Raw genomic sequence first — 57,671 nt, 5'->3', positions numbered from 1 at the left:
CGCGATCCGTCGCCCTGGTCGGACGATCGATCCCACACATCTCCGATGAGTCAGGAGAACGCGCTGTTCGACGCCTCTCCCTTCGCCCGCGAAGGGAGGAGGAGAATGCGACGTGACGGCTCTCGGAGGTCCCAGCGATGAACGAAGTCGCCCGTCCCGGCGAGAGCGAGGTCGTGCCGGCGCCGATGCCCGGCGCACAGCCGATCGTCCTGCGTCCGGATGAGGGCGCGCCGCCGCCACCTGCTCCGGTGGGACGCCGTGGCCTGTCGCCGCTTAACCGGCGCCGGCTCGACAATTTCCGCCGCAACCGACTCGGCTACGGGTCGTTCCTGATCTTCGCCGGGCTGTTCATCCTCAGCCTGTTCGCCGAATTCATCGCCAACGACCGGCCGATCCTGCTGTCCTACAAGGGCGAGTGGCTGGTCCCGGTGCTGGTCGACTATCCGGAGGAGAAATTCGGCGGCTTCCTCGCGCAGACCGATTACCGCTCCCCCGAGATCCGCAAGGAGATCGCCGAGAACGGCTGGGCGCTGTGGCCGCCGATCCGGTTCTCGTACGACACGATCAACGAGGACCTGCCGACGCCCTCGCCGTCGCCGCCGACCTGGATGCTCTCGGACGCGCAGTGCCGGCCCGTGGCCGAGAAGCTCGGCGGCACGAGCTGCGCGGACATCCCCTGGCACTGGCTCGGCACCGACAACACCACCCGGGACGTGCTGGCGCGGGTGATCTACGGGTTCCGCATCTCGGTACTGTTCGGCCTGATCCTGGCGGCGATCTCCTCGGCGATCGGCGTGGTGGCCGGCGCCGTCCAGGGCTATTTCGGCGGCTGGGTCGATCTCGCCTTCCAGCGCTTCATCGAGGTCTGGGGCGGCATCCCCACGCTCTACCTGATCATCATCATCTCGGCCTTCATCGCCCCGGGCTTCTTCGTGCTGCTCGGGATCATGCTGCTGTTCTCCTGGGTGTCCTTGGTGAGCGTCGTGCGCGCCGAGTTCCTGCGCGCCCGGAACTTCGAATACGTCCGGGCCGCCCGGGCGCTGGGCCTGTCGAATATTCGGATCATGGCCGTCCACCTGCTGCCGAACGCCATGGTGGCGACCCTGACCTTCCTGCCGTTCATCCTGAACGGCTCGATCACCACGCTGACCTCCCTGGACTTCCTCGGCTTCGGCCTGCCGCCGGGCTCGCCCTCGCTCGGCGAACTCCTCGCGCAAGGCAAGGACAACCTGACGGCTCCGTGGCTCGGGCTGACGGGATTTCTGGTCATCGCCGTGATGCTGAGCCTGCTCGTCTTCGCCGGCGAGGCGGTGCGCGACGCGTTCGACCCGCGCAAGACCTTCGTCTGACGGACATCTGAGGTTTTCCGGGCGGCGCCTGCCGCCCGGGACCGGACGAAACGACGCGGGGTCCGGTGCTCCTCGCGAAATCTTACGCGACGACTGCGCAGATCCTTCGCGAGACCGTTGAGCGATGATGCAGGACCCGCGAAAACACCCGCTGTTCTCGGGTGTAAAGGTCTCTCCCGTCAACGAAAACCCGCTTGCCGAACCGGCGCAGCATTCGCGCTTTTGGACGCGGTAATGCGATCCGGAAGAGCGCTCCAAGTGCCGCGAATGCAACCTTACCCTGTATACATGGTGGGTCGATGCATCCTTAGACTTTTGGTTGGTCACAGAGAATGAAAGCGATCAGCTTGCTTTTTCGCGCCCGTGTCTTAACTCGCGAAAAGAGGGGATCTCATCAGGCTTTGAAGCCAAGGAAAGAGAGAATGTCTGAAGCTGCGCCGACATACCAACTGGATTTCATCGAACGGACCGTGGACGTCGTCGCGGCCTACGTCTCCAACAACTCGCTTCCCTCGGCCGAATTGCCGGCGCTGATCGCCAGCATCCATGACGCGCTGAATTCGATCGGCTCGGGTCCGTCGGCTCCGGCTGCCGAGACTATCGAGCGGCCGACACCGGCCCAGATCCGCAAGTCGATCCGCCCCGACGGCCTGATCAGCTTCATCGACGGCAAGTCGTACAAGACGCTGAAGCGCCACCTGACCAAGCATGGTCTGGATCCGCAGGGGTACCGCGAGCGCTACGGCCTGCCGTCCGACTACCCGACCACCTCGGCGAATTACTCGGCGCAGCGCTCGGCGCTGGCCAAGAGCCTGGGCCTCGGCCAGCCCGGCCGCGCGCAGACGATCGAAGACGAACCCGCGCCCGCGGAGGAGCCGGCCGCTTCCGGCCGCGCGCAGAGCCGTCGCAAGGGCACGGCCGCCGCGGGCAAGGACACGGCCGCAGCGGGCAAGAGCCGCGGCGCCGGCCGCAAGGTCGAGGCTGCCTGACCGGATCGGGTCGGACCGCCGGGAAACGGGCTCTCGACCGGAGAAGGTCGGGAGCCTGCCCGATTGAGGAACGCGGCCGCGGTCAGGCCGCGAGCCGCCCGTCCAGCGGGAACACCTTGGCGGGGTTCAGCATCCAGTCCGGATCGAACACCGCCTTGACCCGCATCTGCTGCTCCAGATCGACCTGATCGTACTGGAAGCGCATCAGCTCGCGCTTCTCGATGCCGACACCGTGCTCGCCGGTCAGGCAACCGCCGACCTCGACGCAGAGCTTCAGGATCTCGTCGCCCGCCGCCTCGGCCTTCTGCAACTCGCCGGGCCGGTTGATGTCGAACAGGATCAGCGGGTGCAGGTTGCCGTCGCCGGCGTGGAACACGTTGGCGACCCGCAGGCCCTTCTCGGCGCAGATCGCCCCGATCCGCTCCAGCACCGGCCCGAGCTGGCCGGTGGGGATCGTGCCGTCCATGCAGATGTAGTCGGAGATCCGGCCGGTGGCCCCGAAGGCCGACTTGCGGCCCTTCCAGATCGCGGCCGATTCCGCCTCCGAGCGCGAGACGCGCACGCTGGTCGGGCGGAAGTCCTTGGCGATCGTCTCGATCCGCGCCAGCATCGCGTCGCACTCGGTGTCCGAGCCCTCGACCTCGATGATCAGCATCGCCTCGGCGTCGCGGGGATAGCCGGCCTGGGCGAAATCCTCGGTGATCAGGATCGCCTCGCGGTCCATGTACTCGATCGCCACCGGGATGATGCCGGCCGCGATGATCGCCGCGACGCAATCGCCCGCATCCTCGACCCTCGAGAAGCCGACCAGCACCGGCCGCGCCCCTTCCGCCGCGCGCAGGATCCGCACGGTCGCCTCGGTGACGATGCCGAGCTGCCCCTCCGAGCCGCAGACGAGGCCGAGCAGGTCGTAGCCGCCGCTGTCGAGGTGCTGGCCGCCGATCTCCACCACGGTGCCGTCGTTGAGCACGAGGGTGACGCCGAGCAGGTTGTTGGTGGTCACGCCGTATTTGAGGCAGTGCGCGCCGCCGGAATTCATCGCGATGTTGCCGGCGATCGTGCAGGCGAGCTGGCTCGACGGGTCTGGAGCGTAGAAGAAGCCCTCGTGACTGACCGCCCCGGAGATCGCCAGGTTGGTGATGCCGCTCTGCACCCGGGCGGTGCGGTTGGCGAAGTCAATGTCGAGGACCCTGGTCATCTTGCCGACGCCGAGGATGATCGCGTCGGCCTGCGCGATGGCGCCGCCCGCCAAGGATGTCCCGGCGCCGCGCGGCACGACCCGCACGCCGTTCGCGTGGCAATAGGCCATCACGGCGGCGACCTCCGCGGTGGTCGAGGGCAGGACCACGGCGAGCGGCATCTGCCGGTACGCGGTCAGCCCGTCGGTCTCGAAGGCCCGGCGCTCGTCCTCGCTGACCACCAGCGCCTCGGGCGCGACCAGGGGCGCGAGCCCGGCCAGGATCGCCTCGCGGCGGGCGAGGATCGCGGGATCGGGATCGGGGAAGCGGATGGTCATGGGGCTTGTGCCCTCCTGGGGCCCGCGGCGCGGGATGGCGTACGGGCAGCATGGACCTCGGTGGGCGGCCCTTCAACCGGTGTGCGGCGCTGCGTCGTCCCCGCGTCACATTTCAACCACGACGGCTGCCTAGCGTCGCCGCATACGCTTCGCATCGCCGGCCGCCTTGGGCCCGGGGACCCGGCCGGACGGGCCGAGAACGGACACGATGAACGCTCCCGCCTCCAGCGCCCTGCGCGACGACCGCTACGACGCCCCGTCCGCGCATCTCGCCACCACCCGCGACCTCGGGATCCGCAGCCTCCAGCTCGGCATCGCGGCCCTGCAGGAGGCGAGCGCGGCCTTCCAGGGCCGGCTCGGCGCGGCCTTCGAGGAGGCGGTCCAGACGATTCTGCAGAGCAAGGGCCGCGTCATCGTCAGCGGCATCGGCAAGAGCGGCCATGTCGGCCGCAAGATCGCCGCGACGCTGGCCTCTACCGGCACCCACGCCTTCTTCGTCCATCCGACCGAGGCAAGCCACGGCGATCTCGGGATGATCGCCCGGGACGACGTGATCATCGCGCTGTCGTGGTCGGGCGAGACCGCGGAACTGTCCGACCTCGTCGGCTTCAGCCGCCGGTTCTCGATCCCGCTGGTCGCCATCACCCGCAACGGCGAGAGCACCCTGGGCAAGGCCGCCGACGTGCTGCTGGAGCTGCCCCGCGTGCGGGAATCCTGCCCGCACGACCTCGCGCCGACCTCCTCCAGCCTGATCCAGCTGGCGCTGGGCGACGCCCTGGCGGTGGCGCTCCTGGAGCGGCGCGGCTTCACCTCGGCGCGCTTCCACACCCTGCATCCCGGCGGGACGCTGGCGGCCCGCCTCAGGACCGTGCAGCAGGTGATGCACGGCCCCCAGGACATGCCGCTGGTCCACGAGACCGCGCTGATGTCCGAGGTGCTGATCGAGATCGCGGCGCGGCGCTACGGCTGCGTCGGCGTCACCGACGGGGCCGGGCGCCTCGTCGGCATCGTGACGGACGGCGACCTGCGCCGCCACATGGGCCCGGCGATCCTCGACACGCCGGTCTCGGCGGTCATGACCCGCGATCCGATTACCGTCGAGCCGCACAAGCTCGCCCAGGCGGCCCTGGAATTGATGAACCGCCGGCTGATCACGGCGGTGTTCGCGGTCACCGACGGGCGGCCGGTCGGCATCGTCCACGTCCACGACCTGCTGCGCGACGGCATCGCCTGAGGCGGCTCGCGACCGGCAGGTCCGCCGAGCCGGCGCCGCTCACAGCCGCGCCAGCAGCTCTGCCTTCTTGGTCGAGAATTCCTGATCGGTGAGCACGCCGCGCGCGTGCAGCTCCGCCAACCGGTCGATGGTCGTGAGCACGTCGTCCGGCGGCGAGGCAGCCGGCGCGCCGGCTGCCTGGATCCCGGACGGCTCCGCCGGGTGCCGGTCCGCTTGGCGAGCCCCTTTTGGCCCGGATCCCCCTGGCGCGGGGCGGCGACCGCCGCCTCGATCCGGCGGAGGCGATCGAGCGCGACGGCGCCGGCCGGCCCGGTGAACCCGAGGCTGCCATTCGCCTGCGAGACGCCCGTGATGCGGTGCTCGCCGGTATCGTAGAGGGCGACGCCCGAGCCCGATTCGACCGCGAGCCGCCGGTGCTCCGGGAAATAGGCGTAGCGCATCCCATTCTGCGAGCCGGTGCTCGCCGGAGCGCCGAGGCCCGCCGGCCACCATTCGCCGCCGCCGCGCCGCGCCGTGGGTCCCGCCTCCGAGAAGCCGCCCGCCGGCAGCGCGCCGGCCAGCTCGGTGCAGAGCGCCCCGACCCGCGCCTTCAGGGCGTCGTCGAACATCCGGCCGACCATGACCATGCCGCCGGCGAACCACTGGCCCATCCCACCGAGATCGGGATGGTCGAACTGCGCCATCGTGCCGTGGCCGCGCTCCAGCGCCCGCACCAGATGGCGCACGGCATCGAGGCTGACGCCGTGGCGCTCGGCCACGCTGCGCAGCCCCGACGCGTGGTCGGGCTGCCCGTCACCGGAGAAATCGTCGGGTGAGGCGCTGTCGGACGGATCCATGAGCCAGCTCCCGATGCGTCGCAGGGCGGACAGGATCGGTACGGGACCGGCGATCCGCTGCCCCGCCGCCGCAGTCTGCGGCGGTGGCGGCCAAGCCCGTGACGGGCTTGCGATGCGGGCACAATCCCTGGTCTCGGCCACCGGTTCCAGCCCGCCTCAGCCCGCTTGCTGCGGGAACGGGCCCGCGAGGGTGAAGTCGGTGATCGGCCGACGGCCGTTCGGCGTCTCGCGGGGCCGCTGCTCCTCGGTGAGCTCCGCCTCGGGCGTCTTGCGGCCGACCGCGAAGGCGGCCTCGATCCGGTGGTTCTCGGGCAGGCGCAGCACCTCGGGGGCGCGGACATGGTCGAAGCCGACCATGCCGTGGGCGTGCCAGCCCTGGTGGATCGCCTGGAGCTGGAAGGCCAGCGAGGCGGTGCCGGCGTCGAAGGAATGGCTGTAGGACGGCTTCAGCTCGTCGCCGACCTTCATGAGCCCGTTCGAGACCAGGAACAGGATCGCGCCGGTGCCCGAGACCCATTTCTGATTGCCCGGCACCAGCAGGCCCAGGAACGTCTCCCAATGGGCATCGTCCCGGAGCGCGTAGAGGAAGCGCCAGGGCTGCGAGTTGTAGGCGGAGGGCGACCAGCGCGCCGCCTCGATCATCCGCATCAGCTCGGATTCGGGCACGGCCTCGCCCGTGAAGGCGCGGGGCGAGTGCCGCTTCACGAAGACCGGATCGATGTCGTGGTCGGCGCGGCGGGGCGGGGGCAGGCTCAAGGGATTCGTCTCCGGAGGCGCGCGTGCGGCCAAGCTTGCCTGAAACGCCCGGCCGAAGGCAAATCCGGATCGCCGCGCCTGCCGGCGGAGGCCGCGAACGGCCTCCGCCCGGAGCGCTTCGACCCGCCGCCGTCTTTGCGAGCGGAGCGAAGCAATCCAGGCGGCGCCACGATCGTGATGGCGCGTTGCCCTGGGTCACGTCGCTGCGCGTGATGACGATGCGGGCAAGCCTCACCGCATGACTGCGGCGGATCCGGCGAAGCTTCCCGGTCACGCCACGCTGCGCTCGATCTCCTCCTCGTCGCAGATCACGCCGGCATTGCCCTCGAACTCCGCCGCGAGGTCCACGGGGGCGTGGGTCGGGGCCGCGTTCACCCGGTCGCGGGCGAAGGTCGCCAGGAACAGGCGCATGACGTGGCGCACGCCCGCGTCGTTGATGGTGCGCTGGTCCTCGTTGTAGTAGCGCCCGGCATTCACGTTGCTCGTGACGATGTCGTAGGCGGGGAAGTAGACCGCCCGCGGGTCGCCGCGGCCAACCACCTCGCCGGCCGCCACCCGCAGCACCGACTTGGAGTAGCTGTTCGACTCCATCACGTGCCGGTCCATGTAGGTGGCGATCATCGGCACCGGCGAGACCGTGAAGATCACCCGCGCCTTCGGGTTCACGCTCCAGAGCCGGTCGAGGAAGCCGTTGAGGTCGCCGAGCACCTCGCCCGCGCCCGCGTTGACGCACTCGTAGAGCTCAGGGTCGAAGGTGCCGCCGGCAACGCCCGGGGCGAGCGGCAGCGCCGCGCCGTCGGCCCGCCAGCGCCAGCCTTCCGTGAGGCCGAGCGTCAGCACGAACACGTCGAGCGTCTCGAACAGGCGGCGCACCTCGGCGAGATGCGCGTCGCGCGCCGCGACCACCTCGGCCTCGCTCGCAAAACCCGCCGGCTCGACCGTGGGGCGGAACGGGTCGACGTAGCGGCCGTCGTCGCGCAGCCACGCCTTCAGCTCCGGCTCGAACGTCCCGTAGGCCCGGTCGAACAGCTGCACGAACTGGCGCGTGTAGTAGAGATTGCCGTAGCGTGCCGAGAACGTGCCGAACTGGCGGGCATTGGCCTCCTCGGCGCTCATGCCGGGGGGCGGCGGCTCGGTCAGGTAGTAGTTGAAGCCGGCGCCGCGCACCGCCTCGGCCACCCGCTGCGCGAAGCAGGAGCCGCCGGTGGCGACCTTGTCGGTCGGCCCGATCACGAAGGTGTCCTTCGGGTGCGGATTGACCGCGAAGGGCGGCACGTTGGTGACGACCTTGCGCCAGAATCGCTCGGCCGGTAGACCCGTATACGGATTCAACGCCATCTTCGAACCCTCTTCTTCACGACGGCGACCGCCCTCGGGGGCGATGACCCGTCCGCTGACACCGGCACGCGACGTGGCCCTGAACGACCTGCCCCGGCGCGCCCGCAGCGCGTTCACCCTCTCGGCGCCCAGCTGGGCGCCTACCCGTTGGGCCCCCACCTGGGCGACACCATGGCGGAACCGCGCCCGCGCCGCCACCGGGCGTGACGGGCCGAGCATCGCGGTGCTGGGCAATTGCCAGGCCCGGGGCGTCGCGCAGGCGATGCGCCTGCTCGCGCCGAGGAGCCCGGTGCGCTATCTGCCCATGGGCTCGCTCAAGCGCGACCACGGTCATGTCGACGGCCTGATCCGGACGCTCCGCGCCCACGACCACGTCTTCGCGCAGAGTTTCCCGGCCGGGCTGATCCCGGGCGGCGATGCCGCCACCGTGCGGGCGGCCGACCCGCGGCTCAAGCTGTTCCCGGCGATCGTGTTCTCGGCCTTCCATCCCGACATGGTCTATGTCGGCCAGGCGTCGAACCTCGCCGCGCTGAAGCTGACCCCGTCGCCCACGGGGCAGTACCACTCGGCGATCGCGCTCACTGCCTACCGGCTCGGCCTCGACCCGAAGCGCACCGCATCCCTGTTCCGCGAGGACGTGTTCGCCCGCCTGGGCTATCTCGACCACTGGGATCCGGCGGTGCGCGAGCTCGTCGGGTCGGCGGCGGCCCTCGGCTTCGGCCTGGAGCGCGAGGTGACCCGCTGGGCGCGCCGCGGCGCCTTCATGCACCTGATGAACCACCCGAAGGCCCATGTGATCGGCGACATCGCCCGGCGCCTGCTGCAGGAGAACGGGCTCACGCCCGAGCCGGTGGAGATCGAGGATTACCTTGGCGACGAGCTGGTCGAGGATGTGATCTGGCCGATCTATCCGCCGGTGGCCGAGCATTTCGGGCTGACGGGCTCGTACCTGTTCAAGACCAAGGCGCGCGGCGACGACTTCCCGACGCTCTACGACCTGCCGGGCTTCATCGCGGCGAGCTTCGCCATCTACGACGCGACGCCGCCGGGCGACCTCGCCTGCCCGCGGGTGGAGGCGTGGCTGTCCGCGCCGGACATCGTGGCGCTGTTCCGGGCCGGCTGAGGCTGCCCCCGGGAGCCCAGGCGTCCAGCCGGCCGACTCGTCTTTGCGAGCGGAGCGAAGCAATCCACGGTCGCGCCGCCCTCAGTCGCTTCGCTGCGCGCGATGACGGTCCGGCTCGGATGGGTCTGTGACTCAGCCCGCCGCGCAGAGCGGCGCGTCATGCGCCGTCCCGCCGAGGCCGTCGACCATCATCCGGACCAGCCGGTTGACCTCCTGGACCTGGAACGGCTTGCGCAGGAACAGGCTGCCGGGCACGCCGCTGCGGCGGTTCGCGTCGGTGGAGGTGTAGACCACCGGCCGGTCGGGATGGATCGACCGGAAGGCGTGGGCCACGCTCCAGCCGTCGATCAGCCCCGGCAGATGGATGTCGGTGAACAGCCAGTCGATCTCGCCGCCGCGGGCGCGCAGCAGCGTCAGCGCGGCCTCGCCGGTCGAGGCCTCGATCACCCGGATCCCGTGCGTCTCACACAGGCTCGCGACGATCTCGAGGAGCAGGTAGCTGTCCTCGACGATGAGGACGCACTGGGCGGGACGCATGGCGGATGTCCGGTGTTCGGCCGCTCCATTCAAGAATGGATAGGGTTGAGGATCCCTTAAATGCCGGCCGCAACGGTTACCGTGTCGGCCTGGGCCACGCCCGGTCGCGCTGCCGTCGGGCGCGGCGCTCGGGCTTCGTTCCCACGCACGGTCCTGTTGCAGCGCCGCAACCGGTCCGTCCGAAATGGCCTGTCCGGCCTCGATGCCCCGCCGCCGCCGCATTCCGGGTGCGACAGCGCACGACGTCGAGCGCGCCCACGGCGCCAACCCGTCCCGAGGCCGCTCGTCGGAACCGTCGCTTAACCATCCGCGCCTACCAACGGTACCCAGGACTACGCGGACCCGCCTCGAAGACCCGCAGCCGGCCTTCGGCACCGCTCGAGGAGCTTTTTCAGATCATGACGCAGCGTTTTCGTGCCGCCGCCCTCGGCCTCGCCCTCGTCGCCGGCCTCGGCCTCGGCGCCTGCAGCAACGACAAGGATCTCGCCGACGCCTCCGCCTTCGGGGCCGGCGCCGCGACCCCGGGCAGCGCGCAGGACTTCGTCGTCAATATCGGCGACCGGGTGTTCTTCGAATCGGATTCCACCGATCTGACGCCGACCGCGACCGCCACCCTCGACAAGCAGGCCGCGTGGCTGCAGCGCTACCCGCGCTACACCTTCATCATCGAGGGCCACGCCGACGAGCGCGGCACCCGCGAGTACAACTTCTCCCTGGGCGCCCGCCGGGCCCAGGCGGTGAATGACTACCTCGCCACCCGCGGCATTGCGGGCAACCGCATGCGGACGGTGTCGTACGGCAAGGAGCGGCCGGTGGCGGTCTGCAACGACATCTCGTGCTGGTCGCAGAACCGCCGCGCGGTGATCGTGCTGGACCGCGGCGCCGCGTAACGGAGGGCGTAACGGCCTCCTCTGTGTGAAGCGTCGCGAGTCGCGGCGCGCCCTCCGCGACCGCATCTGCACAGCGCGGGTGACGATGCGGCATCAGGATGATGCGCGGGGCCCCTCTCCCGAGCGGTACAGGGGTCCGTCGCAGTCTTCGGGGGAGGGCGGGTACGCAGCGAACCGGGACTGCGCGTCCCGCCGGATGACCCAAAAGGTTGAACGCGCCGCAGTTTTGCCGCGGTGCGGCGCATCTGATAGGGCCTCGCGCCGCCACCGGATCGCAGCCGCATCATGCCCGCCCGCCTTCGCACCCGCCTCGCGCTCTCCACGATCCTGGGAGCCCTGCTCCTCGGTCATCCGGCCGCCGCACAGGACGCCTCCGAGCTGGTGGTGCGCCTCGGACGGATCGAGAACCAGTCCCGGCTCATGGCCGGGCAGATCGAGACCCTCCAGTACGAGAACCGCCAGCTCAAGGAGCAGCTGCGCAAGTTCCAGGAGGACGTCGAGTTCCGCCTGAACGAGGGCAAGGGCGGCAAGCCCTCCGCGGCTCCGGCGCCGGCGGGGGCCGTCAACGGTGGCAATCCGGGCGCCGGCCGCCCCGGCAAGCGCGGCGACGCCTTCGACCCGTCCCAATCCCCCGGTGCCCCGGGCACCCCGATGCAGCTCGGCAGCACGCAGCCCTCCGCGCCGCTGCCGCCCCGGGACACCGTCGAGACCGCGCCCCGGCCGCAGCGCCTGCCGCAAGGGGCGATCAACGGTGAGGACGAGGACGCGGACGCCGCGGCGCCCGGCTACGACGAGCCGGTGGACCTGCGCCCGCCGGCCCGGACGGGGGCGATCCCGGCGCGGCCCTCCGAGAGCGTGGCCGCTACCCAGACCGGCGATCCGGCCTCGGATTACGACGCCGCCGTGGAGCTGTACCGCGCCAAGCAGTACGAGCAGGCCGAGATGGGCCTGCGCCAGTTCATCCAGTCGCATCCGCGCGACAACCGCGTCGCCGGTGCCACCTACTGGCTGGGCGAGAGCTACCTGGCCCGCGGCCGCAATCGCGAGGCGGCCGAGCAGTTCCTGAAGGTCTCGACCGACTACGCCCGCTCGTCCCAGGCGCCCGACGCCATGCTGAAGCTCGGCGTCACGCTCAACGCCCTCGGGGCCCGCGAGCAGGCCTGCGCGACCCTGGCCGAGCTGGACCGGAAATTCCCGAATGCCGGCAACGGCGTCCGTCAGGGCGTCGCGCGCGAGCAGAAGCGCGCCCGCTGCGGCGCTTGAGCGGGCCGGGCGATCCGGTCCTCGACGCCCTGAGCCCCTGGCTCGGCCGTTCCACCCGCGACCGGCCGGGCGTTCTCCTCGCCGTCTCGGGCGGCCCCGATTCGACCGCCCTGATGCACGCCGCCGCGATCCTGGGGCGCGCGACCGGCGCATCCGTCCAGGTCGCCACCGTGGACCACGGCCTGCGGGCGGGCTCCGACGCCGAGGCCCACGCTGTCGGCCAGGCCGCCCGGTCCCTCGGCCTAGTTCACGCGATCCTGCCCTGGTCGGGCCCGAAGCCCGGCACCGGCCTGCAGGACGCGGCCCGCAACGCCCGCTACGCCCTGCTCGCCGCCCAGGCCGAGGCGATCGGCGCCGGCCTCGTCCTCACCGCGCACACCCAGGATGACCAAGCCGAGACGGTGCTGATGCGGCTCGCCGCCGGCAGCGGCCTCGCGGGGCTCGCCGGCATGCGCGCCGAACGGGCGCTCGCCCCCGGCCTGAGGCTCGGCCGTCCCTTCCTGCACCTGTCGAAATCCGCCCTGGTGGCGTGGTGCAGGCCCGCGGCATCCCGTATCTGCGCGACCCCGCCAACGTGAATCCGCGCTTCGCCCGGGCCCGCCTGCGCGCGGCCGGCCGGTCCTGGAGCGCGAGGGCCTGACCCCGGCGCGTCTCGCCCGCCTGGCCGCGCGCGCCGCCCGCGACGAGGCCGCGCTCCGCAGCGCGGCGGCGCGGGCCCTCGACACCGCGCTTCTGCCCGGCGCGGCGACGGGCGCGGTCCTGTGCCTCGATGGTGCCGCCCTGGCGGCGCTGCCCGACGCCGTGGCTCTGCGCTGCCTCGATCTCGCCCTGAGCCGGGCCGGCGGAGCGCCGCGCCGGCTCGAACGCCTCGAGGCGCTGGTCCTCGAATCGCTGCTGCCGGCCCTGCGTCGCGGCGCACCGATCCGGCGCACCCTGGCGGGGCTCCTGGTCGCCGCGGAGGCCGACGGCACCGTGCGCTTCGCCCCCGCGCCGCCGCGCCGCCGCAGGGCCGCGGATGCTGCCCTCGCCGCAGGGGCCCCCGAATTACTTGGCAACGGAGACACCCCCGCCTACATTGGCGAAGTGTGCACGGATGGACCGGAACAGCCGCGTGGCGGATCCGTCCTGGGGGTCGCACACGCCAAGGATTGATCGATGAACCCGAATTTTCGCAACTTTGCCTTATGGGTCGTCATCTTTCTGCTGGTGCTGGCCCTGGTCACCCTGTTCCAGAATCCGGGGCACCGGGGCGGCGGCAGCGAGATCGCCTACAGCCAGCTCCTGAACGACGCCGATGCCGGCAAGATCCAGTCGGTGGTGATCTCCGGGCAAGACGTGTCCGGCACCTATGTCGGTGGCGGCAACTTCACGAGCTACGCGCCCAACGACCCGAGCCTGGTCTCCAAGCTCCAGGGCAAGGGCGTGCAGATCACCGCCCGTCCGCCGTCGGACAACACCCCCTGGTTCATCCAGCTGCTCGTGAGCTGGCTGCCGATCCTTGTCTTCATCGGCGCCTGGATCTTCCTCTCGCGCCAGATGCAGTCGGGCGCCGGCCGCGCCATGGGCTTTGGCAAGTCGAAGGCGAAGCTCCTGAACGAGGCCCACGGCCGCGTGTCGTTCGATGACGTCGCAGGCGTCGAGGAGGCGAAGGAGGATCTCCAGGAGATCGTCGAGTTCCTCCGCGACCCGCAGAAGTTCCAGCGGCTCGGCGGCCGGATCCCGCGCGGCGTGCTGCTCGTCGGCCCGCCCGGCACCGGTAAGACCCTGATCGCCCGGGCGGTCGCCGGTGAGGCCAACGTGCCGTTCTTCACCATCTCGGGCTCCGACTTCGTCGAGATGTTCGTGGGCGTCGGCGCCAGCCGCGTGCGCGACATGTTCGAGCAGGCCAAGAAGAACGCGCCCTGCATCATCTTCATCGACGAGATCGACGCGGTCGGCCGTCACCGCGGCGCCGGCCTCGGCGGCGGCAACGACGAGCGCGAGCAGACCCTCAACCAGCTCCTCGTGGAGATGGACGGGTTCGAGGCCAACGAGGGCGTGATCATCATCGCGGCGACCAACCGCCCCGACGTGCTCGACCCGGCGCTGCTGCGTCCCGGCCGCTTCGACCGCCAGATCATGGTGCCGAACCCGGACGTCACCGGCCGCGAGCGCATCCTGCGGGTCCATGTCCGCAAGGTGCCGCTGGCCCCCGACGTCGACCTCAAGACCATCGCGCGCGGCACCCCGGGCTTCTCGGGCGCCGACCTGATGAACTTGGTCAACGAGTCCGCGCTGCTCGCCGCCCGTCGCGGCAAGCGCATCGTCACGATGCACGAGTTCGAGGATGCCAAGGACAAGGTCATGATGGGCGCCGAGCGGCGCACCCTGGTCATGACCGAGGATGAGAAGCGGCTCACCGCCTATCACGAGGGCGGCCACGCCATCGTGGCGCTGAACGTCCCGGCCACCGACCCGGTGCACAAGGCGACGATCATCCCTCGCGGCCGGGCGCTCGGCATGGTCATGCAGCTGCCCGAGCGCGACAAGCTCTCCATGAGCTTCGAGCAGATGACCTCGCGGCTGGCGATCATGATGGGCGGCCGCATCGCCGAGGAGATGACCTTCGGGCGCGAGAAGGTGACCTCGGGCGCGCAGTCGGACATCGAGCAGGCGACGCGGCTGGCCAAGATGATGGTGACCCGCTGGGGCTTCAGCCCCGAGCTCGGCACCGTCGCGTACGGCGACAACAACGACGAGGTCTTTCTCGGCATGTCGATGGGCCGGCAGCAATCGGTCTCCGAATCGACCGCCCAGAAGATCGACGCCGAGGTCCGCCGCCTCGTGGAGACCGGCCTCGAGGAGGCGCGCCGCATCCTGGCCGAGCACAAGGATGACCTGGAGGCCCTGGCGCAGGGGCTCCTCGAATACGAGACCCTCTCGGGCGAGGAGATCCGCAACCTGCTTAAGGGCCAGCCCCCGATCCGCGACGGCGGCGACGTGCCGCCGACCCCGGCCCGGGGCTCCTCGGTTCCCTCGGCGGGCCGCGGCCGGCCGAAGGAGAGCGACGGCGGCCTGGAGCCGCAGCCGCAGGCCTGAGGTCTCGGGACAGACGATCGGAAGGGCGCCGCGAGGCGCCCTTTTTCGTGGGCGGCAGCCCGTCATCGCTTCGCTCCGCGCAAAGACGCCGGTTGGCCGACGCACGCGTGACAATCCAGACCGCGCGTTTGCAGGCCGCACCCGCCGGCCGCGCCAAAGCCTCGGTTCGGAACTACCGACCGACAGAACGATCCTGAAGGCCCATTCGCCCATGCCGGTCTCGACCTATCTCGTCGTCGCCCTCGGCGCCGGCGTCGCCGGCTTCGTGCAGGGCCTGTCGGGTTTCGCCTTCGGGCTGGTGGCGCTGTCCTTCTGGGCCTGGGTGATCGACCCGAAGCTCGCCGCCGTGCTGGCCGTCTCCGGCGGCTTGACCGGGCAGGTGGTGGCCGCCGTCACGGTCCGGCGCGGGCTCGATCTCGGCCGCATCGCACCGTTCGTGCTCGGCGGCCTCGCCGGGATTCCGCTGGGGGTCCTCCTGCTGCCCCGCCTCGACGCGGACTGGTTCAAGGCGCTGCTGGGCCTCCTGCTGATGGTCTGGTGCCCGCTGATGCTGCTCGCCCGCGACCTGCCGCGGATCACGGTTGGCGGGCGGATCGCCGATGCCGCGGTCGGCCTCGCCGGCGGCATGATGGGTGGCCTGGGCGGCTTCACGGGCGTTCTCCCGACCCTGTGGTGCACCCTGCGCCGCTACGAGCGCGACGTGCAGCGCACGATCATCCAGAACTTCAATCTCGCGATGCTGACCGTGACGATGATCTCCTACCTCGCCACCGGTCTGGTCACCCGGCCGATGCTGCCCATGTTGGCCGTGGTGCTGCCCACCATGCTGGTGCCCACGCTGCTCGGCACCCGGGCCTATGTCGGCATCAGCGAATCCGGGTTCCGCAAGCTGGTCCTGACGCTCCTGACCGGCTCGGGCGTCATCCTCGTCGCCGCGTCATGGCCGAAGATCCTGTAGCCCGACGCCAGGCCCCGCCGTATTTCGACCGCCTTTGTCGCGGAGCAACCGATTCACCACGGCACGGCGTCCGCCCCCGGACGCGGCCGCGATCTGCTAAGTCTGGTCCGGCCTTCGTCCGGGCCCCGGAGACGTCATGGTGCGCAAGTATTTCGGAACCGACGGCATCCGGGGCCGGGCCAACGGCGTGATCACGCCGGAACTCGCCCTCAAGGTGGGGCAGGCCGCCGGTCTCGTGTTCCAGCGCGGCGACCATCGCCACCGGGTGGTGATCGGCAAGGACACCCGCCTCTCCGGCTACATGATCGAGACCGCGCTCGTGGCGGGCTTCACCTCGGTGGGCATGGACGTCCTGCTCCTGGGGCCCGTGCCGACGCCCGCCGTGGCGATGCTGACCCGCTCCATGCGGGCCGATCTCGGCGTGATGATCTCGGCCTCGCACAACCCGTTCGAGGACAACGGCATCAAGCTGTTCGGACCCGACGGCTTCAAGCTCAACGACACGATCGAGCACGAGATCGAGGAGTTGATCGACGCCGACATGCACAAGCGCCTGTCCGGCTCCAACGACCTCGGCCGGGCCAAGCGCATCGAGAGCGTGCATGCCCGCTATATCGAGTTCGCCAAGCGGACCCTGCCGCGGCAGGTGACCCTGGACGGCCTGCGGGTCGTGGTCGATTGCGCCAACGGCGCCGCCTACCGGGTCGCCCCCGAGACCCTGTGGGAGCTCGGCGCCGAGGTCATCGCGATCGGCACCGAGCCGGACGGGTTCAACATCAATCGCGATGTCGGCTCGACCGCGCCGGCGGCGCTCGCCGAGAAGGTGCGCGAGCGCCGGGCCGATATCGGCATCGCGCTGGACGGCGATGCCGACCGGGTGCTGATCGTCGACGAGAAGGGTCAGGTGGTCGACGGCGACCAGCTCATGGCGGTCGTGGCCCGCTCCTGGAAGGAGGACGAGCGCCTCACCCAGCCGGGCGTGGTCGCGACGATCATGTCGAATCTCGGCCTGGAGCGCTATCTCGGCGGCCTCGGGCTGACGCTGGCCCGCACCGCGGTCGGCGACCGCTACGTCCTCGAGCACATGCGCCAGCACGGCTACAATCTCGGCGGCGAGCAGTCCGGCCACATCATCATGTCGGACTACACGACCACCGGCGACGGCCTGGTGGCGGCGCTCCAGCTCCTCAGCGTGGTGCAGCGGCAGAACCGGCCGGTGAGCGAGGTCTGCCACTGCTTCGACCCGCTGCCGCAGATCCTCAAGAACGTCCGCTACAAGACCGGCGAGCCCCTCCGGCAGGACAGCGTGGTCAGCGCCATCGAGCACGCCCGCGAGCGGCTCGGCAATGCCGGCCGCCTGGTGATCCGCCCCTCCGGCACCGAGCCGGTGATCCGCGTGATGGCCGAGGGCGACGATCGCGGCCTCGTCAACGCGGTGGTCGACGAGGTGGTCGACGCCGTGTCCCGGGCCGCGGCCTGACCGGTCAGGCGCGGTCGTAGGCGGCGCGCAGCTCCGCCGGTGCGGTCATCCGCCATGCCGCCAGCAGGGCTGCCCGCAGGGTCTCCTCCGCGCAGCCGTCGAGATCGAGATTGGTCCAGCCGCGGCGCCCCCAGGCGCCGTCGAGGGGCGTGAACAGGTCCGGCTCGGCCGCGCACAGCGCCGCCTGATCCGCGGGCGACAGCCGCAGCACCAGCCGCGCCTCCTCGAGCCACAGGGTCGCCAGCACCCGGCCGCCGACGCGGAAATCCGGGTTGCCGCTGTGGGCGCCCGCCACCGTCTCCGGCAGCATCAGCGCCAGGATGCGCACCTCCTCGGGGAGCACCGGCGCCTCAACCCGACGCACGGGGCAGGTCGGCTGGTGGCCGGTCGGCCGTCGGTCGCCTCCCAACCGGGACAGAGTCGGTCGCGTCGCTCATGCCTGCTTCCCCCGGCAGTTGTTGGACGCGTCCGTGGCGACGCAGGGCCACGGAGACAAGTAAAATCCGAGCAACAGAGATCCTGACCGGCCGACAGGAATGCGCAAGCCTAACATTTAACGTTAAGTCAGATTTAAGACGTTGCTTTCATCCTTCACCACGTACCCCCGAGACCGCACGCGGAGCGTCCGGCTCACGTGCCCAGTGAAGGAATTCCTATGGCCCGCTCCAAGCTGAACGCTTTGGTGCGTAGCCTGACGCTCGTGGCGAGCGTCGGCGCGCCCTGCCTCGCCGCCGCCGCGGATCTGCTGCCCCCGCCCCCGCCGCCTCCGCCGCCCCCCCGATCGAGGTCGGCGGCGGCTGGTACCTGCGCGGCGACGTCGGCGCGAGCATCTACACCCGTCCGAAGTACAGCGAGGCCTACGACTACACCGGCTACGCCGAGTCCAACCGGTCCTTCGGCAACGAGATCGGCAGCGGCGGTTTCGCGGGGGTCGGCGTCGGCTACCAGTTCACCCCGTTCTTCCGCGGCGACATCACCGGCGAGTACCGCTACGCCACCGGCCTGCGCGGCAGCGAGTACTACCGCGGCCCGGACTACGATGACGGTCTCGGCTCCTACGGTGTCAACAAGTCGAGCGGCCACTTCGACTCCGCCGTCGTGCTCGCCAACGCGTATTTCGATCTCGGCACGTGGTACGGCATCACGCCGTTCATCGGCGGCGGCGTCGGCTACGCCTTCAACCACATCTCGTCCTACTCGACCAACCAGCAGTTCACGAGCCCGACCTACGGATACGATTACGGCAACCCGGTCTACGGCTGCGATTGCGGCGCACCCTCCTACAATTACAAGCCGGTCTACGACTCGAACGGCAACCCGGTCTACAACACCAACAGCGGCACCAAGTTCTACAAGGACAAGTCGAGCGGCAGCTTCGCCTGGGCGCTCCACGCCGGTCTCGCCTACAACGTGACCGACGCGTTCAAGGTCGAGCTGGCCTACCGCTACCTGAACCTCGGCAAGGCCGAGACCGGCGCCGGATACGTGCCGTGCTGCACCGGCAGCCTGCAGGCGATCAAGGTGAAGGACATCGAGGCGCACGACGTGAAGATCGGCCTGCGCTACTACCTCGGCGGCGTCGTCGCGGCCCCGCTGCCGCCGCTGATGCCGGAGCCGATCCCCGGCCCGCTGGTGCGCAAGTACTGATCGCGCACCGAACCCGAACCCCATCGTGAGACTGACGACGGCGCGGAGATCCTCCGCGCCGTTTCGCGTTGTGCGCCGCGTCCGCCGGGCAGTCCGGCCCGTCGCGGCTGTCAGGTTTGCCGCGTCACGCACCAAGACCAGGAACTCCGGATCGAGACTGAGAGAATGTAAGTTAGCAACGGACAATTAAGGTTACTCATCTACCACTCAGTCGAGGCTCGATCCGCCGTCCGTCTCTTTCCGTCCCAGGACGATCCCGATGCGTACCGTCACCTTTCCGCTGCTGGCGGTTCTCGGTCTCTGCGGCGTGACCACCGCCCGAGCCGCCGATCTGGATTACGATTACCTGCGCGGTGCCGAGTACGACCCGGTCGCGGCGCCGATTCCGGTGATCGACTGGAGCGGCTTCTATGTCGGCGGCCACGGCGGCTTCACCTCGACCAGCCTGGGCTTCGGAAACACCGCCCAGCCCATCGTCGCCAACGATCTGCGCCAGACCGCGGTCGAGAGTCAGTTCCGTGTCTCCACCCTGCTGTCGCCGAACGCCAGCCAGCGGGTGAACGGAACCAGCTTCGGCGCGCTGGCCGGCTACAACATGCAGTTCGACGAGATCGTCCTCGGGATCGAGGCCGACTACACGCATTTCGGCTCGGGCGGAGCGGTCCGCGACAGCATCGGCCGGCAGATGGTGACCAGCGACGGCTTCGTGAACTACGTCTACCTCGCGAGCAACTCCAGCACCAAGCTTGACGATTACGCCACGCTGCGCGCCCGGGCGGGATATGCGTTCGGCAACTTCCTACCCTTCGTGACGGGCGGGTTTGCGATCGGCTCGGCGCAGATCACCGACCGCGTGTCCGTGCAGGTGGCCGGCTACGACCAGACGACCTACAAGGCGAACCAGGCGATCGCGGACGGTTCTAAGCCGGCCTATGTCGGACGTTACGGCTACAGCGCGTTCGACGCGAACAACCCGGAAGTCGGGCTCCTCGCTCCGGATGTGTTCAACCGTACCAAGACGAAGATCGTCGGGGGTTTCTCGGCCGGCACCGGTATCGAGTACGCCATTACGCCCAACATTTTGCTGCGCGCCGAGTATCAGTACGTGATCTTCAATGCCTTCGACGGGCACAAGGTCAACCTGAACACCGTTCGTGGCGGCGCGGCGGTCAAGTTCTGATGCCGAGCTTCGGCGGGAGCCTGCCCATGCCAATCCCACGCGCCGCCTGCATCGCCGCCCTGTTGCTCGTCGCCAGCCCGCTCCTCGAGCCCGCCGGCGCGGCGGATTGGCCTCGAGACCGGCACGGGCCCCGCCCGATCCGCGACCGCAGCACGGTCCGGGCCGTTCCCCCGGTCCCGCCGCCCGTGCTGGTGCGGGGCTACCTGCCGCGCAACCACAACATCCCGATGTACAACGAGCCGCCCCGGCGCGAGCCGGTTTGGTAAAGTCGACCTGGTGATCGCCGCGGCGGCTCCGCCTCAGCTCTCCAGCTCGCTGTCCCAGTACAGGTAGTCGAGCCAGGTGTGGTGATACTGGCGGTGGTCGAACTCAGGCTGCCGGTGGTGCAGCTCGTAGCGCGTCGGCCGCCGCGGCTCGGTCATCAGCGGCATGTCGGCCTCGTCCGGCGTGCGGTTCGCCTTGCGCAGGTTGCAGGGCGAGCAGGCCGCCACGACGTTCTCCCAGCTCGACAGGCCGCCTCGGGAGCGCGGCACCACGTGGTCGAAGGTCAGGCCGCCCGAGGGCAGCCGCAGGCCGCAATACTGGCAGCTGAATCCGTCCCGCAGGTAGATGTTGTAGCGGGTGAAGGCCGGGCTGCGGGCGAGCGCCACGTAGTTCTTCAGGGCCACCACGCTCGGGACCCGCAGCGACCGCGAAGGCGAGCGCGCCTCCACGTCGTAGCTCGCCACCAATGTGACGCGGTCGAGGAACAGGGCCGTGAAGGCGTCCTTCCACGACCAGAGGGAGAGCGGATTATACGAGAGCGGCCGATAATCCGCGTTCAGGACGAGGGTTTGGAGATCCATCATCGGCGCGACTCTTCGGACTATCTCTGACGCGGATAACGCGCGGGACCGCGCCGCCGCCTCACCGGCCCACCCGAACCGGCCCAGGGCCGATGCAGGACGGGCCGGCGCGCGACGCGTCGGCTTGGCGGGAGAGGCGGAGGGAGCAACAGGGCTGCGGGCCGGCGCGCAGGGGCGCCGGTCGAGGCGGTCACATCCGGAACGCGGCCGGGCCGGGCCGGCGCTGTCACCGGCCGTGCCCTTTCGCGTAATGACGAAAAGGCCCTGTCCATCAGGTGTTCATCTAATCCCAGCGTGACACCCTTGTGAAGCTTTTCCGGGCGGGCCCAGGGACGCACCCACAGGACGCACCCGCGGCCAGGCCGGCGGCGGCCGAATCCGGCCCGGGCTGTGCAGGAGCACGGTTTCGCCCTATTGCTCGCCCAGAGCGCCCGGCCGTCAGGAGGCCCGCCCGGTCCCCTATCGCCGCTGATTCGCCGATGCCGGACCCGCCCGCGCGTCCGGCGCACCCGACGAGAGGTTGCCCATGCACCGTACGCCAGCGCGTACCCGGACGCCGCGGGGCGGCGCACGCCCCTCCCTCACGCTCGCCCTTCTCGCCGCTCTGGTGCTCGGGATTCCTGCTGGCGCAGCGCGGCCCGCCCTCGCGCAGGCGGCCGCGCCGGCCCCGGCGGAGACCAAGCCCGCCGCGGGCACTCCGACGCCCGGCAAGGCGCCCGACGCGAAGCCGGAAGCCAAGCCCGAAACCAAGACCCCGGCCGCCGCGCCCGCGGGCGCGGCCCGCACGCGCAGGCCGAGCTGCCCGAGCAGTTCAAGGCGGTCCGGGCCAAGATCGACGCCGCCAAGGCCGAGCTCGATGCCCGCGAGAAGCAGCTGGGGCATACCGACCTGACGGTGGCCGACCTCACCGCCATCCGCGACAGCGCCGCCACGGTGACCGACGAGATCCGCACCCTGGTCACCCGCCTCGACGCGCCGCTGGAGGCCGCCCGCGAGCGGCTGGCCCAGCTCGGACCGAAGCCGAAAGACACCCAGGAGAGCGCCGACGTCGCCGAGCAGCGCGTCGAGCGCGAGGCCGCAGTCACGCGCATCGACGAGACCCAGCGGCTGGCCCGCTCCCTGGTGGTTCAGGGCGACCAGATCGTCGACCGGGTCTCGAACCGCCGCCGCGAATCCTTCACCCGCGACCTGTTCCAGCGCTCCCAGCCGCTGGTCGGCCCCGGGCTCTGGACCAAGGTGATGGGCGACGTGCCCCGGGACACGCGCGCCCTGCAGAGCGCCGTGTCGGATATCGGGCTGCTGTTCTCCCGCAACGGCAGCCTCGCCAACCTGCTGTTCCTGGGGCTCGCCTTCGGGATCTCGGTGGCTTTGTATTTCGGCCGGCGCAACATCGCCCCCAAGGGCGCCCGTCGGGACGCCGGCAAGGCCGATCCGTCGCGCCGTGCCGTGATGCTCGCCGCCTGGCGGGTGATCCTGCTCGGCACCGTGCCGGCCGTGGCCGGGTCCTACGCGGTCTACTACGCCCTCGATTCCACCAACCTGCTGCCGTCGCGGCTCCTGCCGGTCGCCGCCGCCATCCTCGGCGGGCTGGCCTTCATCGCCTTCGTGGAGGCCCTGTGCGACGGGCTGCTCAGCCCCGAGAAGCCGGCTTGGCGGCCCGCTCCGGTGAGCGACGCGGCGGCCACCCGCCTGACCCGGCTCGCGGTCGGCATCGCCACGGTGATCACCGTGGTGAAGTCCGTCGAGGCGCTGAATTCCGGGATCTCGGCGGCCCTGCCGATCTCCATCGCCACGCGCGGCCTCGGGGCGGTCGCCACCGCGCTGATCCTGGCGGTCGGCCTCCACCGCTTCGCCGATACCGAGCAGGAGGAGGAGGCCTGCTTCGGTCCCTACGTGCCGACCAAGACCACCACGGGCATCGGCGGGCCGGCGCGGCTCCTGGGCTGGGCCGCGGTGGCGCTGATCGGGCTCGGCGCGCTGGTCGGCTACGTCGCCTTCGCGGCCTTCCTGATCGACCAGCTGATCTGGGACGCGGCCGTCCTCGTGCTGCTCTACCTGCTGGTCCAGAGCGTCGACATCTTCGTCGGCCGCGCGCTCAGCGACGAGACGCGGCTCGCCACCACGCTCCAGGCCAATACCGGCCTGCGCAAGCGCTCGCTCAACCAGATCTCGGTCCTGGCGACCGGGGCCGCCCGGCTCGTCCTGTTCCTGGCGGCCGCGGTCCTGGTTCTGGCACCCTGGGGTCTCGACTCCACCGACATCCTCTCGTCGGTCCGGCAGGCCTTCTTCGGCTTCAAGGTCGGGGACGTCACGATCTCGCTGTCGAGCATTGCGCTGGGGATCGGCATCCTGGTGGTCGGCGTGTTCATCACCCGCGGCGTGCAGCGCTGGCTGGAGAACACCTACCTGCCGGCCACCGACCTCGACGCGGGCCTGCGCAACTCGATCACCACGGTGGCGGGCTATTGCGGCTTCCTGATCGCGCTGGCGCTCGCCTTCTCGTATCTCGGCCTGAGCCTGGAGAAGCTCACCATCGTGGCCGGCGCCCTGTCGGTGGGTATCGGTTTCGGCCTCCAGTCGATCGTCAACAACTTCGTCTCCGGCCTGCTGCTCCTGTGGGAGCGCCCGATCCGGGTCGGCGACCAGGTGGTGATCGGCGATTCCGAGGGCATCGTGAAGCGGATCTCGGTCCGCTCCACCGAGATCCAGACCTTCGACCGCTCGGCCGTGATCGTGCCGAACTCGAACCTGATCTCCGGGGTGGTCAAGAACCGGGTGCGTGGCGACCGGACCGGGCGTGTCAGCATCACGGTCAGCGTCCTGCGCAACCAGGATCCGGTGCGCGCCGCCGAGATGATCACCGCCTGCGCGCAGGCGCATTCCGATATCCTGAAGGAGCCTCCGCCCCGGGTGGTGTTCAAGAAGATCGGTGACCCGTTCCTGGAATTCGAGCTGCTCGTGTGGATCGTGGACGTCAGCCTCGGCCAGAAGGTGGTGACCGACCTGAACTTCTCGGTGTTCGCGACCCTGTCGGGGGCGGGCTTCATCCCGCCGCTCCCGGCTCCAGCATCGTCACCGTGCAGGGCCTCGACACGATGCAGAGCGCCATGGGCGAGATCGCCAGCCGTTTCGGGATCTCGGCGCCGGTCTCCGAGGGCGGTGAGCCGGGCCGGGCCCAGCGCGACCGCGGTTTGCGGAGCGCGGGGGGCTGAGGGGCCGATGCGGTTTCGCTGAAGGCCGCCTATATGGCTGAGGCATCCGAGCCGGCTGCCGAGGCGGGGACCAGGGACACGTGGGCGCACGAGACACGAGACGGATTGTGCGAGGGCTGGCCGGCCTCCCGGTGATGGCGCTCCTCGGATCCTGCGCCACCGAGGCGCCGACCAGCGCGGCGCTGCCGAGCATCTACCTGCCGCTCGCGAACAACAGCGCCCACATCGATGTCGATGCGGCCCGCGACATGATCTCGTCCTACCGCCGCAACCGTGGCGCGCCGCCGCTCGCGGTCGATCCCGAATTGCAGCGGCTGGCGGAGGCCGAGGCGGCCGCCATGGCGCTGGCCGACCGGCCGAGCCGGGCACAGACCGTGAAGGGCGCGGTGGAGCGGCTCGGCTACGCCGACGTGAACGCCAACCTCTCGGCCGGCTACCACACCCTGGCCGAGGCGTTCTCGGGCTGGCGGGAGAGCCCGCCGCACGACGCCACCATGCTGGCACCCCGGGCGACCAAGATGGGGATCGCCACCGCCTACGCGCCGGGCTCGAAGTACAAGGTCTACTGGGCGCTGCTCACCGCCCGATAGGGGCGCGATGCCGGGGGGCGGCGCGTACGAGGCGCCACGCGCCCCCTTTCCCATGCGGGGAGCAGGCCGCGTGCGGTTGCGAGATCCATGCGGCGCGGGCCTGACACCGATTCGCGAGAAGGTCGGATCCCGGGGCTTAGATCGGCCGGGTTGCCGACAAGGATAGGAAATCTTTCTGAAGGAACCGTAAAGGAAACTGTTTCGAGCCTGTATCGGCCCGTCATCGCCCGTTCAGGCGGGTGCTGGCATACCCGTGTCGTACGAGGGGTTTGACCCGGGTCCGGCGCTGATGTCGCCCGGGCAGACCTTCTCGGTGAAGACGTGAGACCCGGGCACACGGGCCGCGTCAGGGGTGGCGGAGCGGTACGATGGTTCGTCTGTACGGGCGGGTCCTGGGATTCCTGAAGGCGGAGCGGCGGCTTGCCATAGGCTTGGCCACCACCAACGTCGTGCTGGCGGTGGCGGCCTTCGCCGAACCGCTGCTGATGGGCCGGATCATCGACCAGCTGACCCATCTCAAGCGCGGCGGCGACGCCATGGGCACCATGCTGCCGCTGCTGGCCGCCTGGGTGGCGTTCGGCTTCTTCACCATCGCGGCCGGCGTATTCATCGCGCTCCACGCCGACCGGCTCGCGCACCGCAACCGCCTGTCATCGATGGCGAGCTACTTCGAGCACGTCCTCGACCTGCCGCTCGCCTTCCACTCGGCCAACCATTCCGGCCGCGTCCTGAAGGCGATGCTGGAGGGCACCAACGGCATGGCGTGGCTGTGGCTCGGCTTCTTCCGCGACCACCTCGTTGCCCTGGTCTCGCTCGGCGTGCTCCTGCCGATGACCCTGTTCATCAACTGGCAGCTCGGCTCGATCCTGGTGGTGCTGGTGCTGGCCTTCACGGCGCTCACCACCTTCGTGATGCGCCGGACCGAGACGCTGCAGGGTCAGGTCGAGGAGTTCAATTCGGGCCTCGCCGCCCACGCCTCGGACGCGCTCGGCAACGTCGCGGTGATCCAGTCCTTCACCCGCGCCAAGGCCGAGAAGGAGGCGATGCGCGGCATCATCACCAACCTGCTCGCCGCGCAGATCCCGGTCCTGTCCTGGTGGGCGCTCGCCAACGTGGCGACCCGGGCGTCGGCGACCATCACCATGACGGCGATCTTCGTCACCGGCATCTGGCTCTACCAGGCCGGCACCACCACAGTGGGTGAGGTCGTGGCCTTCATGAGCCTCGCCACCGCCTTCGTGGCCCGGCTCGACCACGTGGTCGGCTTCGTCAACGGCCTGTTTCAGCAGGCGCCGAAAATCGCCGAGTTCTTCGAGATCTACGACACCGTCCCGGCGGTGGCCGACCGGCCGCATGCCCGGCAGGTCGCCCGCTTCGAGGGTGCGGTCACCTTCGACGACGTCGCCTTCTCGTACGACGGAAGGCGCCAAGCGCTCGACGGCGTCTCGTTCACCGCCAAGCCCGGCGAGACGATCGCGCTGGTCGGCACCACCGGCTCGGGCAAGTCGGCGACGCTCGGCCTCCTGCACCGCAGCTTCGACCCGGCCTCCGGTTCGATCCGGATCGACGGCATGGACATCCGCGACGTCGGCCTCGCCTCCCTGCGCCACAACATCGGCGTGGTGTTCCAGGAGCCGATGCTGTTCGCCCGCTCGATCCGCGAGAACCTGCAGGTCGGCTGCCCCGACGCCACCGACGCCGAGATGCTCGACGCCCTGGAGCGGGCCCAGGCCAGCGCCTTCATGGCGCGCCAGGCCGACGGGCTCGACACGGTGATCGGCGAGCGCGGCCGGTCGCTCTCGGGCGGCGAGCGCCAGCGGCTCTCGATCGCCCGGGCGCTCCTGAAGAACCCGCCGATCCTGATCCTCGACGAGGCGACCTCGGCGCTGGACGCCGCCACCGAGCGCAAGCTCCAGGGCGCGCTGGAGACCGTGATGGAGGGGCGCACCACCTTCGTGATCGCCCACCGCCTCGCCACGATCCGCGACGCCGACCGGATCCTGGTGTTCCACGAGGGCCGGATCGCCGAGGCCGGGACCTTCGACCAGCTGGTGGCCGAGGGCGGCCGCTTCGCCGAGCTCGCCCGGGCGCAGTTCATGGCCGCCCAGGCGGAGGAGGACGAAGGGCTGGCGCTGGCCGCGTGAGGACGACGCCCGTCCCGACCGGCCGATGCGGCGGGTTGGCTGGCAAGACCCCCGAAATCCCGGTCAGACGCGCGCCGCGGCAAAGCTCCGGCGCGCGTTTGCCTGTGGGGTGCTGAACGACAGGACGATCAGGCGCCGCGTCCCGGTCCGCCGCGTCGCGGCAGGTTCGTCCCTGATCGGACCGGCGGCGGTGCCGGGATGCCACGCGGACAGCGGCACAGCGCCTCCTCTCCGCCGGCCGCGCAAACCGCCTCCGCGGGCGGCGGCGGAGACCGCGACCACGGCGCGGTGAAGAGCGTGAGCGATTGACCGGAACACCCTCATGCCTCCGGCTCGCCCGCCCGGGCGACGCGCCTTCGGCCGAGTGGCTTCGAACGGGTCGTGACAGCAAGCCCGGCGCGATCGTCAGGCCGTCGGAAGAGGGTGGGGGATGACCTCGGAGCGGGGACGCGCCCTCGGCCCGCTTCGCACGGTTCCCGCTGGGACAGCTCGGTCGAGCTGCCCCCTCCGTCATCACGAGCGCAGCGCAGTGACCCGGGGCAGCGCGATCTCCGGGATCGTGGCGCCGGCTGGATTGCTTGGCTCCGCTCGCAAGGACGTGCGGCCGAACGCATCGACCGGGAACGGTCTTACGCGCCCCGGCCCGAGATGCCGCGAGATCCGAGCCCGCACGGAAGGGGGACCGGCGCAGGATCCTGATCACGGCTCGCCGGTCCCGACGGGGCGCCCTCAGTATAGCCCGCCGGCCTGCGCGGCCCGGTCGGGATCGGCCGGGACCGCCGCGGGGGCCGCCGCCGGCCACCGCCGGAGGACGGCGCCACGTAGGAATCCGGCGGCGCGGTGCCGGGCTTGAATGCCTCCAGGATCGTCCCGGCGCCCTCGCCCGAGCCGGCGCGGGTGCCGCTGGCGAGGTTGACGCGGATCAGCTTGATCCCCGGCGGCACGCGGAACGGCGTCGGCGGCTTGTCCTTGAGGGCGGTCTTCAGGAACTCCAGGGCGATCGGCGCGGCGAGCCCGCCGCCGGTGGCGCGGTCGCCCAGCGAGCGCGGCTTGTCGAAGCCGATATAGATGCCGACCGCCAGATCCGGCGAGAAGCCCACGAACCACGCGTCCTTGGCGTCGTTCGTCGTGCCGGTCTTGCCGGCCAGCGGCTTGCCGATCTGCTTCAGGATCGTGGCGGTGCCGCGCTGAACCACGCCCTCCATGATCGAGACCATCTGGTAGGCGGTCAGCGGGTCGAGGACCTGCTCGGAATCGTCCACCAGCTTCGGCTCGTCCTGGCCGGACCACTTCTCGGCGTCGCAGCCGATGCACTTGCGGTTGTCGTGGCGGTAGATCGTCTCGCCGATGCGATCCTGGATCCGGTCGATCAGGGTCGGGCGGATGCGCCGACCGCCATTGGCCAGCATCGAGTAGGCCGTGACCATGCGCATGACCGTGGTCTCGCCCGCGCCGAGCGACATCGGCAGCACCGGCAGCATGTCGTCGTAGACGCCGAACCGGCGGGCGTACTCGGCGATGAGCGGCATGCCGACATCCTTGGCGAGCCGCACCGTCATCAGGTTCTTCGAGTGCTCGATGCCGTAGCGCAGGGTGTGCGGGCCGCCGGACTTGCCGTCGTAGTTCGAGGGCGTCCAGGCCTCCTGGCCGGGGCCGGCCTCGATGGTGATCGGCGAATCCTGCACGATCGACGCCGGGGTGTAGCCGTTGTCCAGAGCCGCCGAGTAGACGATCGGCTTGAACGAGGAGCCGGGCTGGCGCATCGCCTGGGTGGCGCGGTTGAACTCGGATTCGTCGTACGAGAAGCCGCCGACCATGGCGTGGACGCGGCCCGTATTCGGATCCATGGCGACGATCGCGCCGGAGACCTCGGGCTTCTGGCGCAGGCGGAACTGGCCGCGGCCGCCCTCCATCGCCTCGACATAGACCATGTCGCCGGCCTGGAGGTTGGCGCGGCCGGCCCAGCGCATGCCCTCGGGAGGGATCACGCCGGTCTCGCGGTCCTTGCCGACCTGGCCGGACGCCTCGCGCCGGGGCTGCAGGCCGACCTGCACGCCGCCGCCGCCGTTGCCCAGCACCACGGCGAGACGCCAGGGCGCCACGTCGCCGAGCGCCGGGACCTCGGCCGCCGCCATGCCCCAGTCGCGCCCGGTCAGGTCGACCTTGGTGACCGGACCGCGCCAGCCATGGGCCTGGTCGTAGCGCACGAGGCCGTCGACCAGCGCCTTGCGGGCCCAGGCCTGCATCTTCGGATCGAGGGTGGCGCGCACCGACAGGCCGCCCTCGTAGAGCTTCTTCTCGCCGTAGCGCTCGGAGATCTCGCGGCGGACCTCCTCGGTGAAGTAGTTGGCGTTGGCGGCGTTCGGGAAGGCGACGCGCGGGTTGACGCCGAGCGGCATCTTCTTGGCGGACTCCGCCTCCTCCTTGGTGATGTAGCCGTTCTCCGCCATCAGGCGGATGATCTCGTTGCGGCGGTCCAGCGCCGCCTGGGTCTTGCGGTAGGGGTGGTAGTTGTTCGGCCCCTTCGGCAGGGCGGCGAGGTAGGCCGCCTCGTTGATGGTCAGCTCGTGGACCGACTTGCCGAAATAGTCGAGCGCCGCCGCGGCCACGCCGTGGAGGTTGCGGCCCGGGACGATCGTGCCGAGGAAGATCTCGTTGAGGTAGAGCTCGAGGATCTTGTCCTTCGAGTAGGCCGCCTCGATCCGGAGCGCCAGCAGCGCCTCCTTGATCTTCCGGTCGTAGGTCTGCTCCGACGAGAGCAGGAAGTTCTTGGCGACCTGCTGGGTGATGGTCGAGGCGCCCTGCCGCTTGCCCGACTTGGCGTTGGTCAGGAAGGCGCGCACGATCCCCTCGGGGTCGATGCCGCCGTGCTTGTAGAAGTTCTTGTCCTCGGCCGACAGGAAGGCGGCCACGACGATCTTCGGCATCGCCTGGATCGGCAGGTACAGCCGGCGCTCGCGGGCATATTCGGCGAGCAGCGAGCCGTCGGCCGCGTGGACGCGGGTCATCACCGGCGGCTCGTAATTGGCGAGCGCCGCGTGGTCCGGCAGGTCCTGGCTGTACTTCCAATAGAAGTAGCCGCCGACCGCCGCCCCGACCACGAACAGCACCGCCGCGGCGCTGAACAGGATGCCGAAGAAACGAAGGATCAGACGCATCCGGTGTTCCGCTCGTCGCTGGCCCGGCCGCATGCCGGGATCGGCCTACCCGGCGCGTTACGTCCGCTCTCGATGCGGTCGGCCCCCGGATGGTCCCGTCAGGCCCCCTCGGAATGCCGGTTCAGCGGCGGTGCGACGGGGCGTTCGGACGTCCCGTATCGACACTCTATCTATGGTAAAACTGGGGCGACGGCGGCCGAGCGGCGCGTCCCCGTCGGTCGGCCCAGCGTGGCGCGGTTGGTGAAGAACAGGTCGATCGCCTTGGCCATGGAGCCGGTCACGCCGGCCCGCCAGTCCGGCGATTGCAGCATCTCCAGGTCGCGCTTGCTCGACAGATAACCCAATTCCACCAGCACGCTCGGCACGTCGGGCGAGCGCAGGACCACGAAGCGCGCCTCGCGATGGGGCTTGGCGCTCATCTCGATCACGGGGCTCAGCTGGCCCATTAGGGTCCGGGCGAAGCCCGACGAGAAGCCGCGGGTCTCGCGCAGGGTCAGCTCCTGCAGGATGTCGGCGATGTCGGGCGGCGCCTCGGCGGAATCGACGCCGGCGGCGGCGTCGGCCCGGTTCTCGCGCTCGGCGAGCTTGGCGGATTCGGCATCCGTGGCCTTCTCGGAATTGGTGTAGATCGTGGCGCCCCGCACCTGGGGCGCCGCCGAGATCGAATCGGCGTGGATCGACACGAACAGGTCGGCCTTGGCCTCGCGGGCGAGGCGCACGCGCTCGGCCAGCGGCACGAACACGTCCCGATCGCGGGTCATCCGCACCCGGTAGCGGCCGCCCGCCTCCAGCTTCGCGACCAGCGCCTGGGCGAAGCCGAACACGATGTCCTTCTCGAACACGCCGCCCACCGCGATCGCGCCGGGATCGGTGCCGCCATGGCCGGCATCGACCATGATCAGCGGGCGCTGGTCGGCGGGTTCCGGTGCGGCGGTCCGGGCCTGGGCGGGAGCGGGGTCAGCCGCGGCGGCCGCCTTGCGGAACGCGTCGCGGTCGGCCCGCTGCAGCGGGATCGTGAGCAGGACGGCGCCGTCCCGGGGGCGGGTCGCCGTCTCGATCTTACCGACTGTGGCGGGCGATGCGAGATCGATGACGATGCGGGAGCGCCCGGGAGCGAACAGGCCGTAGCGGAAGGATTGCACGAGACCGTCGCGGCGGCTCCCGGTGCCGGATTCGAGCTGGAAGTTGACCTCCGGCAGGTCGATCACGGCCCGGTCGGGCCGCTCCATCACGAAGCCGCGGGCCTCGACCGCCCGGGACAGGGTCAGGGTCAGGCGCGTGGTGCCGGCCTGGGTCGCGAGGTCGGCTCCGATGGCCACGGCCGGCTTGTCGCCGTTCTGCGCGACGACCGGCGCTCCCGCCGACGCCGCGGACAGCGCGACGGCGAGGCTGAGACAGGCGGAACGGATCAGGCGCGCACAGCTCGGCATCGGTCCGGTATCATCTCCCGTGCCCTCCGTTACGGCATGGGACCGGCATGGTTAACGGACTGTTGCCGCGGCCGGTTCGATCCGGCCGCCGTTGTTGCGGTGAGGCGACAATGGCCGGGGCCGCCCCCGGCGTGCCGGATCAGCGGAACGCGACGACGCGGCTCGCCTTGCCGACTACCGTGACCCAGCAGGTCAGGGAGGCGTCGGCGGCGCGCTGGACCTCGCCGACCTGCAGGCGGATCAGGTCAGCCGGCGTGCGGGCGCCCGAGAGGGCGCGCAGATGCGCGAGGGCGGCCTCGCCCTCGCCCCGCACGTAGCGGGCGATGGTCGAGCCGATCTCGGCGACGTCGAGGCGGTCAGGGGCGAAGGCGATCCGGTTCGGCTCCGCGAGGCCGGAGGCCTCCGGTGCCGCGGCCAGGACGGTCTTCGCCGCGATCTCGTCGGCGGGCGTCGTCCCCGGGATCGCCGCGGCGACGGTTTCGAAGGTTTCCTGGGTCGGCGCGGCCTCAACCAATGCAGCCTCGGCCAGTGCGGCCTGCGGTTCGGTCGCCTCGGGGATCGGCGCGCTCGCGGGAGCGGGGTCTGGCGCCGTTTCCGGTGTGCCGGCCGCGACGGCGGGAGCGGCGGCCGTCTCGATCGCGGATTCCTCGGCGTGGCTCTCGGTCGGGACCGGCGCGTCCGCCTCCCGGGGCGGCTTCGCCTCCCAGGTGGAGCGGCTTCCTCTCGGTCGACGCGGCTTTCCCATCGCGCGATCTCCTCCTGTCGGCTTCAGCCCGTCCTGACGGAGCGGCGGCCGGAGGGTGATGCGCGGCCGGCCCGCCCGCGGTGTCGGCGCCGGACCCGTGGTGCCCGGGCGTCCGATCGTAGAATCCGGCCGACGCTGATCGACCGCCCGGATCCCGGAATGCGTCCCCGACCGCCAGGATCGGGGACGGAAAGGCCGGCCTCAGCGGGCGACGGCGTTCTGGGCGAGGGCGCCGTAATCCTTGGCCTGAGCCTGGAGGGCGGCGAACTGGCTGCGGACGAACTCGGACTGCAGCTCGAACGCCTCGCGGAGGTCCTTCGTGCGCACGAGCTTCTGGGCAAAGTCGAAGGTCGCGTTGGCGTTGGTCTGGGCGTGATCGAAGCCCTTCACGACCGCGGCGCTGAGGGTCGACTGGAAGGTCTGGCCCGAAGCCTGGACCTGCTCGGCCGCCTTGACGGCGTTGGCCATCATGGTGCCGACGGCGTTCCGGGCCTGATCAACGCTCTTCTCAGCGAAGTCGCGCATCTCGGTCGGGATCTCGAAGTTCGGGGTCTGCATCGATGTCTCCAGCCTGATTTTTGGAGCGGGACGCCGGATGCGTCCGCGGTGACGCGCCTCTATATGTTGCACTGCAACAAGAAGTCAAGTGCATGTTCCGGGGTCGATTCGGGCCCGGCGAGAGCCGATAAAATGCCGAATCGCTGATCTCGGAAGTCATCAGCCCGCGGATCGGCCGCGACAGCAGCCGGCGATCAAGCTCTGCCATTCCGTACGCGGTATCGATTGCTGATCCCTGAGGAGAGCCGCATTACAAAAAACTATCGCGCTGTCCAGAGGCGGGCGAACGGATCGTGAAGACTGTCAGCATGGCAGTAGTCTTGGTCTGCCTCAAGACCGAGGCGAGACAGCCGGCCGCTCCCGATGCTGCATTGCACCAGCCGCGGGGACCGGCAGCGCGGCGTAGAGCGCCCGGAGGGCCGTCGCGTGGGCCGCCAGATCGCTCGGCGCATCGCGAGACATCCTATAAGCCTCCGCCCCGAGGGCGGCGGCCAGGGCATCGTCCCGCAGGGCCGTGAAGGCCGCCGCCAGCGGCCCGACCTCCGGGACGACCACGAAGCCGGTCCGACCGTGCCGGACCTTCTCGGCGGCGCCGGACCGGTCGGAGGCGACCACCGGGATCCCGGCCGCCAGCGCCTCGTAGACGGTGAGCGGCCCGGTCTCGTACCAGCGTGACGGCGCGGCCAGCGCCCGGGCGCGGGACCGCAGAATCTCCCAGACCCGCTCGGGGCTCTGCCACCCGATGACCGTGACCCCGTCCCGGGCGCGCAGCTCCGCCTCCAGGGGGCCGGCGCCGATGAACAGGGCGGGCAAGCCGGCGGCCCGGGCGGCGTCAGCCACGAGGTCGGCGCCCTTCTCGCGGGTCAGGCGGCCGACATACGCCACGGCGTCGCCGCGCCCCGGCTCGGCCGGCGGCCGGTCCGCGACCCGCACGGGATTGTCGACCCGGTGGTGCGTGACGGCGTAGCCGCCGAGCAGGTCTCCGAGCCGCTGTCGGCTGGCGTCGCAGACATGGACGACATGGAGCGGGCGCCGCCGGGTCACCTGCCGCAGCGCCGCGGCCCGGGCGACGCGCACGAGCTTGTGGGCGCGGCTGCGCGGGTCGCAGGGGGCCGCGAGGCAGGCGGCCGACAGGGGCGCGAGGCCGCAGGGCTCGGCCTGGTCGAACCGGTAGTAGACGCCGTTCGGGCAGGCCAGGGCGTAATCGTGGAGGGTGACGACCAGCGGCACGCCGGCGCCCGACAGGACCGGGAAGATCGCGGGCGACAGGGTGCGGGTCCACTGGTGCAGGTGGATGCAGTCCGGCCGCATCGGCAGGCCGTCGAGCGCCGCGGCGAGCCGGCGCGCCGCGTCCGCGTGCCAGATCCCCGCCGCCGCCGCCCGGACGCCGCCGAGGGACCAGATATCCGGCAGGCCGAGGACGATCCGCCGGATGCCGGGGTGGTCGAGGAGCGGGTCCACCGGACCCGCGATGGCCTGGATGAAGCTGACCGCGAGACCGGCCTCGGCGAGGCCGCGGGCCGATTCCAGCGCGACCTTCTCGGCCCCGCCGCTGGCGGCCGCGAATTCGGCCAGGATCACGACGTGCATTGGAGATCGTCCCGACATCAGCGGCCGGAACGATGGCGGAAACCGGTTTACGGGCGATCAACCGCGGCAGGTTACAGACTTCGATCCCGGATCGGAGCGGCGGAGTTCCTGACGTGCACGTCGTCCTCGTCGCAGATCACGCCGCGATCAACGGCGGCAGGCCAAGGTGGCGATCGAATCCGCCCTGGGGCTCGCCGCCCGCGGCGTCCGGGTCAGCCTGTTCGCGGCCGTCGGCCCGGTGGATCCGCGCCTGGAGCCCGCCGGCATCCGGGTGGTCTGCCTGGAGCAGGACGACGTCACCACGGCGCGCAGCAAGCTGGCCTTCGCGGCCCAGGCGATCTGGAACGGTGCGGCGCGCCGCGCCCTTGCCCGGGAACTCGCCGCCTGCGATCCCCGCGACACCGTGGTGCACGTCCACGCCTTCGCCAAGGCGCTGTCGCCGTCGATCGGCACGGCGTTGCGGGCCTCGGGCCTGCCCTGCCTCTACACGATGCACGAGTTCTTCCTGGTCTGCCCCACCGGCGGCTTCTACGCCTATCCGGAGCAGCGGATCTGCCACCGGACCCCGATGTCGGCCGCCTGCATCGGGGCGCATTGCGACGCGCGCAGCTATCCGCGCAAGGTTGCCCGGATGATCCGCCATATCGGGCTTAGCCATGTGGCCCGGCTGCCGGAGCTGTTTTCCCACGTCGTCACCATCAGCGACCTCCAGGAGAGCGTCGTCCGGCCGCTGATGCCCCCCGGCACCGTGTTCCACCGGGTCGACAACCCGATCGCTGTGGCGCGGGCGCCGGTGCCCGGAGACGCGCCGGGCGATTTCCTGTTCGTGGGGCGGATCTCCACCGAGAAGGGCGCGCCGATCTTCGCCGAGGCGGCCCGGCGGGCGGGGGTGCGGGCGGTGTTCGTGGGCGACGGTCCGGAGCGGGCCGACCTCGCTGCGCGCTATCCTGAGGCTGAGATGCGCGGCTGGCGCGACGCGGCCGGCGTGCAGGCGCTGATGCGACAGGCCCGGGCCCTGGTCTTCCCGAGCGTCTGGTACGAGGGCCAGCCGCTCACCGTCTACGAGGCCCTGGCCTGCGGCACGCCGGTGATCGTGAGCGACGCCTGCGCGGGCCGCGAGGCGGTCACCGACGGCGAGACCGGCTTCTGGTTCCGCTCGGGCGATCCGGACGCGCTCGCTGCCCATCTGCGGCGCCTTTCGGACGACGCCCTGGCCGCCCGCATGGGCCGGGCTGCCTACGATCGCTACTGGGCGGCACCGCTGAGCCTCGACGCGCATCTCGACCGCCTCGGAGACGTCTACGAGACGGTGCTGCGCGGGGCCGCCGCCCGCGCGGCGATCGGCGGCCCGGTTGAGCGGCCGCTCGCGACCGCCTGAACCGTCTGGGTCGGACCATCGCGCGCTCCGAGCCGGAACCTGCGCCGGATGACACCCATCCGTCATCCCGGGGCCGCGCAGCGGAGCCCGGGATCCAGACCCGCCGAGGTGTCAATGATTTGCTCCGACAGTGGTTCTGGATTGCCCGCCTCCGGCGTGCCCCTTTGGGTCCGGGCTCGCCTGCGGCGCCCCGGAATGACGGCGCGCGAGAGGCCGTCATTCAGTTGAGGATCATGCGCAGCCGCGCAGCCCGCTGCGATGCCCATCCGAAGCGGTCGGCCGGATTGACGCGCCGGCCCGGAAAGATCGGAAACACCCGCCGCGCCTCGCGTTGATGCGCACCGGCACCCTTGCGTGCCCCCGTCACCGATGAGCGACCGACATGGCCGAGGACCACAAGCCGAACGAGACCAAGCCGGGCTTCCAGCAGGGCAGCGCCAAGCCGGGCGACGCGAAGAATCCCGACAACAAGCAGGAGAAGCTGAACGAGCGCCTGGACGACGCCCTGGAGGAGACTTTCCCGTCGAGCGACCCGGTCTCGGTGAAGATCACCAAATAGGCGTTCCGCAGGCGCCTGCCGGGTGGCGTCAGGCCGCCCGGCCGCCGAAGAAACCGTCCACGGCGCGCGCGATCAGCTGCCGCGCCGCCGGCGCCGGGACCGGACGACTGAACAGGAAGCCCTGGACCTCGTCGTAGCCCTCGGCGCGCAGCATCGCGAGCTGCTCGGCGGTCTCGACGCCTTCCGCCGTCGTGGCGATGCCCAGGCTCGTGCCGAGGCTCGCCACCGCCCGCACGATCGCCGTGCAATGGGTGTTCTCGCCGACCTGGCTGACGAAGGACCGGTCGAGCTTGATCTTGTCGAACGGGAAGCTGCGCAGGTAGCTGAGGCTCGAATAGCCGGTTCCGAAATCGTCCATGGCGATGCGGATCCCCATCGCCCGGAGCGCGTGCAGGGTCGCCAGATTGGCGGCGCTGTCGGCCAGCAGGACCGACTCGGTGATCTCCAGCTCGAGACGACGCGGGTCGAGCCCGGAGGCCGCGAGCGCGTCGCGCACAGTCTCGGCGAGGCTGCGGTTGCGGAACTGGACCGGAGAGAGGTTGACCGCGAGCCGGATCGCCTCCGGCCAGGCGGCCGCCTCGGCGAAGGCGGTTTGCATCACCCAGGCCCCGATCGGAACGATCAGGCCCGTCTCCTCGGCGAGCGGCACGAACTCGGCCGGCGAGACCGGACCGTGCTCGGGGTGGTGCCAGCGCAGCAGCGCCTCGAAGGCGAGGATCCGGTCGGCCTGCGCGCTCATCAGCGGCTGGTAGACGAGCGAGAACTGCTCCCGGGCCAGGGCCTCGCGCAGCTCGTTCTCGCGCCGCCGCCGCGCCTGGACCCAGGCATCCATCTCCGGCTCGAAGCACCGGAAGGTGCCGCCGCCCTCCGCCTTCGCCCGGTACAGGGCGAGGTCGGCGTTCTTCATCAGCGTCTCGGGATCGGTCCCGTCGCGGGGCAGGCAGGCCACGCCGATGCTGGTGCCGATATGGCAGTCCTGGCCGTCCAGGCGGAATGGACGGGCGAGCTCGGCGATCACGCGCGCGATCAGCCCGTCGGCGAGCACCGGCAGGCCGATCCCGCGCACGAGGATCGCGAACTCGTCGCCGCCGAGCCGGGCGACCAGGTCGTCCTTGTTCAGGCATCCGGCGATCCGCTCGGCGGCCTCGCGCAGCAGCGCGTCGCCGACCGGATGGCCGAGCGTGTCGTTCACGATCTTGAACTTGTCGAGGTCGAGGCAGAGCAGCACCGATTCCTCGCCGTTCCGGGCGTGGCGCGCGATCGCCTCGCCGAGGCGGTCCCGGAACAGCACCCGGTTCGGCAGGCCGGTGAGCGCGTCGTGGTGGGCCATGTGGGCGATGCGCGCCTCCGCCAGGCGGCGCTCGGTCATGTCGATCGCGGCCTCAAGGACGGCCTGCTCTCCGCCGAACGGCAGGGCCCGCTCGAACAGGGAGACCTCGATGGCCGAGCCGTCGGCGCGGCGGTGCAGCGCGCCGGTGGCGGGCAGGCCGAGGCCCGCCGCCTCCTCGGGAGCGATGACCAGATCGGCGGGCGCGCGGGCCAGGAACTGATCGCGGCTATAGCCGTAATGGGCGATGGCCGCGTCGTTGACCGCCAGGAACCGGTCGCGCGCCTCGGCCACGACCCACATCGGCACCGGGTTGTTCTCGAACAGGAGCCGGAACGAGGCCTCCCGGGCCTTGATGTCGCCGACATCCGTCATGGTGATCGACAGGAGGTCGCCGACGCAGCCCGCCTCGACCTTGAGGTACAGGGTCCCGCCGTCGGAGCGGGGCCGGCTCAACTCGAAGGCCTCGCGGCCACCCCGCTCGACCATGGCGGCCAGCGTGGCGATCGTCCGGGCGGTGATCGTCCCCGGGAACAGGTGACCCACGCGCTGCCATTGCAGGACGGACGCGGGACGCTCCAGAAGGCGCTCGGCCCCTTCGTTGAGGGCGACGATCTTGAAATCGACCGGGCGCCCGTCGCCGTCCCGGACGGTGCTCAGGGCCAGGATGCCCTGGTCGGTGGCGGTGAACATCGCCTGGACGAGCTCGGTGCGGACGCTCGCGGCGTCGAGCCCGAGCAGCACGAAGGGCTCGCCCCAGCGGTTGCCCAGGGGCAGGCCGACCAGGCTGGTCGAGGTGACGACGCCGGCGGCGAGGCGGTCGCACCGGCCGTGGGCCGGCTCGCCGGTGGCGAGCGCGGCCGCCACGACCTCGCCGATGGGCTGACGGAGATCGACCGGGAAGGCGTGAACCGGGACGGACTCGACCGGGACGGGTGCGACCGGCCGGCCGGCCGGATCCTGCGCCAGCCAGGCGCCGAAATCCTGGCCGGCCCAGAGGATCCCGGTGGCCGGCCGTCGCAGGTCGTCACAAGGGCGGCCCGGTCGGCGAGCCGCCCGAGGCTGCCCAGGACGACAGCCTCGTAGGACGGCAGGGGGTCTCCCGGCGATCGACACTCCTGCCAGTGGCGCAGGAGGCTCTTCCCGGTCTGCAGGTTTGCGTGCTGCGCGCTCACTGAGCCGCCCCAGTCGTTGACCGGGGCCAGCAAGCAGGGGACTTCGTTTAAGCGAAGTTCATGCGCTGGCTTATAATCCCATGAACGACGCTATTCCCCAGATTTATACTGGTATTCAGGCGGCTTCCAGCAGCCTGCGGGCGATCACCTGGGCCTGAATCTCCGCCGCGCCCTCGAAGATCGAGAGGATGCGGGCGTCGCACAGGATCCGGCTCACCGGGTATTCCAGCGCGAAGCCGTTGCCGCCGTGGATCTGCAGGGCGTTGTCGGCCGCCGCCCAGGCGACGCGGGCGCCGAGCAGCTTGGCCATCCCGGCCTCCAGGTCGCAGCGCTTGCCCTCGTCCTTCTCGCGGGCCGAGAAATAAGTGAGCTGGCGGGCGATGTTGATCTCCACCGCCATCATGGCGAGCTTGTCGGCGACCCGCGGGAAGCTGACCAGCGCCTTGCCGAACTGGACGCGCTCCTCGGCGTAGCGCAGGCCGACGTCGAGGGCCGACTGTGCGACGCCGATCGCGCGGGCCGCCGTCTGGATGCGGGCCGACTCGAAGGTCTGCATCAGCTGGGCGAAGCCCTTGCCTTCGACCTCGCCCAGGAGGTTGCCGGCCGGGACCTCGAAGCCCTCGAAGGCCAGCTCGTACTCCTTCATGCCGCGGTAGCCGAGCACCTCGATCTCGCCGCCCGACAGGCCCTGGACCGGAAACGGATCCTCATCCGTCCCGCGCGGCTTCTCGGCGATCAGCATGGAGAGGCCGCGGTGGCCCTTCTCCTCCGGCTTGGTCCGGACCAGGACGGTCATGATGTCGGCGCGGACCGGGTGGGTGATCCAGGTCTTGTTGCCGGTGATCTTCCACGTGTCGCCGTCCTTGACGGCCCGGGTGCGCAAGCTGGCCAGATCCGAACCCGTGTTCGGCTCGGTGAAGACGGCGGTGGGCAGGATGTCGCCGCTGGCGATCTTCGGCAGGAAGCGCTGCTTCTGCTCCTCGGTGCCGCCGCACAGGATCAGCTCGGCGGCGATCTCCGAGCGGGTGCCCAGCGAGCCGACGCCGATATAGGCCCGGGACAGCTCCTCCGAGACCACGCACATGGCGGTCTTCGGCAGGCCCATGCCGCCGTACTCCTCCGGGATCGTCAGGCCGAAGACGCCGAGCTCGGCCATCTTGGTCACGATCTCCATCGGGATGTAGGCGTTCTTCAGGTGCCACTCATGCGCCTGATCGACCACCTCGGCCTTGCCGAAGCGGCGCATCTCGGAACGGATCGCCTCCATGTCCTCGCCGAGGCCCGAGGCGCCGACGGTCGCCGCGCCGCTGCCGTCGCGCATCTGGGCGACCAGGGCGGCGCGGTTCTCGGGCGTGTTGCCCTCGGCGATCAGGGTCTCGACCGCGTCGGTGCGATACGGGGCCACCTCCTTGGCGGACAGGCCGAGGGAGCCGGTGAGGCGGACCATCTCGCCCTGGCTCATCGGGATGCCGGAGAAGAGCTGGTCGAGATACTCGCCGGCGCCGATCCGGACGAGGAGCGCCTCGGTCTCGCCGAACCGGCCCTCGGCCTGGAGGCGCTCGGCATAGCCGCCGAGCTCGGCGACCGCCTCCGCGTAGGTCGCCAGCCAGGCGAGCCCGTGGGCGGCGTGCTGCTGGCTCTCGAGCTTGGCCGCGTCGATCCGCCCATCCGTCCCGAGGATCCGCGTGCGCACCCGCCGCGTGGCCTCGGCGGCCAGCGCCTTGGCGCTCGCGCCGGCGCTCTTGGTCAGGGACACGAGGTCCTGCGGCTCGGTCTGGATGGCAGGGGATGCGGACATGGTTTTTTGCTCGCGTGGCGTCTTCTTGGATCGGGTCCTTTTAACCTGTTCGGATCCCGGGCCGAAGCAGATTTCGTTTGCGGCGCCTTGAACTGAAGTTGAATGCCCGGCGACTTGGCGAGGGCCTGCTCGACTTGGAAACTCCGAGCCTCGCCTTGATCCTGCTCGACCTCATCCGAGTGCCCGGATGCGCAGCGAAGTCCTCGAAGGAGCCCGGCCGGCCCCGATTCAGCGTTTCTGCTCGCACCGCGTCTTTACGTAGGCCCCGTCCTCACCCTTGAAGCCGGCATTGGCCGCCAGGACCGGTCCCTGGACCAGGCATTCCTGAAGCGTGTGGGCCGGGCCGGTGATCACGTCGGTGGCGGTGTCGCGCGAGCAGTCGGGCGCCTGGACGGAGGCGGCACAGATCAGGGCGACGACGATAATTGAATTCATGATGCCTCCCAGAAGCCCGGCTTGTCGGACGGCGGGCGGCGTCTACCGAAAGAAGGATCCGTCAGGCCTGGTTCCACCGGACCGGATGCCCCGACCTTGCTGGCGGCGCAAAGCAACGCAGTGTCGCGCCCCCTCCCAGCGTGGCGCGTCCATAGCCCCTTCGCCGCGCGCGATGAGAGCGCGCGTCACACCAGCGCCGGAAGATCCGCGCCGGCCTCGATCATCTCCGGGCTCGGTACCCGGTTCTCGCCCAGCAGGTGCAGGAACGCCGTGAAGGCCGGGTTGCGGCCGATGCTGCAGGCTGCGACGGCGCGTCCCGCACGGACGTAATAGGCGATGAAGTCGAGCGCATCGGGATCACCATGCAGGATGATGCGGTCGAAATCCGGCGCGTAACCGCCGTAATCCAGCCGCTTGTCCCCCTGATTGCTCCAGAAGAACGGCGCACCGGAGAACACGTCGGTCGCGCCCAGGATCGCCCGGGCCGCGTGGGTTCCGTGCTGCTCCGCCAGCCGCCAGTGCTCGATCCGGGCGGTGACCCCGCTGCCGCGCTCCGGGAAGGCCGCGATGTCGCCGGCGACCCAGACGCCCTCGGCGAGCCTCAGGTCGGCGCCGACCGGCAGGCCGCCGTGTTCGTCGGGCTCCACCCCGGCGACGATCCCGGTCTCCGGCGCGGCGCCGGCGCCGATCAGCACGATGTCGGCCGGGAGCCGCGCCCCGGCCTCGGTCTCGACCGCCTCGACGGAGCCGGTGCCGGTGATGCGCGCGACGCTGCCCGTGACGAAGGTCACTCCGTTGCCGGCATGGTAGCGCTTCAGGGCCGCGCCGATGGCCTCGCCGAAGCGCTTGGCGAAGGGGATTTCCTCCCGGGACAGGATTGTCACGGACAGGCCGCGCTTGGTCAGGAAGGCCGCGGCCTCCAGGCCGATGAAGCCCGCGCCGATCACCACCACGCGCCGGGCGTGCTCGGCCGCCGCGCTGAGCCGCACGGCGTCGTCGAGGCTGCGCAGGGTCATCACGCCGTCGAGGTCCCGGCCGGCGAAGTCCGGCACGACGGCGCGGCTGCCGGTGGCGATCAGAAGGGCGTCGCCGGTGAGCACCCGCCCGTCCGCCAGGGTGACGCTGCGGGCGGCGGGATCGATCCGGGTCGCCTCGGCCTCGATCCGCTCGACCCGGTGGGCGGCGGCGAAATCCGGCTCCAGCAGGGTCTTCTCCGCGGGCGTGGGCTTGGCCAGGAACTGCTTGGACAGCTTGGTCCGGTCGTAGGGCGGAGAGGCCTCGCGGCCGACCATCGTGATCGTGCCGGCATAGCCCTCCCGGCGCAGGGTCGTGACGCAGGCGACCGCCGCCGCGCCGGTGCCGACGATCAGCACATGAGAGACGGGCGTCTCGGCGCGCTTGGCCGGGGCGGGTTCCGGGGTCAGCAAAGCCACCGCCTCGCCGCCCTCGATCCGGACCGGATAGCGGGTGAGCGCCTCCAGCGCCGGCGGCTCCTCCAGGCTGCCGTCGGCGACCGCGAAGGCCGCCTTGTGCCACGGGCAGTAGAGCCGGCCGCCGCAGATCTCGCCCTTGGCGAGGGGTGCGCCGAGATGCGGGCATTTCGCCTGGAAGGCGCGCACCCCGTCGGCGTCGCGCACGAACAGGACGGCATCCTCTCCCGCCTTGCCCTCGGCCTTGCCGCCGAGGGGGATCGCGTCGAGGGCGAGACGGATCTCGCGGGGCTTGTCCTGATCCATCCGCGCCTCGCTCGGTGCCGGCCCGGGCCGTCGTGACCCGCGCACCAAACCGCGAGACCGCGAAGGGTTTCCGGGCCTTCCGTCGCAGGCCCGGCCCCTCAGCCGCGGCTGGCGACCGCGACGCCCAGGGCGGCGAGCGCCATCCCGGCACCCTGCACGGGGGTCAGCACCTCGCCGAACAACAGGTAGCCGAGGATCGCCGCCACCGGCGGCACCAGGAAGAACAGCGCGGCCACCCCCGCCACCGCGCCGCGCCGGATCAGCGCCAGCAGCAGCAGGATCCCCGCCACCGAGTTGATCAGGACCGCCCAGGCGAGGCCGAGCCACAGGGTCGGCACGGGATCGATCGCGGGGCTGCCGAAGGCCAGCGCCAGGGGGATCGCGCAGGCCATGCCGCCGACGAACTGGAGCGTGGCGCCGGCAAGCAGGTCGCCCCGGCCGCCGGTCCGCTTCTGCCAGAGGGTGCCGAAGGTCAGGGCCAGCACCGCCAGGAAGCTGACCGCCAGCGCCCGCGGCGGGATCCCGGACGGATCCGTGGCGCCGAGCTTGGGGGCGAGCACGAGGCCGGCGCCGGCAAAGCCCATCAGGATGCCCAGCGCCCGGCGGCCGCTGACGCGCTCGCCGAGCAGCGGCTGCGCCAGGAGGGCGGTGAGCAGCGGCTGCAGGCTGCCGACGAGCGCCGCGATCCCGGCCGGCAGCCCGTGGCTCACCGCCCAGAAGGTGCTCGACAGGTAGACGCCCTGCATCAGGAAGCCCGCGATCACCGGATCGCGCCAGCCGGCCCGGTCGGCCGGCCACCGGACCCGGGACGCCGCCGCGATCCCGGCCAGGATCAGCGCGACGGCGGTGAAGCGGACCGCGGTGAACGCGAACGGGTCGGCGTGCGGCACCACGGCCCGCGCCGAGATGAAGCCGGTCGCCCAGATCGGGACGAACAGGGCCGGGAGGGCGCCGGCCGCGAGGCGCGACGGTCGTGCGGGAGTCAGCATGGCGCGATCTAAGCGGTATCCGGCCGGTGAATCGCAACGCCGATTCGGTCGTCCGGCCCGTGCGCCGCGCCCGCGCGGGTCCGGCGTGGCGCGGACGCGTCACCGGACGGCGTTCGGGACCGGATCGGGCCGGCGGCGTTGACGGGCGGGCCCCGGCGCCGTTCATCGGCGGGCCGCTCCGCCCAAGGATTGTGCGCTTGCGTAACGTGAGCCTGAGGATCGTTGAACGCCCGTGAACCCTCTCCGCTCTGGATCCCAGGTCGCGGGCCTCGCCGCGCAGCGCTTCGTCGCCCACGACGGCTGGGCGATCGCGAGCCACATCGCCCTCTCGACCCTGACCTCGCTGTTCCCGTTCCTGATCCTGCTCGCGGCGCTCGCCGGCCTGTTCGGCACGCAGTCGCTCGCCGACGAGGCCGGGGTGCTGATCTTCGACGCGTGGCCCCGGGAGATCGCCAAGCCGATCGTCGGCGAGGTGCACCGGGTGCTCACCGAGCAGCGCAGCGGCGTGCTGACGCTCGGCGCGCTGTTCGCCCTGTACTTCTCGTCCTCGGGGGTCGAGAGCCTGCGGGTCGGGCTGAACCGCGCCTACGGCCTGCGGGAGAGCCGGCCCTGGTGGCTGACCCGGCTCGAATCGATCGGCTACGTGATCTGCGGCGCCTTCGCCATGCTGGCCTTCGCGCTGCTCGTAGTGCTGGGCCCCCTGATCTGGCGCAGCATCGTCCTGGTGGCGCCGGGGCTTGAGCCGCTGGGACTCGCCGTGGCGATCGGGCGGATCGGCGTCACGGCCCTGCTGCTCGCGGTGATCCTGGTGATCGCCCATAAGTTCGTCGCGGCCGGGCGGCGCTCGATCCTGTCGGTGCTGCCGGGGATCGGCGTGACGCTGGTCCTGTGGTTCTTCGCGGGCCTCGGCTTCGGCTACTACCTCGACCGGTTCTCCAACGCCTACGCGTCGACCTACGGGGGGCTGGCCACCGCGATGGTGTTCCTGGTCTTCCTCTACTGGCTCGCCGCCATGTTCCTGTTCGGCGGCGAGATCAACGGCACGGTCATCGCCGCCCGCCGCAGCCGCCTTCAGGCGAAGATGCTGGCGCGCCGGGCCGAGATGGAGGGCCGCTGGACCGCCTCGAACACCTGAGGATCGCCGGGCCGGCCTGGATGCGCCGGAGCACACGGGAGACGGACCGTCCGCCCGCGATGCGGGCAGCGCCGTCGGTTCCACCGCGAACCCGTTCGTGCGGCGCGGCACAGAAAAAAGCCGCCCCGGACGGAGCGGCTTCGAGGAGTCTTCAGGGAGGCATCAAACAGAGCGGACGAGATGTCCAACTCGACATCCAGATCTCTGGATGCCCCTTCATGCCTCGAAAACCTTAATGGTCAGTTAATATCAGTTTTCTCTGCCGTTTCTACGCGGCCAGACTGTCGAACAGGCCGCGCCCATCGGTCCCGCCGATCAGGCCTTCGACGAAGTTCTCCGGATGGGGCATCATGCCGAGGACGTTGCGGTTCTCGGAGAACACGCCCGCGATCGCGTTGAGCGAGCCGTTGCGGTTCGCCTCCACGGTGATGGTCCCGTCCGCGTCGCAGTACCGGAACGCCACGCGACCCTCGGCCTCGATCCGCGCCAGCGTCTCGGGATCGGCGAAGTAGTTGCCTTCGCCGTGGGCGACGCAGACGTCGATGACCTGACCCTGCCGGTAGGCGCTGGTGAAGCGGGTGTCCGCGCGCTCGACCCGGAGAGTCTGCCGGTGGCAGATGAAGCGCCGGTTGACGTTGCGCATCAGCACGCCCGGCAGCAGCCCCGATTCGCACAGGATCTGGAAGCCGTTGCAGATGCCGAGCACGAGGCCGCCGCGCGCCGCGTGGGCCCGGACGGCATCCATCGCGGCCGCCCGGCCGGCGATGGCGCCGCAGCGCAGGTAGTCGCCGTACGAGAAGCCGCCCGGCAGGACGGCCAGGTCGGTGCCGGCCGGGAGCTCGTGGTCGGCGTGCCAGACCAGGCTGACCTGTGCCCCCGACCGGCGCAGGGCCCGGACGACGTCCGTCTCGCGGTTGGAACCAGGGAAGACGACAACCGCGGCGTGCATCAGAGGATCTCGATCGCGTAGTTCTCGGCGACGGTGTTGGCCAGGAGCTTCTCGCAGGCCGTGCGCAGGGTCGCCTCGGCGGCGGCGCTGTCGGCGGCCGACACCTCGATGTCGAAGACCTTGCCCTGCCGTACGCCGTCGACGCCCTCGATGGCGAGGGACTTGAGGGCGGCCTCGATCGCCTTACCCTGCGGGTCCAGCACACCGGTCTTCAGGGTGACGATGATACGGGCTTTCATGGATCGACGGGTCTCACGGATAGCCGGGACAAGAGCATGACCTGCGGCATCGTTACGCACCGCGGGCGGTATCTAGCAGGAACGACCCCGGACTGTCGAACGCGTCAGGCGCATGGGAGGGATCGTTCTCTCAATTGCAAGTTGAAGCTGCGTATTCCTAAAGGCTTCATGCCGGTCGACGCGGCGTCGGCGCACCGCTTCTCAGCGGCTCGATGCTGGTCGCCCGGCGCCACAGCTGGACCATGATCCAGGCCGCGAACAGACTGAAGATCCCCATCAGGACATGGCCGACCCGGTCGCCGAGATCGAAGATGCCGGCGACGGCCCAGCCGGCCGCGATCGCCACGGCGAACACCTCGGTGCCCACGAGGACCATCATGCTCACGATGGTGATGGCGTTGCGCCCGTTCACGAAATCCGCCCTCAAAACCAGTCCGGGTCCCGGACGGAACCGCCCGGGACCCGTGCAGCTAGCCCACACAGGCCAGCCGACGCAACCGAGTGTGTGTTATCGCGCTGGCAACAAAGGCGGAGCAACGCGACAAGCCCGCACCTTAGAGTAGCCAGCCTCGTCATTCCGGGCTCGCCTGCGGCGCCCCGGAATGACAGGACGATGGCTGTCCCACAGGCGACGACCTGAAGGCCGCGTGCCGCGAACCTGAATGGCGAGTCCTGACGTCAGCGCGGCGCGCGCTTGGCCAGGATCCGCTGCAGCGTCCGCCGGTGCATGTTCAGGCGTCGGGCGGTCTCGCTGACGTTGCGGCTGCACAGCTCGTAGACGCGCTGGATATGCTCCCAGCGCACCCGGTCCGCCGACATCGGGTTCTCGGGCGGGTCGGCCCGCTCGCCCGGCTGCGCCATCAGCGTGCCGTGGATCTCGTCCGCGTCCGCGGGCTTGGCGAGGTAGTCGAAGGCGCCGAGCTTCACGGCGGTCACCGCGGTGGCGATGTTGCCGTAGCCGGTCAGGATCACGCCGCGCGCTTCCGGGCGGCGCTCCTTGAGGCGGGCGATCACGTCGAGGCCGTTGCCGTCGCCGAGGCGCATGTCGATCACCGCGAAGGCCGGAGCCCGCGCCTCGACGGCCGAGACGCCGTCGGCGACGCTGTCGGCCACCTGCACGTGGTAGCCGCGGCTCTCCATCGCGCGGGCGAGGCGCGTCGAGAAGGGCTTGTCGTCGTCGACGATCAGCAGGCTGCGGTCGGAGAAGGCGGCCAGCGGATCGGCATCGTTGATCACGGCAGCGTCGGTCGCCGCCGAGGTCCCGGGCTGCGTAAGCATCCGGCACTCCTTTCGAGTTTTCGTCGTCGGGTTCTTGGTCTGTCCCTCATATAGGGACGACATCGCGCGGTGGCAGGGGGGGGCGGATATTGAGTTCCGGAGAATGCCGCGGCACTGCACCCCGCTCGAAGATGTGGCGGGCCCAGGAGACGCGCACGACCGCCCCGTGCGCGTCCGGCGCCGCGACGTTCATCAGGGCGAGCTGGGCGCCCGAGCGCTCGATCAGGGTTTTGGCGATGAACAGCCCGAGGCCGAGCCCCGCGCCCACGGTCTCGCCGGATTGCGGCCGGTCGTGGCTGCGGGTCGTCACGTAGGGCTCGCCCGCCCGCAGCAGCACCTCGCTGGAGAAGCCCGGCCCGTCGTCGCGGATCTCGATCCAGACCCGCTCGGCTGACCAGCGCCCCTCCACGGAGACGCGGGCCTCGGCGAAATCGACGGCGTTGTCGAGGATGTTGGCGAGGCCGAACATCACGCCGGGGTTGCGGCGGCAGGCCGGCTCCGGGCCGTCGCCGGCGCTGCTGACGTCGAGCCCGGCGCCGAGCGCCCGCTGCGGGGCGACCAGCTCCTCCACGAGGTGGCTGAACGTGACCGTCTCCAGGAAGCCGGCGCCGGCCCCGTCCCCGTCGAGGGAGGTGAGCTTGCCGAGGATGCCCCGGCAGCGGTCGACCTGCTCGCGCAGGAGATTCAGATCCTCCGCGACCGCCGGGGAGGCGGTGGGCCCGAGCTGGCGGATCAGCTCCTTGGTCACCACCATGATGGTGCCCAGCGGCGTGCCCAATTCGTGGGCAGCCGCGGCCGCCAGCCCGTCGAGCTGCGACAGGTGCTGCTCGCGCGCCAGCACCAGCTCGGTGGCGGCCAGCGCCTGGGCGAGGAGCCGCGTCTCCTCGGCCACCCGCCACGCGTAGACGCCCGTGAAGGCGGTGCCGAGCAGGATCGCGGTCCAGACGCCGGAGACGTACAGGAACGGCAGCTCGATCCGCCCGTCCGCGAACCAGGGCAGGGGCCGGTGGACCAGGGCCAGCAGGGTCGCGAGTCCCACCGCCAGCAGGCCGAGCGCCAGCGTCCGCTCCGGCGGCAGGGCGGTCGCGGAGATCAGCACCGGGGCGAGGAACAGCAGCGAGAACGGGTTCTGCAGGCCGCCGGTGAGGAATAGCAGGGCTGCGAGCTGGACGATGTCGAAGGCCAGCAGCAGGGCCGCGGAATCGTCGCTGAGCCGGTAGCTCGCCGGGAAGCGGATCCGCAGGGCGAGGTTCAGCCAGGACGAGGTGGCGATCACCAGGAAGCACCAGCCGAACGGCAGCGGCAGGCCGAGGCCGAACTGCGCCCCTACGACCGCCGCGCTCTGGCCGGTGATGGCGAGCCAGCGGAGGCGGACGAAGGTGTCGAGCCGCAGGTGTCGGGCGTCGCGGCCGAGGCCGCTGAGGTCGGTGTCGGGCATGGGCTGTTTCGGTGCGGCGCCGGACCGGCGGTTCCGGTGCGGTTGGCGCGCGGAGTCCTACCGCATGGCGCGGAGGCAGGGAGTCCGGCAATCCGTCCCAGCATGGCGGTCCGGCCGAATTGTCGCGGGCTGACGTCGTGACGGGCAAGTCCGCCCGGCGCAAGGATGTTCCATAATCGTTCAGGCTGGAACATTATCCTGGTGATCCGGGTTCCCGCCTTCCGGGCCGCGAGGCTGGACGCCAGCGGCCGGGTCCGAGACCGCGAGGTAACGATGCTCCTGGCCTACTCGATGTACGAGGGTGCCCGCGCCTTGATGGCGCCGGCCCGGGTCGCCGCGGACCTCACGCGCTACGGGCTGCAGATGCCCGGCAATCCCCTGGCCTACGGACCCTATGCCCGCGCGGTCAGCGCCGGCTGCGAGATGTTCGAGCGCGTCACCCGCCAGTACGGCAAGCCCGCCTTCGGGTTCACCGAGACGGTCGTGGACGGCGCGGCGGTTCCGGTCACCGAGCGGGTGGTCTGGGAGCGGCCGTTCTGCCGCCTGATCGCCTTCGACCGCGCCTTTCCGGCCGCCCCGGCCGAGCCGCAGCCGAAGCTGCTGATCGTCGCGCCGATGTCGGGGCATTACGCGACGCTGCTGCGCGGCACCGTGGAGGCGATGCTGCCGAACCACCGGGTGTTCATCACCGACTGGACCGACGCCCGGATGGTGCCGGTCGTCGCCGGCCGGTTCGATCTCGACGATTACATCGACTACCTGCAGGAGATGTTCGCGGTCCTCGGGCCGGACCTGCACGTCATGGCCGTGTGCCAGCCGGCGGTGCCGGTCTTCGCCGCGGTGGCGCTGATGGAGGCGGCCGACGAGCCCGCCGTGCCGGTCTCGATGACCCTGATGGGCGGCCCGATCGACACGCGCCGCTCGCCCACCGCGGTGAACTGCCTCGCGCAGGAGCGCGGACAGGCGTGGTTCGAGAAGAACACGATCAGCCTCGTGCCGCCGATCTATCCGGGGGCCTGGCGCCAGGTCTATCCGGGCTTCCTGCAGCTGTCGGGCTTCATGGCGATGAACCTCGACCGCCACGTCACCGCCCATTCGGACATGTTCGACCACCTGGTGACGGGCGACGGCGACTCGGCCGAGAAGCACCGGGAGTTCTACGACGAGTATCTCGCGGTGATGGACCTCACCGCCGAGTACTATCTCCAGACCGTCCAGACCGTGTTCGCCGATCACGCTCTGCCGAAGGGGCAGATGCGGCATCGCGGCGTGCCGGTCGATCCCGGGGTGATCCGGCGCTGCGCGATCCTCGCGGTCGAGGGCGAGAACGACGACATCTCCGGCGTCGGCCAGACCAAGGCGGCCCTCGACCTGACGCCGAACTTGCCCGAGGCGCGCAAAGGCTACCACCTCCAGGCCGGCGTCGGCCATTACGGCGTGTTCAACGGCTCCCGCTACCGGGCGGTGATCGCGCCGCGCATCGCGGCCTTCATCCGCGCCATGCAGGCGGTGCCCGGCGCGCGCGGCGGGCATCTGCGCCAGGTCGGCTGAGGCGCCCGATCCTCCGCGCCGTCATTCCGGGGCGCCGCAGGCGAGCCCGGAATCCAGACGCGCAGGTTGTGCCAGCCCTTGACGCGTCGGCGGTTCTGGATCCCGGGCTCCGCTGCGCGGCCCCGGAATGACGGGGTGGAGCGGCTTCGCTCGGCGTGCTCCGGGAGCCGGACCGAACGATTCCCGTCCCGGGTCGGCGACTGATCCAAGCTGTCGGACCCGTGAGCGGACGGGATCGGGGCAACGGCCGCGCAGGCGCCGGGCCCCGTATCCGGGCGCGGACAAATCCCCCGCCAATCTGAATACATAACGCACTCCCGGCCTGGCTGGCGCGGGGCTTGCGAGACGCTGTCCGTGAGCCCGATCCGCACCGAGACCAACGACGCCCATCCTGTCGCCGCCGCGCGGTCGGCGGCTGGGCCGACGCGTGCCCGGGCCCCGTTGTCACGCCGGGCCATTGCGCCCCCGCGTCAGAACCGTTCAAACTCGCCCACAAGGTGTGGGCCGGCGATCAGTGCTTGAGACCCGCATCGCCAGGGAGAAGACGATGGACCGCAGGACGTTCCTGAAGGGCTCGGCCGCGCTCGGGCTGGCCGCACCGCAGATCGCACGCCCGGCGCTCGCCCAGGGCGCCAAGGTGCTGCGCTTCGTCCCGCAGGCGAACCTCGCCAATTTCGATCCGATCTGGGGCACCCAGTACGTCGTGCGCAACGCCGGCACCCTCGTCTGGGACATGCTGTACGGCGTCGACGACCAGTTGAAGCCGCAGCGGCAGATGGTCGAGTCCGAGGAGGTCTCGGGCGACAAGCTGACCTGGACCTTCCGGCTGCGGCCCGGCCTCACGTGGCATGACGGCGAGCCGGTGACCGCCAAGGACGTGGTGGCGAGCCTCACCCGCTGGATGGCCCGGGATCCGATCGGCCTGATGATCCGCGGCGTCCAGGACGAGCTGGCGGCGACCGATGACCGGACCTTCCGCTGGCGCCTGAAGAAGCCGTTCCCGAAGCTCCTCTACGCGCTCGGCAAGACCAACGCCCCGATGGCGCTGATGATGCCGGAGCGGATCGCCAAGACCGACCCGTTCACGCAGATCACCGAGTATGTCGGCTCGGGCCCGATGAAGTTCGTCCGCAACGAGTGGGTGCCGGGCGCCCGGGCGGTGTTCGAGAAATTCGCCGGCTACAAGCCCCGTGAGGAGCCGAATTCCTGGCTGGCGGGCGGCAAGCGCATCCTGATCGACCGGGTCGAGTGGGTGATCATGCCGGACCCCGCCACCGCCTCGGCGGCCCTGCAGAACGGCGAGGTCGACTGGTGGGAGAACCCGATCTCCGACCTCGTGCCGCTCCTGCGCAAGAACGCCAACCTCAACGTCGATATCGCTGATCCGCTGGGCAATGTCGGGTCGTTCCGGATGAACCACCTGCACCCGCCCTTCGATAACCCGAAGATCCGCCAAGCCGTCATGGCCGCCATGAGCCAGGAAGATTACATGCGGGCGATCGTCGGCGACGACGACAGCCTCTGGAAGAAGCTCCCGGGCTTCTTCACGCCGGGCACGGCGCTCTACAGCGAGGCGGGCGGCGGCAATGTCGGCAAGGGCGACATCGCGCTCGGCCGCAAGCTGCTCAAGGAAGCCGGCTACAAGGGCGAGCCCGTCACCTGCATCGTGGCGCAGGACCAGCCGATCACCAAGGCGCAGGGCGACATCACCGCCGACCTCCTGAAGCAGATGGGCTTCAACGTCGACTTCGTCGCCACCGACTGGGGCACCACCGGCACCCGCCGCGCCTCGAAGGCGCCCCCGCCCAGGGCGGCTGGAACATGTTCCACACGTGGCACGCCGGCGCCGACACCATCAACCCGGCGGGTTATCCGGCGGTGCGCGCCAACGGCGACAAGGCGTGGTTCGGCTGGCCGGACATCCCGCCCGTGGAGGCGGGGATCACCGAGTGGTTCGACGCGGCCGATCCGGCCTCCGAGAAGGCCGCCATCGACAAGGTCAACGCCGCCGCCTGCGAGGGCGTGGTCTACGTCCCGACCGGGTTCTTCCTGGGCTACCAGGCGTGGCGCAAGAACGTCTCGGGCATCGTGAAGGGGCCGATTCCCTTCACCTGGGGCGTGTCGAAGGCTTAGGACCGGAGGCGCCCCATGCTCGGCTATATCGGCAGGCGCATCCTCGCCACCATCCCGGTCATGGCGGTGGTCGGGCTGTTCGTCTTCAGCCTCCTCTACTTCGCCCCCGGCGACCCGGCGGCGATCATCGCGGGCGACCAGGCGACGCCCGACGACGTCGCCCGCATCCGCGCCACGCTCGGCCTCGACCGGCCGTTCCTGGTGCGGTTCTGGGAATGGTCGTGGCAGATCCTGCACGGCGATCTCGGCACCTCGATCTTCACCAACCTGCCGGTCACCACCATGATCGGCCAGCGGGTGCAGCCCACCGTCTCGCTCATGCTCGTCACCCTGGTCTTCGCCATCGTGGTGGCGGTCCCGCTCGGCGTCGTCGCCGCCTGGAAGGCCGGCAGCCTGATCGACCGCCTCGTCATGGGGCTCGCCGTGATGGGCTTCTCGGTGCCGGTCTTCGTGGTCGGCTACGTGCTGGCCTACGTGTTCGCCCTCGAACTCGGCTGGCTGCCCGTGCAGGGCTACACGCCGATCGAGCAGGGGTTCTGGCCCTGGCTGTCGAACCTGATCCTGCCGGCGGTGACGCTGGGCCTCGTCTACATCGCGCTGATCGCCCGGGTGACCCGGGCGACCATGCTCGACGTGCTCCAGCAGGATTACGTGCGCACCGCCCGGGCCAAGGGGCTGTCGCAGGGTCCGGTCCTGTTCATCCATGCCCTGAAGAACGCCGCGGTGCCGATCGTCACCGTGATCGGCATCGGCATTGCGTTGCTGATCGGCGGCGCCGTCGTGACCGAGACGGTGTTCGCGATTCCCGGTCTCGGCCGTCTCACGGTCGATGCGATCCTCCGGCGCGATTACCCGGTCATCCAGGGCGTCGTGCTGCTGTTCAGCTTCGTCTACGTGCTCGTGAACCTCGCCATCGACCTGTCCTACACCTTGCTCGACCCGAGGATCCGCTATTGACCGCGACCGCCGCGCCTTACCCCGACAGCGCCCGGCCCACGGGCCTCCCGCCCGCAGAGGCCTCTCCGAAGGCACCGCCCCCGCCGGGCCTCGCGGTCGCGGCGCCGCTGCCGGACGTCATCCCGGTGCGCAAGCGCCGGGGCCGGGTCTGGTCCTATGTCCGCCGAAACCCGACTATCGTGGTCGGCGGCGTGCTGCTCCTCATCGTGTTCCTGATGGCGGTGCTGGCGCCGTGGCTCGGCACCGTCGATCCGACCGCCCTGGCGCCGGCCAAGCGCACCCGGGTGCCATCCGCGCAGTACTGGTTCGGCACCGACATGCTCGGCCGCGACGTCTACTCGCGGGTGGTCTACGGCGCCCGGGTCTCGCTGCTGGTCGGCTTCTCGGTGGCGTTCCTCGCCTCGATCGCCGGCCTCGCGGTCGGGCTCGTCTCCGGCATGGTGCGCTGGCTCGATGGGATCATCATGCGGATCGTCGACGGCATGATGTCGATCCCGCCGATCCTGCTGGCGGTCGCGCTGATGGCGCTGACCCGCGGCTCGATCCAGAACGTGATCATCGCGATCACCATCGCGGAGATCCCGCGCGTCGCCCGCCTCGTGCGCGGCGTGGTCCTGTCGCTCCGCGAGCAGCCCTACGTCGAGGCGGCGGTGACCACCGGCACCCGGATGCCGGCGATCATCTGGCGCCACATCCTGCCCAACACGCTGGCACCCATGACCGTGCAGGCGACCTACATCTGCGCCTCCGCGATGATCACCGAGGCAATCCTGTCGTTCATCGGCGCGGGCGTGCCGCCCTCGACGCCGTCCTGGGGCAACATCATGGCCGAGGGCCGGGCCCTCTGGCAGGTGAAGTTCTACATCATCCTGTTCCCGGCCATCTTCCTCTCGATGACGGTGCTCGCCGTGAACCTCGTCGGCGACGGCCTGCGCGACGCCCTCGATCCCCGCATGGCCAAAGATGTCTGAGACCGCACGTGTGATGAGGACCGGCAGCATGAGCGGCACCCCCTCCTGTCGATCGAGAACCTGCAGGTCCATTTCCGCACCCCTGACGGGGTGAACCGGGCGGTGGACGGGGTCTCGTTCGCGATCCAGTCGGGCGAGACCCTGGCGATCGTGGGCGAGTCCGGCTGCGGCAAGTCGGTGACCTCGATGTCGATCCTGCGGCTCCTGCCCGAGCCGCCGGCCCGCATCGCCGGCGCGATCAAGTTCGAAGGAAAAAACCTCCTCGACCTGCCGAACAGCGCCATGCGCAAGATCCGCGGCAACGACATCAGCGTGATCTTCCAGGAGCCGATGACCTCGCTGAACCCGGTGCTGACGGTCGGCCGTCAGATCGGCGAGACCCTGCGGCTGCACCAGGGCCTCGGCCGCCGCGAGGCCGAGGAGCGGGCCGTGGAGATGCTGACGCTGGTCGGCATCCCCGAGCCGCGGCGCCGGGTGCGGGAATACCCGCACCAGCTCTCCGGCGGCATGCGCCAGCGGGTGATGATCGCCATCGCGCTCGCCTGCTCGCCGAAGCTCCTGATCGCCGACGAGCCGACCACGGCGCTCGATGTGACCATCCAGGCCCAGATCCTCGACCTGATGCGCGACCTGAAGGCCCGGGTCGGCGCCGCGATCATGCTGATCACCCACGATCTCGGCGTGGTCGCGGAGGTCGCCGACCGGGTGGTGGTGATGTATGCCGGCCGCAAGGTCGAGGAGGCGCCGGTCCGCGACCTGTTCCGCTCGCCGCGCCACCCCTACACCCGCGGCCTGATGGGGGCGGTGCCGAAGCTCGGCGCCGTCGAGCACGGCGCCGACGCGCGGCTCGCCGAGATCCCCGGCATGGTGCCGAGCCTCAAAGGCCGGATCGAGGGCTGCGTCTTCGCCGGGCGCTGCCCGGACGTCACCGACCTGTGCCGCGCCTACGCGCCGGCCCTGGAGCCGAAGGCGCCGGGCCACCTCGCCGCCTGCCACTACGCGCCGAAGGACGCCCTCGCGGCATGAGCGCCACGCCCGCACCCGCCGCCCGCACCCTGCTGGAGGTCAATGACCTCAAGAAGCACTTCGCCCTCGGCGGCGGCCTGCTCGGCCGGCAGACCCGCGTGCTGAAGGCCGTGGACGGCTTGTCCTTCACGGTCGCCCGCGGCGAGACCCTGTCGCTCGTCGGCGAATCCGGCTGCGGCAAGTCCACCGTCGCCAAGGCGCTGATGCGCCTCTACGCGCCCACCGCCGGACAGGTGGTGCTCGACGGGCGGCGCATCGGCGACCTCTCGGCGGGGGCGCTGCGTCCCCTGCGGCGCCATATCCAGATGGTGTTCCAGGACCCGTTCTCGTCGCTCAACCCGCGGATGCGGGTGCGGGCGATCCTGGCCGAGCCGATCCGCAATTTCGGGCTGGCCCACAACGCCGCCGACCTGGAGAGCCGGCTGGCCAGCCTGATGGAGCGGGTCGGCCTGCCGCGGGAGGCGCTCGGCCGGTACCCGCACGAGTTCTCGGGCGGCCAGCGCCAGCGCATCGGCATCGCCCGGGCGCTCGCCGCCGAGCCGGACCTGATCATCTGCGACGAGGCGGTCTCGGCGCTGGACGTCTCGGTGAAGGCGCAGATCGTCAACCTGCTGCGCGATCTGCAGCGCGAACTCGACCTCGCGATGCTGTTCATCTCGCACGACCGGCCATCGTCGAGCACATGACCCACCGCGTCGCGGTGATGTATCTCGGCAAGATCGTCGAGATTGGCCCGCGCCGCGACCTGTTCCTGGCGCCCAAGCACCCCTACACCCAGGCCCTGCTCTCGGCGGTGCCGATCCCGGAACCCGGGGCCGGACGCACCCGGATCGTGCTCAAGGGCGACGTGCCGAGCCCGATCAACCCGCCGTCGGGCTGCCGCTTCCACACCCGCTGCCCGCACGCCTTCGACCGCTGCCGGACCGAGGTGCCGGGCCTCGATCCCGTGGGCGCCGGCCACTTCGCCGCCTGCCACCTCAACGACGTGGCCGCCCCCGCCCGGGCGGCCTGACGGATCGGATCCCTGCAGACGGCTTTTGGAGACAACCGTGCAGCACGACCTCATCCTGAAGGGCGCGCGGGTCATCGACCCGTCGCAGAACCACGACGGGATCTGCGACGTCGCCTTCGCGGACGGCCGCGTCTCGGGCTTCGGCCGGGACCTCCCGGCCGGCCCGGGCACGCAGGTGCGCGACATGGAAGGCGCCATCGTCACGCCGGGCCTGATCGACCTGCACACCCATGTCTACTGGGGCGGCACCTCGCTCGGCATCGACGCCGACGCGTTCTGCCGGACCTCCGGGGTGACCACCTCGGTCGATACCGGCAGCGCCGGGCCCGGCAACTTCGCGGGCTTCCGCAGTCACGTGATCGAGCGGTCGCAGGCGCGGATCCTCGCCTACCTGCACGTCTCCTTCGCCGGGATCTTCGGCTTCTCGAAGACCATCATGGTCGGCGAGAGCGAGGATCCGCGGCTGATGGCGCCCCGGGAGGCGGTCGAGGTCGCCGAGGCCAACCGGGACGTGATCGTCGGCATCAAGGTCCGGGTCGGGCGCCACGCCTCGGGCGACCAGGGCACCGCGCCCCTCGACATCGCCCTGCAGGTCGCGGAAGAGACCGGCTTGCCGCTGATGGCCCATATCGGACGAGCCGCCGCCGAGCTACGAGCAGGTCCTGGCCATGCTGCGCCCCGGCGACGTGCTGACCCACGCGTTCCGGCCGTTCCCGAATTCGCCGGTGACCGCTCAAGGAGCGGTGAAGCCGGCGCTCCGCGAGGCGCGGGCGCGGGGCGTGCTGTTCGACATCGGCCACGGCAAGGGCTCGTTCGCCTTCAAGACGGCGCGGGCCATGCTGGCGGGCGGCTTCCTGCCGGACACGATCTCGTCCGACGTGCACCAGCTCTGCATCGAGGGACCGGCCTTCGACCAGGTCACCACCATGTCCAAGATGCTCTGCCTCGGCATGAGCCTCACCGACGTGATCGCCGCCTCGACGGTGAACGCCGCCGTGGCGCTGAAGCGGATGGAGTACGGGACCCTGAAAGTCGGGGCGCTCGGCGACGCCACCGTGCTGGCGGTGCGGGACGGCGCCTTCGACTACGTCGACACAAGGGGCGAGCACATGGAGGGCGCCCAGCGGATCACCGCCGAG

At 70.7% G+C, this 57,671-nt stretch carries 40 protein-coding genes and 9 pseudogenes (1 of these 49 only partly in view); 27 read left to right on the top strand and 22 right to left on the bottom strand.

What is annotated here, in order from left to right; translation table 11 throughout:
- Positions 1-137: 137 nt before the first annotated feature.
- Together M6G65_RS25045 and M6G65_RS25040 are read left to right on the top strand one after the other, a co-directional pair.
- Positions 138-1,349 carry an ABC transporter permease gene (locus M6G65_RS25045; RefSeq protein ID WP_238195931.1) on the top strand — a complete coding sequence of 404 codons (1,212 nt, stop codon included), beginning with the start codon at positions 138-140 and terminating at the stop codon, positions 1,347-1,349.
- Between the two features lie 422 nt (positions 1,350-1,771).
- A complete protein-coding gene (locus M6G65_RS25040) occupies positions 1,772-2,338 on the top strand; it encodes a Ros/MucR family transcriptional regulator (RefSeq protein WP_238196021.1) in 567 nt (188 codons plus the stop codon).
- Between the two features lie 82 nt (positions 2,339-2,420).
- On the opposite strand, the gene M6G65_RS25035 is transcribed toward M6G65_RS25040, so the two are convergent.
- Complete coding sequence (locus M6G65_RS25035; protein ID WP_238195930.1) at positions 2,421-3,854, bottom strand: FAD-linked oxidase C-terminal domain-containing protein; 1,434 nt, start codon at positions 3,852-3,854, stop codon at positions 2,421-2,423.
- 208 nt (positions 3,855-4,062) lie between these two features.
- Here M6G65_RS25035 and M6G65_RS25030 point away from each other — a divergent pair, with 208 nt between their 5' ends.
- Positions 4,063-5,088, top strand: coding sequence for a KpsF/GutQ family sugar-phosphate isomerase (locus M6G65_RS25030; RefSeq protein ID WP_192710487.1), 1,026 nt, complete (start codon positions 4,063-4,065; stop codon positions 5,086-5,088).
- A gap of 39 nt (positions 5,089-5,127) precedes the next feature.
- On the opposite strand, the gene M6G65_RS25025 is transcribed toward M6G65_RS25030, so the two are convergent.
- Positions 5,128-5,229: an SHOCT domain-containing protein gene (locus M6G65_RS25025; RefSeq protein ID WP_250103025.1), complete on the bottom strand. Its 102-nt coding sequence runs from the start codon at positions 5,227-5,229 to the stop codon at positions 5,128-5,130.
- An 86-nt stretch (positions 5,230-5,315) separates the two neighbouring features.
- On the opposite strand from M6G65_RS25025, the gene M6G65_RS25020 reads away from it, so the two are divergent.
- The gene (locus M6G65_RS25020) at positions 5,316-5,903 is read left to right on the top strand and encodes a hypothetical protein (RefSeq protein WP_250103024.1); all 588 of its coding nucleotides are present in this window, start codon (positions 5,316-5,318) and stop codon (positions 5,901-5,903) included.
- 177 nt (positions 5,904-6,080) lie between these two features.
- Here the strand turns inward: M6G65_RS25020 and M6G65_RS25015 are convergent, their stop codons facing one another.
- Positions 6,081-6,680 carry a nitroreductase family protein gene (locus M6G65_RS25015; protein WP_238195928.1) on the bottom strand — a complete coding sequence of 200 codons (600 nt, stop codon included), beginning with the start codon at positions 6,678-6,680 and terminating at the stop codon, positions 6,081-6,083.
- A 270-nt stretch (positions 6,681-6,950) separates the two neighbouring features.
- On the bottom strand, positions 6,951-8,018 hold the full coding sequence (locus M6G65_RS25010; RefSeq protein WP_238195927.1) for a GSCFA domain-containing protein: 1,068 nt from the start codon (positions 8,016-8,018) through the stop codon (positions 6,951-6,953).
- 43 nt (positions 8,019-8,061) lie between these two features.
- Between M6G65_RS25010 and M6G65_RS25005 the strand changes: the two genes are divergently transcribed.
- Positions 8,062-9,141 (top strand): WcbI family polysaccharide biosynthesis putative acetyltransferase, encoded by a 1,080-nt coding sequence (locus tag M6G65_RS25005; protein WP_238195926.1) that lies wholly within the window; start codon positions 8,062-8,064, stop codon positions 9,139-9,141.
- A 132-nt stretch (positions 9,142-9,273) separates the two neighbouring features.
- Here the strand turns inward: M6G65_RS25005 and M6G65_RS25000 are convergent, their stop codons facing one another.
- The gene (locus M6G65_RS25000; RefSeq protein WP_238195925.1) at positions 9,274-9,678 is read right to left on the bottom strand and encodes a response regulator; all 405 of its coding nucleotides are present in this window, start codon (positions 9,676-9,678) and stop codon (positions 9,274-9,276) included.
- Positions 9,679-10,076: 398 nt separating this feature from the next.
- On the opposite strand from M6G65_RS25000, the gene pal reads away from it, so the two are divergent.
- The 6 genes and pseudogenes from pal to glmM all read left to right on the top strand — a co-directional run bounded on the left by pal (position 10,077) and on the right by glmM (position 17,347).
- Positions 10,077-10,568, top strand: coding sequence for a peptidoglycan-associated lipoprotein Pal (gene pal, locus M6G65_RS24995; protein ID WP_250103023.1), 492 nt, complete (start codon positions 10,077-10,079; stop codon positions 10,566-10,568).
- A 285-nt stretch (positions 10,569-10,853) separates the two neighbouring features.
- On the top strand, positions 10,854-11,831 hold the full coding sequence (gene ybgF / locus M6G65_RS24990; RefSeq protein WP_238195924.1) for a tol-pal system protein YbgF: 978 nt from the start codon (positions 10,854-10,856) through the stop codon (positions 11,829-11,831).
- Between the two features lie 113 nt (positions 11,832-11,944).
- Positions 11,945-12,983 (top strand): annotated as a pseudogene (tilS, locus tag M6G65_RS24985) (tRNA lysidine(34) synthetase TilS).
- Positions 12,984-12,986: 3 nt separating this feature from the next.
- Positions 12,987-14,909: an ATP-dependent zinc metalloprotease FtsH gene (ftsH, locus tag M6G65_RS24980; protein ID WP_192710612.1), complete on the top strand. Its 1,923-nt coding sequence runs from the start codon at positions 12,987-12,989 to the stop codon at positions 14,907-14,909.
- Positions 14,910-15,120: 211 nt separating this feature from the next.
- Positions 15,121-15,867 (top strand): sulfite exporter TauE/SafE family protein, encoded by a 747-nt coding sequence (locus tag M6G65_RS24975; protein ID WP_238195923.1) that lies wholly within the window; start codon positions 15,121-15,123, stop codon positions 15,865-15,867.
- A 139-nt stretch (positions 15,868-16,006) separates the two neighbouring features.
- Complete coding sequence (gene glmM, locus M6G65_RS24970) at positions 16,007-17,347, top strand: phosphoglucosamine mutase (RefSeq protein WP_250104286.1); 1,341 nt, start codon at positions 16,007-16,009, stop codon at positions 17,345-17,347.
- A gap of 4 nt (positions 17,348-17,351) precedes the next feature.
- Here the strand turns inward: glmM and M6G65_RS24965 are convergent, their stop codons facing one another.
- Positions 17,352-17,690 (bottom strand): MmcQ/YjbR family DNA-binding protein, encoded by a 339-nt coding sequence (locus M6G65_RS24965; protein ID WP_238196018.1) that lies wholly within the window; start codon positions 17,688-17,690, stop codon positions 17,352-17,354.
- Positions 17,691-18,002: 312 nt separating this feature from the next.
- Here M6G65_RS24965 and M6G65_RS24960 point away from each other — a divergent pair.
- The 3 genes and pseudogenes from M6G65_RS24960 to M6G65_RS24950 all read left to right on the top strand — a co-directional run bounded on the left by M6G65_RS24960 (position 18,003) and on the right by M6G65_RS24950 (position 20,440).
- Positions 18,003-18,994: pseudogene (locus tag M6G65_RS24960) on the top strand (outer membrane protein).
- Between the two features lie 259 nt (positions 18,995-19,253).
- Complete coding sequence (locus M6G65_RS24955) at positions 19,254-20,174, top strand: outer membrane protein (RefSeq protein ID WP_250103022.1); 921 nt, start codon at positions 19,254-19,256, stop codon at positions 20,172-20,174.
- 26 nt (positions 20,175-20,200) lie between these two features.
- Complete coding sequence (locus M6G65_RS24950; protein WP_238195921.1) at positions 20,201-20,440, top strand: hypothetical protein; 240 nt, start codon at positions 20,201-20,203, stop codon at positions 20,438-20,440.
- A 33-nt stretch (positions 20,441-20,473) separates the two neighbouring features.
- Here the strand turns inward: M6G65_RS24950 and M6G65_RS24945 are convergent, their stop codons facing one another.
- Positions 20,474-21,022: an HNH endonuclease gene (locus tag M6G65_RS24945; protein ID WP_091782538.1), complete on the bottom strand. Its 549-nt coding sequence runs from the start codon at positions 21,020-21,022 to the stop codon at positions 20,474-20,476.
- Positions 21,023-21,545: 523 nt separating this feature from the next.
- Between M6G65_RS24945 and M6G65_RS24940 the strand changes: the two are divergent.
- The 3 genes and pseudogenes from M6G65_RS24940 to M6G65_RS24930 all read left to right on the top strand — a co-directional run bounded on the left by M6G65_RS24940 (position 21,546) and on the right by M6G65_RS24930 (position 26,965).
- A pseudogene (locus tag M6G65_RS24940) lies at positions 21,546-24,231 on the top strand (DUF3772 domain-containing protein).
- 134 nt (positions 24,232-24,365) lie between these two features.
- Entirely contained in the window at positions 24,366-24,821 is a 456-nt protein-coding gene (locus tag M6G65_RS24935; protein WP_238196017.1) for a CAP domain-containing protein, read from the top strand.
- A 368-nt stretch (positions 24,822-25,189) separates the two neighbouring features.
- The gene (locus M6G65_RS24930; RefSeq protein ID WP_250103021.1) at positions 25,190-26,965 is read left to right on the top strand and encodes a glucan ABC transporter ATP-binding protein/ permease; all 1,776 of its coding nucleotides are present in this window, start codon (positions 25,190-25,192) and stop codon (positions 26,963-26,965) included.
- Between the two features lie 729 nt (positions 26,966-27,694).
- On the opposite strand, the pseudogene M6G65_RS24925 reads toward M6G65_RS24930, so the two are convergent.
- From M6G65_RS24925 to M6G65_RS24905, 5 genes and pseudogenes are all read right to left on the bottom strand, one after another.
- Positions 27,695-30,123: pseudogene (locus M6G65_RS24925) on the bottom strand (penicillin-binding protein 1A).
- Between the two features lie 170 nt (positions 30,124-30,293).
- Positions 30,294-31,553, bottom strand: coding sequence for an N-acetylmuramoyl-L-alanine amidase (locus tag M6G65_RS24920; protein ID WP_238195917.1), 1,260 nt, complete (start codon positions 31,551-31,553; stop codon positions 30,294-30,296).
- 139 nt (positions 31,554-31,692) lie between these two features.
- The gene (locus M6G65_RS24915) at positions 31,693-32,298 is read right to left on the bottom strand and encodes a hypothetical protein (protein ID WP_250103020.1); all 606 of its coding nucleotides are present in this window, start codon (positions 32,296-32,298) and stop codon (positions 31,693-31,695) included.
- Positions 32,299-32,499: 201 nt separating this feature from the next.
- Positions 32,500-32,856 carry a phasin gene (locus M6G65_RS24910; protein WP_192710624.1) on the bottom strand — a complete coding sequence of 119 codons (357 nt, stop codon included), beginning with the start codon at positions 32,854-32,856 and terminating at the stop codon, positions 32,500-32,502.
- Between the two features lie 330 nt (positions 32,857-33,186).
- On the bottom strand, positions 33,187-34,446 hold the full coding sequence (locus M6G65_RS24905) for a glycosyltransferase (RefSeq protein ID WP_238195915.1): 1,260 nt from the start codon (positions 34,444-34,446) through the stop codon (positions 33,187-33,189).
- 113 nt (positions 34,447-34,559) lie between these two features.
- Here M6G65_RS24905 and M6G65_RS24900 point away from each other — a divergent pair.
- A pseudogene (locus M6G65_RS24900) lies at positions 34,560-35,824 on the top strand (glycosyltransferase family 4 protein).
- A gap of 382 nt (positions 35,825-36,206) precedes the next feature.
- Positions 36,207-36,383 (top strand): hypothetical protein, encoded by a 177-nt coding sequence (locus M6G65_RS24895; protein WP_192710627.1) that lies wholly within the window; start codon positions 36,207-36,209, stop codon positions 36,381-36,383.
- 28 nt (positions 36,384-36,411) lie between these two features.
- Here M6G65_RS24895 and M6G65_RS24890 read toward each other — a convergent pair.
- The 5 genes and pseudogenes from M6G65_RS24890 to M6G65_RS24870 form a co-directional block, all read right to left on the bottom strand.
- Positions 36,412-38,864: pseudogene (locus M6G65_RS24890) on the bottom strand (putative bifunctional diguanylate cyclase/phosphodiesterase).
- Positions 38,865-39,000: 136 nt separating this feature from the next.
- Positions 39,001-40,683 carry an acyl-CoA dehydrogenase family protein gene (locus tag M6G65_RS24885; protein ID WP_250103019.1) on the bottom strand — a complete coding sequence of 561 codons (1,683 nt, stop codon included), beginning with the start codon at positions 40,681-40,683 and terminating at the stop codon, positions 39,001-39,003.
- Between the two features lie 228 nt (positions 40,684-40,911).
- Positions 40,912-41,118 (bottom strand): hypothetical protein, encoded by a 207-nt coding sequence (locus M6G65_RS24880; RefSeq protein WP_238195912.1) that lies wholly within the window; start codon positions 41,116-41,118, stop codon positions 40,912-40,914.
- Positions 41,119-41,303: 185 nt separating this feature from the next.
- Positions 41,304-42,854: an FAD-dependent oxidoreductase gene (locus tag M6G65_RS24875; RefSeq protein ID WP_238195911.1), complete on the bottom strand. Its 1,551-nt coding sequence runs from the start codon at positions 42,852-42,854 to the stop codon at positions 41,304-41,306.
- A 98-nt stretch (positions 42,855-42,952) separates the two neighbouring features.
- On the bottom strand, positions 42,953-43,843 hold the full coding sequence (locus M6G65_RS24870; protein WP_238195910.1) for a DMT family transporter: 891 nt from the start codon (positions 43,841-43,843) through the stop codon (positions 42,953-42,955).
- Between the two features lie 232 nt (positions 43,844-44,075).
- Between M6G65_RS24870 and M6G65_RS24865 the strand changes: the two genes are divergently transcribed.
- Positions 44,076-44,978, top strand: coding sequence for a YihY/virulence factor BrkB family protein (locus tag M6G65_RS24865; RefSeq protein ID WP_192710632.1), 903 nt, complete (start codon positions 44,076-44,078; stop codon positions 44,976-44,978).
- Positions 44,979-45,246: 268 nt separating this feature from the next.
- Here the strand turns inward: M6G65_RS24865 and purQ are convergent, their stop codons facing one another.
- The 5 genes from purQ to M6G65_RS24840 form a co-directional block, all read right to left on the bottom strand.
- Positions 45,247-45,927 carry a phosphoribosylformylglycinamidine synthase subunit PurQ gene (purQ, locus tag M6G65_RS24860; RefSeq protein WP_238195909.1) on the bottom strand — a complete coding sequence of 227 codons (681 nt, stop codon included), beginning with the start codon at positions 45,925-45,927 and terminating at the stop codon, positions 45,247-45,249.
- Entirely contained in the window at positions 45,927-46,166 is a 240-nt protein-coding gene (gene purS / locus M6G65_RS24855) for a phosphoribosylformylglycinamidine synthase subunit PurS (protein WP_250103018.1), read from the bottom strand. The genes purQ and purS overlap by 1 nt, the downstream gene beginning before the upstream one ends.
- Before the next feature lie 166 nt (positions 46,167-46,332).
- On the bottom strand, positions 46,333-46,578 hold the full coding sequence (locus M6G65_RS24850) for a hypothetical protein (protein WP_238195908.1): 246 nt from the start codon (positions 46,576-46,578) through the stop codon (positions 46,333-46,335).
- Positions 46,579-46,844: 266 nt separating this feature from the next.
- Positions 46,845-47,444 (bottom strand): ActR/PrrA/RegA family redox response regulator transcription factor, encoded by a 600-nt coding sequence (locus tag M6G65_RS24845; RefSeq protein WP_091782791.1) that lies wholly within the window; start codon positions 47,442-47,444, stop codon positions 46,845-46,847.
- Between the two features lie 46 nt (positions 47,445-47,490).
- Entirely contained in the window at positions 47,491-48,882 is a 1,392-nt protein-coding gene (locus tag M6G65_RS24840) for an ActS/PrrB/RegB family redox-sensitive histidine kinase (RefSeq protein WP_238195907.1), read from the bottom strand.
- A gap of 273 nt (positions 48,883-49,155) precedes the next feature.
- Between M6G65_RS24840 and M6G65_RS24835 the strand changes: the two genes are divergently transcribed.
- The 7 genes and pseudogenes from M6G65_RS24835 to M6G65_RS24805 form a co-directional block, all read left to right on the top strand.
- The gene (locus tag M6G65_RS24835) at positions 49,156-50,433 is read left to right on the top strand and encodes a polyhydroxyalkanoate depolymerase (RefSeq protein ID WP_250103017.1); all 1,278 of its coding nucleotides are present in this window, start codon (positions 49,156-49,158) and stop codon (positions 50,431-50,433) included.
- Positions 50,434-50,980: 547 nt separating this feature from the next.
- A pseudogene (locus tag M6G65_RS24830) lies at positions 50,981-52,566 on the top strand (ABC transporter substrate-binding protein).
- A gap of 15 nt (positions 52,567-52,581) precedes the next feature.
- Positions 52,582-53,523, top strand: a complete 942-nt coding sequence (locus tag M6G65_RS24825; RefSeq protein WP_091782462.1) for an ABC transporter permease — start codon at positions 52,582-52,584, stop codon at positions 53,521-53,523.
- A complete protein-coding gene (locus M6G65_RS24820; protein WP_373323719.1) occupies positions 53,520-54,494 on the top strand; it encodes an ABC transporter permease in 975 nt (324 codons plus the stop codon). The genes M6G65_RS24825 and M6G65_RS24820 overlap by 4 nt, the downstream gene beginning before the upstream one ends.
- Positions 54,495-54,539: 45 nt before the next feature.
- Positions 54,540-55,520: an ABC transporter ATP-binding protein gene (locus M6G65_RS24815; RefSeq protein ID WP_250104284.1), complete on the top strand. Its 981-nt coding sequence runs from the start codon at positions 54,540-54,542 to the stop codon at positions 55,518-55,520.
- A pseudogene (locus M6G65_RS24810) lies at positions 55,517-56,532 on the top strand (ABC transporter ATP-binding protein). The gene M6G65_RS24815 and the pseudogene M6G65_RS24810 overlap by 4 nt, the downstream one beginning before the upstream one ends.
- A gap of 37 nt (positions 56,533-56,569) precedes the next feature.
- Positions 56,570-57,671: pseudogene (locus M6G65_RS24805) on the top strand (amidohydrolase/deacetylase family metallohydrolase); it runs 39 nt beyond the window's last position.

The sequence above is a fragment of the Methylobacterium tardum genome (assembly GCF_023546765.1).
In the GTDB taxonomy this organism is placed as follows: domain Bacteria; phylum Pseudomonadota; class Alphaproteobacteria; order Rhizobiales; family Beijerinckiaceae; genus Methylobacterium; species Methylobacterium tardum.
The sequence above is the reverse complement of the archived record's forward strand: the minus strand, read 5'-3'. Positions and strand labels throughout refer to the sequence as shown.

Excerpts from the sequence above, each read along its gene's own strand:
- M6G65_RS25045 (WP_238195931.1), top strand. The coding sequence starts at position 138 with ATGAACGAAGTCGCCCGTCCCGGCGAGAGCGAGGTCGTGCCGGCGCCG.
- M6G65_RS25040 (WP_238196021.1), top strand. The coding sequence starts at position 1,772 with ATGTCTGAAGCTGCGCCGACATACCAACTGGATTTCATCGAACGGACC.
- M6G65_RS25035 (WP_238195930.1), bottom strand. The coding sequence starts at position 3,854 with ATGACCATCCGCTTCCCCGATCCCGATCCCGCGATCCTCGCCCGCCGC.
- M6G65_RS25030 (WP_192710487.1), top strand. The coding sequence starts at position 4,063 with ATGAACGCTCCCGCCTCCAGCGCCCTGCGCGACGACCGCTACGACGCC.
- M6G65_RS25010 (WP_238195927.1), bottom strand. The coding sequence starts at position 8,018 with ATGGCGTTGAATCCGTATACGGGTCTACCGGCCGAGCGATTCTGGCGC.
- M6G65_RS25005 (WP_238195926.1), top strand. The coding sequence starts at position 8,062 with ATGACCCGTCCGCTGACACCGGCACGCGACGTGGCCCTGAACGACCTG.
- M6G65_RS25000 (WP_238195925.1), bottom strand. The coding sequence starts at position 9,678 with ATGCGTCCCGCCCAGTGCGTCCTCATCGTCGAGGACAGCTACCTGCTC.
- pal (WP_250103023.1), top strand. The coding sequence starts at position 10,077 with ATGACGCAGCGTTTTCGTGCCGCCGCCCTCGGCCTCGCCCTCGTCGCC.
- ybgF (WP_238195924.1), top strand. The coding sequence starts at position 10,854 with ATGCCCGCCCGCCTTCGCACCCGCCTCGCGCTCTCCACGATCCTGGGA.
- ftsH (WP_192710612.1), top strand. The coding sequence starts at position 12,987 with ATGAACCCGAATTTTCGCAACTTTGCCTTATGGGTCGTCATCTTTCTG.
- M6G65_RS24975 (WP_238195923.1), top strand. The coding sequence starts at position 15,121 with ATGCCGGTCTCGACCTATCTCGTCGTCGCCCTCGGCGCCGGCGTCGCC.
- M6G65_RS24955 (WP_250103022.1), top strand. The coding sequence starts at position 19,254 with ATGCGTACCGTCACCTTTCCGCTGCTGGCGGTTCTCGGTCTCTGCGGC.
- M6G65_RS24950 (WP_238195921.1), top strand. The coding sequence starts at position 20,201 with ATGCCAATCCCACGCGCCGCCTGCATCGCCGCCCTGTTGCTCGTCGCC.
- M6G65_RS24945 (WP_091782538.1), bottom strand. The coding sequence starts at position 21,022 with ATGATGGATCTCCAAACCCTCGTCCTGAACGCGGATTATCGGCCGCTC.
- M6G65_RS24935 (WP_238196017.1), top strand. The coding sequence starts at position 24,366 with ATGGCGCTCCTCGGATCCTGCGCCACCGAGGCGCCGACCAGCGCGGCG.
- M6G65_RS24930 (WP_250103021.1), top strand. The coding sequence starts at position 25,190 with ATGGTTCGTCTGTACGGGCGGGTCCTGGGATTCCTGAAGGCGGAGCGG.
- M6G65_RS24920 (WP_238195917.1), bottom strand. The coding sequence starts at position 31,553 with ATGCCGAGCTGTGCGCGCCTGATCCGTTCCGCCTGTCTCAGCCTCGCC.
- M6G65_RS24915 (WP_250103020.1), bottom strand. The coding sequence starts at position 32,298 with ATGGGAAAGCCGCGTCGACCGAGAGGAAGCCGCTCCACCTGGGAGGCG.
- M6G65_RS24910 (WP_192710624.1), bottom strand. The coding sequence starts at position 32,856 with ATGCAGACCCCGAACTTCGAGATCCCGACCGAGATGCGCGACTTCGCT.
- M6G65_RS24905 (WP_238195915.1), bottom strand. The coding sequence starts at position 34,446 with ATGCACGTCGTGATCCTGGCCGAATTCGCGGCCGCCAGCGGCGGGGCC.
- M6G65_RS24895 (WP_192710627.1), top strand. The coding sequence starts at position 36,207 with ATGGCCGAGGACCACAAGCCGAACGAGACCAAGCCGGGCTTCCAGCAG.
- M6G65_RS24885 (WP_250103019.1), bottom strand. The coding sequence starts at position 40,683 with ATGTCCGCATCCCCTGCCATCCAGACCGAGCCGCAGGACCTCGTGTCC.
- M6G65_RS24880 (WP_238195912.1), bottom strand. The coding sequence starts at position 41,118 with ATGAATTCAATTATCGTCGTCGCCCTGATCTGTGCCGCCTCCGTCCAG.
- M6G65_RS24875 (WP_238195911.1), bottom strand. The coding sequence starts at position 42,854 with ATGGATCAGGACAAGCCCCGCGAGATCCGTCTCGCCCTCGACGCGATC.
- M6G65_RS24870 (WP_238195910.1), bottom strand. The coding sequence starts at position 43,843 with ATGCTGACTCCCGCACGACCGTCGCGCCTCGCGGCCGGCGCCCTCCCG.
- purQ (WP_238195909.1), bottom strand. The coding sequence starts at position 45,927 with ATGCACGCCGCGGTTGTCGTCTTCCCTGGTTCCAACCGCGAGACGGAC.
- purS (WP_250103018.1), bottom strand. The coding sequence starts at position 46,166 with ATGAAAGCCCGTATCATCGTCACCCTGAAGACCGGTGTGCTGGACCCG.
- M6G65_RS24845 (WP_091782791.1), bottom strand. The coding sequence starts at position 47,444 with ATGCTTACGCAGCCCGGGACCTCGGCGGCGACCGACGCTGCCGTGATC.
- M6G65_RS24840 (WP_238195907.1), bottom strand. The coding sequence starts at position 48,882 with ATGCCCGACACCGACCTCAGCGGCCTCGGCCGCGACGCCCGACACCTG.
- M6G65_RS24835 (WP_250103017.1), top strand. The coding sequence starts at position 49,156 with ATGCTCCTGGCCTACTCGATGTACGAGGGTGCCCGCGCCTTGATGGCG.
- M6G65_RS24825 (WP_091782462.1), top strand. The coding sequence starts at position 52,582 with ATGCTCGGCTATATCGGCAGGCGCATCCTCGCCACCATCCCGGTCATG.